The organism is Bartonella birtlesii IBS 325 (genome assembly GCF_000273375.1).
Taxonomy (GTDB): Bacteria; Pseudomonadota; Alphaproteobacteria; order Rhizobiales; family Rhizobiaceae; genus Bartonella; species Bartonella birtlesii.
In genome coordinates this window covers 1,270,016-1,327,686 of sequence record NZ_CM001557.1, presented here as the reverse complement: position 1 = coordinate 1,327,686, position 57,671 = coordinate 1,270,016, and the positions used below count along the sequence as shown (strand labels likewise).

Genomic DNA, 57,671 nt, shown 5'->3' with positions numbered 1-57,671 from the left:
GGTCGATATTTATCTTGGTCGTTATACTGGTTGGTATTCGGTTCGCCAAGAAGCATATTATGAAGAGGAAGATACTGAAGTTGGAGAAGACAATATTCGCCGCGAAAAAGAGTTAGGCTCTCCTGTTGAATGGAATGAAGAGGAAAGTTATTTCTTTAAGCTTTCACGTTATGAAAAAGTTCTTCTTGAACATTATAAAAAAAATCCTGATTTTGTTTCTCCCATTGAGCGGCGTAACGAAGTCATCAGTTTTATCAAATCAGGTTTAAAAGATATTTCTATTTCGCGAGCAAATTTTAGTTGGGGTATCGCTGTTCCAAATAATTCAAAGCATGTGATGTATGTTTGGGTCGATGCGCTTACAAACTATCTATCAGCTATTGGTTTTTTTGATAAAAATTCAAATAAACGTGATTTTTGGCCTGCAAATATACATATTATTGGTAAAGATATTCTTCGTTTTCATGGAGTCTATTGGCCAGCATTTTTAATGTCTGCTGGCATTGAATTGCCTAAGCATGTTTTTGCGCATGGTTTTTTACTCAATCGCGGGGCAAAAATGTCAAAATCCATTGGAAATGTTGTTGATCCTTTTGAAATGATTGATCATTATGGTCTTGATCAGTTTCGTTATTTTTTACTTCGTGAAGTGCCATTTGGACAAGATGGTAGTTATAGTCATGATGGTTTTGTGAATCGTATTAATGCAGATCTTGCTAATGATCTTGGAAATTTAGCACAGCGCTCTTTATCTATGATTGCCAAAAATTGTCGTGCAAAAATTCCCCAACCGGCAACATTTTTAGTCCAAGATGAACAGCTTTTAGAGCAATCTCTTCAAACGCTTTCACTTATGCGCCAAGCCATGTCTTCTCATGGAATACATTTAGCACTTTCAGCTATTTTTTCACTCATAGCCGATGCTAATCGCTATTTTGCTAACGAACAACCTTGGAGCTTACGAAAAAACAATCCAGAAAGATTTTCCACAGTTCTGTACATAACTGTAGAAATTTTACGGCGCATAGGAATTATGCTCTTACCTTTCATACCACAATCAGCAACCAAGCTTCTCGATAGCCTTGCGATTGCTGAAGACAAGAGGTTATTGTACCATATAAGCCATGAAAAAATTCAAGAAAGTCTTGATCTTCCGCCTCCGGAACCAATCTTTCCTCGTTATGTCTTAAAGAAAAATGAGATAAATTATGCTGATTGATACACATTGCCATCTTGATTTTGAAGATTTTTCACAAGATTTGGATGGTGTAATCCAACGTGCTTTAGATGTTGATGTTGAACGTATGATAACAATTTCTACGTATGTTCGTAAATTAGATAAGCTTTTAGCAATTGCACAAGCCTATGACCAAGTATTTTGTTCCGTTGGTACGCATCCCAATCATGCTCATGAAGAACAAAATATTACAGCTAAAGAGCTTATTCACCTCTCAAAGCATCCTAAAGTTGTTGCCTTTGGGGAGGTCGGCTTTGATTATCATTATGATTATTCTTCACCAGCAGAACAAAAAAAGGTTTTTCAAGAACATATTATTGCGTCTCGAGAAACACAGCTCCCTCTTGTCATACATTCACGCAATGCTGATTCAGATATGGAAAAAATATTATGTGAGCAAATAAAAGAAGGTGCTTTTCCATTTGTACTTCATTGTTATTCATCTGGGATAAGACTTGCTCGTGCTGGCATTGAACTTGGTGGTTATATTTCTTTTTCAGGGATTTTGACTTTTAAAAATGCATTTGAAATTCGTGAGATAGCAAAAATTGTACCTCATGAGCATCTATTAGTAGAAACAGATGCGCCATTTTTAGCCCCTGTACCTCATCGAGGAAAAACAAATGAGCCATCTTTTGTGTGCTATACAGCAGCTATCTTGGCTGAAACGATTGGTTTAAGCATGGAAGAGGTCACTCAAATTACAACGCGTAATGCTTTTCGTTTGTTTAGCAAAATGGAATAAGGCAAAAGGTATGTCTGATCGATACCGATTCACAATATTAGGCTGTGGTCCTTCTCCAGGAGTTCCTCGCCCTAATGGTGACTGGGGAGCTTGTGATCCAAACAATCCTAAAAATGAACGCTACAGAAGCTCTTTGTTAATTGAACGCATTAAACCATCAGAAAAAAAAACAACAGTGGTTATTGACACTGGTCCAGATTTTAGATCACAAATGATCAATGCTCACGTAAACCATCTTGATGCTGCACTTTATACGCATTCTCATGCAGATCATATTCACGGTATTGATGATTTACGCAGTTATGCGCTTGCACAAAAATGTTTAATTGATATCTATGCGGATATATTCACGTTAAAGCATTTAAAAAGTGCTTTCGGATATTGTTTTCAAACGCCAAAAGGTTCCTCTTATTCACCTATTTTAAAAGCACATCTCATCAATGAGGATAGTCAATTCGTCATTCAAGGGCAGGGTGGAGCAATAACTGTCAATACACATTTACAATGTCACGGTAATATTCATTCTTTAGGTTTTCGTATTGGTAATGTTGCTTACTGTACAGATGTGAGTAAATTTCCTGAAAAAACATTACCAAAACTTATGAATTTGGATGTTCTCATTATTGAAGCACTGCAATTTGAAAAGCATCCAAGCCATTTTTCCGTTGATCAAGCATTACAATGGATAAAATATTTACAGCCAAAACAAGCAATCCTTACACATATGGATAGATCTCTTGATTACAATAAAGTAGTAAATTATGTTCCACCACATGTTAAGCCTGCATATCAAGGACTTATTTTTGAAACAGATGTACAAGTTTCACAATCAAATATTTTTTGTTGACTAAAAACTTCTCTAAAATTCTTATCTTTTCTTTATACTCTTTTTGCAGTAATAATGAGGTTTTTATGTCTAAATAAAGGTTTTTTTATGTATAAATATTTAAAATGGGGAATATGTACTGTGATTTTGGCAATTTCTTTGTCAGCATGTGGAGGACGCTCAGAAAAAAATATTTCTGTTACAACATTACATGATGGAACAATGAGTTGTGCCGATATTCAACGAGAATTTTACGCTAATAAACGCCAGATTAATGATACAATGGCAGAGCGCCATAAAGCAAGAAACAAAAACGTAGCTTTAGCGGCAGCAGGTGTTGTATTTTTACCTGCTTTATTTTTTATGGATGTAAAATCACATGAAAGCAATGAAATTTCAGCTTTAAATAACCGTAATGCTGTTTTGAGTGATCTTGCACGTATAAAACGTTGTCAATTACCACAGTAACTTTTTTATTTAATTATTAGATTTTTTTTGGCTTTAAGTAGAATTACTTAAAGCCAGTTTTTTATATTATTCAAATAGATAAGTGCTTTAACAAACTTTTGCCATAATTTTGACTAAACATGGGAATGTGCGCCATAAATATGGCAAATATGTCTAAAGTAGGATTCATATATTTGTGATCTTTTTGTCGCATAATATATATTATGGAACTTTTTGAAGGATATATTAATATGATACCAGCATTTTGGGGAATGATAGCATCATTACTATGGATATTTTCAACAAAAGCTACTAGTCCTTGGGATTTATGGTGGGTACCGTTTTCTTAAGAAAATTTTGTGGCTCTTTTTAAAATTAACGATCGGGCCAGCCATTCTGGCCCGAAAATTTCAATTTTGATAGTCTTTTTATTTTTCTTTAATATGATTTCTTTTTTAAAAAAATCATTATAATTCGTAGTACTATGAAAATTAAAAATAGTATTGCATGAAATAATGGTAAAAAAAGTTGACCAATAGAGTCGAAATAATACATCGTTAATGTTTCCGCAAATACTGCAATGCACCATAAAACAATTCCCCATAGCGAATACATCCAGAGGCCGATCAGGGCGATAGGATAAACAATAGCCAACGTAGCTGATGCAAACTGCCAATGCCATGGCATAAGATCAAAACGCCACAAAACACCAGGCAATATGCCAACAAGACGTATCCAGTAAATAATACTTAGACCTAAGCAAATAAACGCTAAAAATCGTAAATAACATTTGTAAATTAAATTGATTTTTGAAATTTGTTTTTGAAGATTGTTTTTCAAAATAATAATTCTTTTTCAACAGGTTGGAAGTAAATATCTATCATTTCATCTGTCACATTTGAAAGTTTATTTGGCTGCCATTTTGGTGTTTTATCCTTATCAATTAACATTGCACGTATTCCTTCATAGAAGTCATGCGAATTAATCATATGATGTGCAATACGATTTTCCATTTTCATACACTCTTCTAAAGTTTTAGGTGGACTTTGTTTCATTTGTTTCCAGATGACTTTTAAACTTGTAGGAGAACGCGATAACAAAATATCATAACATTCTTTAGCAAATAAAATCCCTTCATTGCTCTTTTTATAAAGAAGTTCAAGACATTCCTCTAGCGTAGAGGTACCAAAACATGCGTTGATAATACAGCGTATTTCATGATTTGTTTCATAGTCTTTTGTAATTGCTCGTTCATCTAAAGCTAATTTAGGATTTCCTCGCTCAATAATAGCTTTTCTAATGGATACTAATTCAATTTCAGGAACCGCATGTGTTGCTAACCTTAAGTTTAAACAATCTCCCCATTTTATGTGTGCACCAGTCAATGCAAGATAAATACCAAAGTGATTGGGCAGAGATGGTAAAAAAAAGCTTGCCCCAACATCTGGAAAAAAACCAATAGCACCTTCTGGCATAGCAAAAAGTGTATTTTCTGTAACAACTCTATGTGAACCGTATAGAGAAATACCTACCCCTCCTCCCATCCAAATGCCATTCAAGAAAGAAATATAGGGTTTTGAAAAGCGTTTAATATGAGCATTTAAACGGTATTCATCACTAAAATATTGATAAGAAGAAGCTTTTTTTCCCATATGGTAGATTTCCACAACATCTCCACCGGCACAAAAAGCACGTCCCTCTCCTTCAACTAAGACACAAGAAACATCATCATCTGTTTCCCATGTGGCGAGTGCTTTTTTTAAAGCAAAAACCATGCGACCATTAAGAGCGTTTAATGCTGAAGGACGAGTAAGCTTTATAATACCAGCACGCCCTTTCTTTGTAAAAGAAATGTCATCACCTGCCCCAAAGTCAATTTGCATATTATCCCCGTTTTAAAATATTTAACCTTATTTTTTTATTGTATTTTTTGCTCCTAATTGGGGAAATATTTGCATGATAGCACCAATAGAATATATATAAATTCCTGTAATTGAAATCCCTATCTTAACCCAAGGTGGAGCATTTAGTTTGTAAAAAAATGCGACAACAGCAAAAGAACACCATAAGAGAAAAATTGGAAAATTAAGTTTACGCAAACGAATAACTCTTACTGGATGAATGAAATAAATTGGTAAAAAAGATATAATTGCTGATGAGGCAATTATAGTAAAAATAATCCACTCTCCTGGTTTGATAACAAAAAGCATAAAAATCATCATATTCCAAACTACGGGAAATCCTTTAAAAAAATTTTCTTTGGTTTTCATTCCAGTATCTGCATAATAAATAGCTGATGAAATAACAATGATAGCACTCAATACAAATGACAATCCTGAACTCATTAAACCACTTTGATAAAGTGCAAAAGCCGGAATTAAGACATAAGTGACATAATCAATAATATTATCCAAGAGCTCACCAGACCATGTTGGAAGTATATATTTAACATCGAGCTTGCGTGCAATTGGTCCATCGATACCATCAACAAGAAGTGCAAGGCCAAGCCAACAAAACATAGCTGTCCATTCTTTTTGGGATGCTGATATAAGAGAAAGAAAGGCTAAAAATGAACCAGAAGCTGTTAGTAAATGAACAGAAAAAGCCTTTGCTTGTGGCATCGTTACTTTCTTGTGGCGCAAGAGATCAGCATTTTTCTTGATTTTTTTTGTTAGCTTACGTCTCAAAGTTTTCTTACCCTCATTTCTAAAATTTTTATTCATATACCAATATGTTATTTATCTATGGCATGATTTTCATTATAAAAAAATCATAAAAAGGTTACTTTTTTATATCGCATTATTTATTACATACTATAATAGAATAGCTTCATATAATAAAAAGAGATTGTTCATCTGGAAAATGTTAAAATATGTGATAAATGGAGAAAGGCTCAGGTAATTGTGACATTTAAAAAAAACGGTCATAAAGATATTGCTGTTATTGGTGCAGGTCCGATCGGTATGTTAGCAGCGCTTTATCTTGCACATAAGAGCTATTCTGTTTATCTTATTGGTCCACCTGCTCATGCTGATGAATTACGAACCACTGCCCTTATGATGCCAGCAGTACGTACGCTTGAAAAACTTAATATGTGGAATATTCTTAAAAGGCATGCTGCAGCTTTATCCTTCATTAGAATCATAGATATCACATCTCGAATTGTGCGTGCTCCTAGTGTGAGTTTTTCTTCTGCTGAAATTGATGAGGAGGCTTTTGGTTATAATATCCCCAATGTAGAATTGAATAATGCTTTAGTTTCTTCTATTGCACATATGCCTAATATTATGAGACTTGCCTCTTCGGCGATTTTTTTTCAACAGCAAAACAATCATATATGTATTGCTCTTGCAGATGGTCGCATTATACAAGCATCTCTTGTTGTTGCTGCTGATGGCCGCCATTCTCTAGCGCGAAAAGCCGCAGGTATAAGAACTAGACGGTGGAATTATCCACAAAAAGCACTTGTTCTTAATTTTTCCCACGACCTTTCTCATCAAAATACATCAACTGAATTTCATACAGAACACGGTCCATTTACACAGGTTCCATTATTAGGAAAAAAATCTAGCCTCGTATGGGTCACTCATCCCTCTCGTGCTGAAGAATTATTAAATATGGAAGAAAAAGAAATTGCAAAAGTAATTGAAAACCAAATGCAATCAATGCTTGGAACATTAACATTAGAGACATCAATTCAAGCATGGCCACTTTCAGGACTTATCTCTCATTGTTTTGCTGCTAATCAAACGATTTTAGTGGGTGAAGCAGCCCATGTTTTCCCTCCTATTGGAGCACAGGGATTAAATTTAGGATTTCGTGATGTGCAAACTTTAATTGATATTTTACCTAAAAAAATATCTGATTTTCAGCCTAAAATGATTGTTGCAAATTATAATAAATACCGTCGATCTGACATATTAATCCGGAGTGGATTTGTTCATATGCTCCATTTTTCTTTACTTTCTAATATGTTGCCTATTCATGTTATGCGGAGTATGGGACTTGGATTATTACGTCATTGTTCACCATTACGTAATTTATTTATGCGAGAAGGAATGCATCCTGGTTACGGCTTCAAAGAAATTATGAAAATATTCCAAATAAAATTACCTACAGCCCTTCATTGATATAGTAAAAATAGATGATATTGATAGAGATTAAAATAACGGGGTTCAGCTGAAAAAAGATGTTTAAAAGCTGTTTTTCTTATAGATGCATAAATATCAAAAGCGAAACATATTTATAAAAATAATAGAAAAAATGAGATTAATATATTTAAGAGATCTTATAAAATCTAACGATAAGATATTTTGGCTAATCGTATCTTGCCACTTAAGAAAAATAAAAGAGAAAAAATTTTAATTCATCATGCCTTCGTTAACTATAATATCTCAAATGCTTATAGCCTTGGGAACCAGTTAACAATACAAAAGTTAATGAATTAGTATTTTAACAGATGGCAATAAGATGAGATTAAGTAAAATTTTAAACTCAAGTATTTTTTTTATGATTATTATATGTCTCTCATCTATAGTTACGGCTTCAATAAGTAAAGTTTTTTATGCTCCCTATTGTAAGGCTTTTGCATATAGCTTTACTAAAGACATTACTAAACCAGGACAAAATTCGTTTACTGCTTCACAAATTAGAAACTGCTTCATGCAAAATGGTTTTACCAATATTAAACGATTGCGTTTAGACGATAAAGGTATTTGGCGTGCTTTAGTAGAATTTAAAAAGTGTTATTTTGTCATATCTGTTGATTATTCTGGAACAGTTAGTGTTCAAAATGAAAGAAAAAAATGTGATTGATTTTAAAACCTGTAGTGATATTGCTTCTAATAACTGTGAAAGAACTTTTTTAAAAAAAGTCTTTCATTCTATTAAAGAGTCAGCTTTTATCGGAAGTTTAAATGGCAGTATATCAGGAGCGATCACAGCAATTCTTGCAACTTATGGTTATATTGCTCTACCAGGATTTGGTCCAATTGTCACAATGGGTATAAGCATAGCATTTTCCATCGGAATAATAGTTGGTGCAATGATAGGATCAATAACGGGTATTTTTATCGGTACATTTTGTATTTTTATAGGAAATTTATACACATCACGATAATTATTCCTTATAAAGAAATTACGTTATATTATAGCTAAGTGCTGGATAAGGTATTAAAGTTACTTACTTAATTTCTTATAAAACCTTAAAAGAATCTCCACTTTTTTAGAAATATCTCTTGAAGAAATGTAAGTGAAACATAACTATCAATTTATAAAAGCTGCATTATGAAAGATAGGAGAGATCATTTTAGATATTTTAAAATGTATAAAAAGATTTATTTTGAACTTAATTTTTTACTTAAGAGAATAGAACAATTATTAGAATGTAAAAGAGCTATATTATAAAGTATAGATTTAGTTTTATACTTAAGATAAAAATTACTACAATAAATATTTTTCAATTTGTGAGAGTTAATTAAAATGACTACAAAAATATACTGTATAAATAAAATTTTAATTCTATTATTAGCTTCAATAACATTTTTTACTTTTAACAATACTGTATTAGCAAAATCTATGCAAGTAAAAGTTTATGAACTAGAAAAGAACAATATAAAGAAATCTATTGGCACAATTAAAATTGAAGAAAACGCATATGGCCTGGTTTTTACGCCAAATTTGTCTACCTTACCGGAAGGTTTGCACGGTTTTCATATACATGAGAATCCTTCATGTGATACGAAAGATGGTATAATTGGCGGTGGTGCAGGTGGACACTATGATCCAAACCATACCTATAAACATCTTGGGCCTTATAATATGAATGGGCACTTTGGTGACTTACCTGTACTTTACGTCGATGATAAGGGCAATTCAACAATGAGTGTTCTTGCTCCAAGAATTAAAAAGCTTTCAGAAATTACGGGGCACTCATTAATAATTCATATAGGGGGAGATAATCAATCAGATAAGCCATTACCACTTGGCGGAGGTGGTGCGCGTTTAGCGTGTGGTATTATAGAAGAATAAAGCTAACATCACAATAAGTTACGAAATTCTAGTACCATCCGACAGCAATTTGCGCTTCTTCTGACATACAATCAGGTGTCCATGGTGGATCAAACGTCATGGTGACTTCAACATGTGAAACACCTTCAACTGCGCTTACAGCATTTTCTACCCAACTCGGCATTTCGCCGGCAACAGGACATCCCGGTGCTGTAAGTGTCATTTCAATTTTTACTGAACGATCATCTTCAATATCAATACGATAAATCAATCCTAGCTCATAAATATCAGCAGGAATCTCCGGATCATAAACTGTTTTGAGAGCAGAAATGATATCATTTGTCATACGATCAATTTCATCTGCTGGAATTGCCGATATGTAAGATTTTTCATTTTCACTTACAGTTTCTACAGCTTCTGTAGAATGATGCTCTTCAATTGTTTTAGCCATTAAAAAATGTCCTTGCTTTTTCTAATGCTTCTACCAATTGGTCGATGTCTTCATGATTACTATACATGGCTAGTGATGCACGACAAGCAGATGTCAAACCAAAATGCTGTAATAAAGGTTGTGCACAATGTGTCCCGGCACGTATAGCAACACCTTGTCGATCAATAAACATAGCAATATCATGGGCATGAATGCCTTCTATTTCAAAAGATATAATAGCACCTTTATGAGGAGAACATCCGTAAATACGTAATGACTTAATCGTTTCAAGTCTTTCATGTGCATAGGATAAAAGTGCTGTTTCATGTGCATGAATAGCATTTCTATCTTTTTTCTGTATATAATCAATAGCAGCTGCCAATCCAATAGCTTCGGCTATAGGAGGAGTGCCCGCTTCAAAACGATAAGGGGGAGAATTGTAAACAACCTCATTAACAGTTACATCCTCAATCATCTCCCCTCCCCCTTGAAAAGGATACATCTCTTCTAGTCTATATTCCTTACCATAAAGAACGCCAATACCTGTAGGACCATAAAGCTTATGACCCGTAAAAACATACCAGTCGCAATCAAGGTCTTGGACATCAACTGTCAAATGTACAGCCCCTTGAGAACCATCAACAAGAACAGGAATAGAATTTTGGTGCGATAGCTTAATAACTTTTTTAACAGAGGGCATAGTCCCCAGTATATTAGACATATGTGTAATACTAACAAGTTTTGTTCTATCATTTAAAGCCTTTTGAAAATCTTCGATATGTAAAATACCATCTTCATCAACTGGCACAAAAACAAGCTTAACGCCTTTTCGTTCACGAATAAAATGCCAAGGAATAATATTTGAGTGATGCTCCATAATGGTGAGAACAATTTCATCACCTTCATTCAATTTGGGCATCCCCCAACCATAAGCAACGGTGTTAATAGCCTCTGTCGCACTTTTTGTAAAAACAATTTCTTTCACTTTTTGAGCATTTAAAAAATCACGAACTGTTTCGCGAGCATCTTCATAAGATTGTGTTGCTGCATTCGATAAAAAATGCATTCCTCGATGCACATTTGCATAACGAGATTGATAGAAATTATTCATTGTATCAAGCACAGATTGCGGCTTTTGAGCAGATGCACCACTATCAAGATAAGCCAATCGCTTGCCATAAACACTATGGTGCAAAAGAGGAAAATCATGCCGAATTGCTTCTACATCATAATTTAATGTTTGTACGTCATTTTCCATTTTGTACCTTAAACATTTTTTTCTAACCACATACTAATAATATTCCTCAAAATAGTTTGAATATTATTCTGCTTCATATCTTCAATAAGCTCGAAGACAAATCCTTTAATTAAAAGTGCGCAAGCTGCTTTAAAAGGGATGCCGCGCGCCATGAGATAAAAGAGATGATCATGATTAATATTGGCAACTGTCGCACCATGACCACATACAACATCATCAGCAAAAATTTCTAATTCAGGTTTTGCATTAAATTCTGCATCATCTGAAAGAATAAGACTATTACAAGCCATGCGCGCATCTGTTTTTTGCGCTTTTTGAGAAACGCGTATTATTCCTTGAAAAACACCAACTGCTTTATCTGTAACCACATTGCGTATAATTTCGGTTGAGGTTGATTTTTCTTCAACATGACGAACGTTCATTGTAAGATCGTTATGCGTTTGCCCAGATAGCAAATTTATTGCTCGTAATTGAAAATCAGCCTCTTTTCCCTGTAATTCAATATCAATTTCTTGTCGATTAAGTTGACTACCTATATTAACCACATAAAGCGATAATTTAGCTCCTTGACCAAGAACCGCTTGAAATCGGCCGAACTGTGTAGAACTGAAACCACGATTTCGAATAATTATCCATGTAATATCACTATAAGCGGCGATATCTAAAGAAAATATCGAACTGACAAAGGTATCTTTATCATTGCCAATTTGATGTTCAACAAACACAACTTGACTATTTTTATCAACTTTTATGTTTGAAAAAATATGAGATTGCCCACCCATTTGAATATTTTGTAATTCTATAGGAACAGTTAACTTTGTATTTTCAGGAATGTGAAAAAGCCATCCATCTGTAACAAAAGCCGTATTTATTTGCCCAATAAAGTCTTCTCGAGCAATGAGTTGGTCTATTTGTATAGAATTTTCTTTTAATGCATCCGCAAATTGTCTTGTTGCAACATTTATGATCTTTGACTTTTTATCGGTCTTTCCATTTTTAATAGAAAAAATGGCGCCCTCTGAAAACAATGTATCAACCAATTGTTCTTCATCATTTACTTCTGAAAAATCACTAACAGATTTCAATAATGTACGCAGATTAGTGTAGTGCCAATTTTCAATTTTACGTGAAGGAAGTCGTGTGGTTTGAAACAGTTCAATAGCTTTTTTGCGAATTACCTGCACAGTCTCATCGCCGGGTAAGTTCTTGATATATTGATTAAAATTATTGAGTATATCTTTTTCAACCTCTAATAATTCTTTCTGTGCGTTCATATTCAATGACCTTAAGCCGCTTCACTAATAAGATTAGTATATCCATTTTGTTCCAAATAAAGCGCTAATGATTTATCTCCGCTTTTAATAATGCGCCCTTTATAAAGAACATGTACTGTATCAGGGATAATATAATTAAGAAGGCGTTGGTAATGGGTAATTACCAAAAATGAACGCTTTGAATCCCGAAGTTTATTAACACCATCAGCAACAATTTTTAGTGCATCAATGTCTAGACCAGAATCTGTTTCATCTAAAATGCAAAGTTTAGGTTCAAGAAGTGCCATTTGTAAAATTTCAGCGCGCTTTTTTTCTCCACCTGAAAAACCTACATTTAAGGGACGTTTGAGCATATTCATATCTATATCAAGTTCCGAAGAAATTTCTTTAACACGTTTTATAAACTCAGGAATCTTAAGTTCTTTATCACCGCGCACTTTACGTTGAGAATTCATCGCAACTTTTAAAAACTCCATCGTTGCCACTCCAGGTATTTCCATTGGATATTGAAATGCAAGAAAAATACCATATGCGGCGCGTTCTGCTGGATCCATTTCTAACAGTGATTGTTCATTATAAAGGATATCACCTTCTATCACTTCATAATCATTATGACCAGCAAGCAAATAAGACAAAGTCGATTTTCCAGCTCCATTTTGTCCCATAATAGCAGCAACTTCACCATCTTGAATCGTCAAACTTAAACCGCGAATAACTTCTGTATCGGTCCCAACAATCCGGGCACGTAAATTTTTTATCTCTAACATAATTTAATCCTGTTCTGGCTGTTGTTATCTTTTTCAGATAACGATACGCTTTCGCCTTGCTTTTATATCAATTTTTTCTATAAATTAATATACAGCTCATTGTTTGCTACTATTATAGTTCTTTTGCATTAAATTTTCTCTTTATCTCATAAATAAAATTATCCAACGCTACCTTCGAGGCTAATACCAATGAGTTTTTGTGCTTCAACAGCAAATTCCATTGGAAGTTTCTGAATAACTTCTTTTACAAAACCATTCACAATTAACGCTATTGCTTCTTCTTCAGGAATTCCCCGCTGCATGACATAAAAAAGCTGATCATCAGAAATTTTTGATGTTGTCGCTTCATGTTCAAATTGTGCTGTCGCATTTTTTGCTTCAATATAAGGCACTGTATGGGCACCACAGTTATTACCAATTAATAAGCTATCACATTGCGTAAAATTACGCGCATTCTGAGCTTTTCGATGCGCTGTAACTTGCCCACGATATGTGTTATTTGAAAAACCAGCAGAAATACCTTTAGAAACAATACGACTTGATGTATTTTTTCCCAAATGAATCATTTTTGTACCAGAGTCAATCTGCTGATAACCATTTGCAATCGCAATAGAGTAGAACTCACCACGCGAGTTGTCACCACGGAGTAAACAAGATGGATATTTCCAAGTAATCGCAGAACCAGTTTCAACTTGTGTCCATGAAATTTTAGAATTATCGCCCCGACAATCTCCACGTTTTGTAACAAAATTATAAATACCGCCCTTACCTTCTTTGTCACCAGGATACCAATTTTGTACCGTGGAATATTTAATTTCTGCATTTTTGAGGGCCACGAGCTCAACAACAGCAGCATGAAGTTGATTTTCATCGCGTTGAGGTGCGGTGCAGCCTTCAAGATAAGAGACGTAAGAATCTTCGTCTGCTATAATCAATGTTCGTTCAAATTGACCTGTATTACGCTCATTAATCCTAAAATAAGTTGAAAGCTCCATAGGACAGCGAATCCCTTTGGGGATATAAACAAATGAACCATCTGTAAAAACAGCTGCATTTAAGGCAGCATAATAATTATCACCCGCTGGTACAACTGCTCCTAAATACTCCTTAATAAGATCAGAATGTTCTATAATTGCTTCTGAAATAGAGCAAAAAATAACGCCGGAACGTGCTAACTCTTTTTTAAATGTAGTCACAACGGAAACAGAATCAAAAACCGCATCAATAGCTACTTGTCCTGATGTATAAATATTATCATCAAAAGTAGAGGGATCAGATTGTTTCCTTACTCCTGCCAAAATTTCTTGCTCCTTAAGAGGAATGCCAAGTTTTTCATAGGTTGCCAATAATTCAGGATCTACTTCGTCTAAAGATTTTGGTCCTGTGTGATTTTTAGGAGCAGCGTAATAATGGAGCTCTTGAAAATCAATTTTGGGGTATTTAATACGTGCCCAATTTGGCTCTTGCATTGTTAACCAACGGCGGAAAGCTTGCAAACGCCATGTAAACATCCATTCAGGTTCACCTTTTTTGGCAGAAATAAATCTTATAATATCTTCATTTAAACCCTTTGGAGCTTTATCTGTTTCAATATTGGTTTCAAAACCGTATTTATATTGATCAACATCTATTTTGCGTACCTGGTGTATTGTTTCCTGCACTGCTGGCATCAGCTTTCTCCATTCTTTCCGGTGTCAAGAACCGGTGATTAAAAGTCTTGTTTGTTACAAGATAAAGCAGCAATTTACTCTCTAAATTATATGTAAAGTAGGAAAATTTCAATCAAGCTTATTTTATTTTTAAAACAATTTTAAATTTTAAAATAATAAATTTCATTTTTTACTATTACTGACAATCTTAGAAAAAACCAATAAAAAATCATCGATATCTTGAGACGTTGTGTTCTGTCCTATTGAAATGCGAATAGCTCCGTTGGGGACATCGTAACCCATTGCTTCCACCACTTTACTTTGTTTTACTTTTCCTGAAGAACAAGCAGAACCTGCTGACACAGAAAATCCTGCTAAATCAAAAGCAATTTGCATCGTTTCAGCTTTTAGATTTTCTATAGTGAAATAAGTTGTGTTTGGCAAACGCTGGACTCTTTTTCCAAAAATTTCGATATCACAAGATATTTTTTGCAGTCCATCTTCTAATTTATTGCGTAAAAATATTAACTTTTTTATCTCCTCTTGGCTGTAACAATCAGCTATCGCTGCTCCAAAAGCGGCAATAAGTGGCAATGCTTCTGTTCCTCCACGTAAACCTTTTTCCTGCCCACCTCCTATAATAAGAGGATATGGCATGAGAAGGTTCCCATTTGAAACAAAAGCCCCAATTCCTTTAGGTCCACCAATTTTGTGTGCAGAGAGTATAAAAAAATCTCCTCCTATCTGATGAATATCAACGAAATTTTTGTCTACATATTGCGTTAAATCAACAATCAGAATGCCTCCAGAATCCCGAACGATAGCAGCTATTTCTTTTATTGGTTGAATAACACCCGTTTCACCATTTGCAGCTTGAATAGCAACAAGAGGAAGCCCTTTTGTTTTATCGTGAATCTTTAAGAAAGAGATTAATTTATCTTGTTGAATAAGCCCATCTTTATCAACAGCAATTGTACTGATGAATTCTTGAGGAAAACGGCCCCCTTCTGCAACAGATGGATGCTCAGTAGCACCAATATAGAGATGGGAAAAATGAATTTTAGATTTTCCCATATTATAAAAGGGTGTTAACAAAGTCATTGCAGCCTCACTTGCACCAGATGTAAATACAACATGATCTGGCTTGGTTTTAAGACCTTCAGCGATTTGCCTACGTGCTTTTTGTAATAAAGCCTTAGCAGCGCGTCCTTCTGCATGAACCGATGAGGGATTACCCAATATCTCTAAAGATTCCACTAATGCTACCCGCGCTTTTTCTTTGAGCGGTGTTGTTGCATTATGATCAAAATATCGACGTTTTACAACCATTTTACATCACAATCATTTATCTGATGAATTGATTTTAAAAAATAGTGCAATTTTCTTGAAAAATGCACTTAAATAAGAATATCTAGTAATCAATTAAGAGATTCTATGGTAAAAGTCGGTTGAGGTCAATGAGAGCTTGTCATATATAAGGAGCATTTAATGCCAGAAGTTATTTTTAATGGTCCCGTAGGTCGGCTTGAAGGGCGTTATCAGCCCTCACAGCAGAGGAATGCACCAATTGCAATTATTTTGCATCCTCATCCCCAATTTGGGGGCACCATGAATAATAAAATTGTTTATGATCTTTTTTATATGTTTCAACAACGCGGTTTTACAACATTACGTTTTAATTTTCGTGGCATTGGTCGTAGCCAAGGTGAATTTGATTATGGAATAGGAGAACTTTCAGATGCTGCTGCTGCGCTCGATTGGGTGCAAACACAGCATCCCGATTCTAAAAATTGCTGGGTAGCTGGATATTCATTTGGTGCTTGGATTGGAATGCAACTTTTAATGCGCCGACCGGAAATTGAAGGTTTTATATCCGTTGCTCCTCAACCCAATGTTTATGACTTTTCATTCCTTGCTCCTTGTCCCTCTTCTGGGCTTATTATTCATGGTAATATTGATAAAGTTGCTCCTCCAAAAGATGTACAAACGCTTGTAGATAAACTAAAAACTCAAAAAGGGATCACTATTACGCAAGAAATATTGGAAGGTGCCAATCACTTTTTTAGTGGTTACAATCAAGAACTTATTGAACGATGTGCACAATATCTAGATAATCATATTACAGGTGAATTCCTTGCACCTCCACCTGAAATACTCTCACTCACTTAAAGTGTAAGGTGTTTATAATTGGCTTTTTGCCATTTATTGATAGTCAAGAATAAAAGAGAGAGGTTTCTTTTCAAGAAAAGATATCTTCCTATAAAATATACAAATAGAATAGCATCTGTGTTAATTTTTTACCGTCAGTATTTTTCGTTCTCTTGTTAGATATGTATGAACTATGATAGAGAGAGCGTATCAAAAAACTATGATATAATAAATAACATTTTAATGGGAAATAAATCTGTGATTGCCTTTAAATCTGATTTTTTATATATTATGCATGAGCGTGGTTTTATCCACCAAATTTCAGATAAAAAAGGTTTAGATGATCTTTTTTCAAAAGAAGTTGTAAGCGCTTATATTGGATTTGATCCTACAGCATCAAGTTTACATGCTGGAAGTCTTCTGCAAATTATGATGCTTTATTGGTTACAAAAAACCGGTCACCGTCCTATTGCTTTGATGGGTGGAGGAACAGGATTGATCGGTGATCCTTCCTTTAAAGATGAAGCACGATGCCTTTTAACACAAAATGACATTGCTGCAAACATTGCTAGTATTAAAAAGGTATTCGCTAACTATTTGACATTTGGTAATGAAAAAACTGATGCATGTATTGTTAATAATGCTGAATGGTTGTGCAATTTAAACTACTTAGAATTTTTACGTGATGTAGGGAAACATTTTTCTGTCAATCGCATGTTGTCATTTGATTCTGTCAGACTGAGACTTGAGCGTGAACATTCTTTGTCATTCTTAGAGTTTAATTATATGATCCTGCAAGCCTATGATTTTGTTGAACTTCATCAGCGCTATGGACTACGTATGCAAATGGGTGGCTCTGATCAATGGGGCAATATTGTTAACGGAATTGAATTAGGACATCGCTTAGGAACCACACAATTATATGCATTAACATCACCGTTACTAACAACCTCTTCTGGTGCTAAAATGGGTAAGTCGCTAAATGGGGCTGTATGGCTTAATGCGGATATGCTTTCACCTTATGAATTTTGGCAATATTGGCGCAATACAGAAGATGCTGATGTTATACGATTTTTAAAACTTTATACTACATTGCCAATGGATGAAATTCTCAAACTTTCTGCATTGCAAGGGAGTGAAATTAATGAGGCAAAGAAAATTCTTGCCACAGAAATTACCGCAATGTTGCATGGACGTAGCCTTGCAGATGCAGCAGCTGAAACTGCACGAAAGACTTTTGAAGAAAAAACACTTGGAGAAAAGCTCCCAACTGTTGAAATTCATGCCACAGAATTAAAAATGGGAATTGGAATACTCACTCTTTTAGTGCAAGCAGGACTCGCTAAATCTAATAGTGAGGCACGTCGCTATGTTCAAGGTGGAGGTGTGCGTATTAATGATCAAATCATTGAAGATGAAAAATACCTTCTTGTTGAAGACGATGTCAATTCAGATGGAATCATTAAACTTTCTTTTGGTAAGAAAAAACATGTTTTGATGAAACCGGTATAATCTTCTTTATAATTTTTATACTTTTTTGCTTTAATTTTATTTTTCAATACAATCCTTATAATACAATAAGCTTTGTAGAAAAAATAACAAACCTTTCAAAACAGAGGGTTGCATAATTCTTTCTGCTATACATTCTAAGAGCTTGTATTTGGTAACACAGAAAAGAAAGATAAGATAATGACAAGATCAATAAAAGGTACTTTTGCTCCTGATTTTGATTTGCCACGAGATAATGGAGGTAAAATACGCCTTTCTAGCCTACAAGGAAAATACGTTGTTTTATATTTCTACCCGAAAGATAATACCAGTGGGTGCACAAGTGAAGCGATTGATTTTACACGATTGAAGCCGAAATTTGATGAAATCGGAGTCGTTCTTATTGGGGTCTCTCCAGATAGTATTAAAAGCCATGAAAAATTTAAAACGAAACACGCGCTTAATATCATTCTTGTTTCTGATGAAGAGAAAACAACGCTTGAATCTTACGGTGTGTGGGTTGAAAAAAGCATGTATGGGCGCAAATATATGGGCGTTGAACGAAGTACTTTTTTAATTGATAAAACTGGAAAAATAGCGGAAGAATGGCGCAGAATCAGTGTATCTGGACATGCCGATAAGGTGCTCGCAGCTGCTATGTTGTTACATGATAATAATTTATAGAACTTATCATTCAAGTCTTGTCAAAGTAAAAATTATTCCTAACCGCTGGTTTTCGTGAATCTGCCTCTTAATGAATTCAACTATAATCTTATTAAGTAATATTTTCAATTTCTTCAGATCTTTTATAAATGCGCCGCGCAAGTGCTGCCTCTATAAATGAATCTAAATTGCCATTAAGCACAGACTGTGGATCAGTGTTTTCAACACCTGTACGTAAATCTTTAACAAGCTGATAAGGTTGAAGAACATAAGATCTAATTTGGTGTCCCCATCCGATTTCTGTTTTAGAAGCTTCAATAGTATTTGTTTCTTCTTCTCTCTTTTTTAGCTCTTCTTCATAAAGTCTTGCTCGCAACATCGACCACGCGGTTGCCCGATTTTTATGTTGAGAACGCTCTGTTTGACATTGTACAACAATACCTGTTTTTATATGCGTAATGCGAACTGCAGAATCTGTTGTGTTGACATGCTGTCCTCCAGCTCCTGATGCACGATATGTATCAATACGAACATCCGCCTCTGAAACATCAACTTCGATATTATCATCAATAACCGGATAAATCCAGATACTTGCAAAAGAGGTATGACGCTTTGCATTTGAATCAAATGGCGAAATCCGTACCAAACGATGAACACCTGATTCTGTTTTCAACATACCATAAGCGTTATGTCCTTTTATAAGAATAGTCGCTGATTTTATGCCTGCTTCTTCCCCATCGTGAATTTCTAATATCTCAACTTTCATTTTATGCTGTTCAGCCCAGCGCGTATACATACGTAATAACATAGAAGCCCAATCTTGGCTTTCCGTGCCTCCTGCACCAGCATGAACTTCTAGATAAGTATCATTCGGATCGACTTCTCCGGAAAGAAGTACATCAATTTGCCTTTTTTCTATTTCACTCTTAAGATGGTGTATTGTGTTTTCTGCATCAGTAATAACTTCTATATCACTTTCTTCTTCACCCATCGCAATTAACGCAATGCACTCTTCAAGCGTTTTTGTAAATGATCGAATGCTATGAATTGAATCATCAAGACGCTGACGCTCACGCATCATATCTTGTGCTTGTTGTGCATTATCCCAAAATGTTGGATCTTCTGCTTTTTGATTGAGATATTCGAGGCGTTTTAGTGATTGATCCCAGTCAAAGATGCCCCCTTAGCAACTTTATTGCTTGTTGGATTTCCTCAACTAATGTTTCTATTTCTGCTCGCATAATTTAACACCATAGTTTTTATTTTAAGATTTTTTTTGCTATGTTTTTTAAAGTATTTTTAACCAGTTCTATAATCCTAGTAAGGCGATAGCACAGTTCCATCCACCTGTTTACTGTAATTAAATTAAAAAAGTAGAGTAAAATAATTTTACTCTGTTCGCAAATTATACCAAAAGAGAATTTTGCCAAACTAATATAGCCCACCTGTACCGCTTTCAAGAGCTTTATTAACCTGTGGAGAAGTGGTCATTACAGGAACACCTTCTTGAAAAGAATTCGTACTACCAATGACTTGATAAATATCAGCAGGTCCAGTCCCTGGTTTAAATGCTTCTATAATAACATCTTGCTCTCCTCTTTCCGCGAGCATACCCGTCCTACGATTAATTGGCATTAAAATCATTCCTTCTGGCATTTTAAATGGTACATCTGGTTTCCCTTTTAGAGCTTCTGCCATAAATTCACCAAAAATAGGTGCCGCCAATGAACTTCCTGTCCCATTATATCCTAACGGTGCAGGTTGATCGTAACCAATAAAAACACCAACAACGAGATCAGGAGTAAACCCCATAAACCATACATCTTTAGAATCATTGGTGGTTCCTGTTTTAGCAGCAATATGTCGATTGAGATAACGTAAACGTGCAGCTGTACCTCGCTGAACAACTCCCTCCATCATTGATGTAATTTGATAAGCAGTCATAGGATCAAGAACTTGATCTCGTTCATCAATCAATTTTGGTTCACTTTGATTATCCCATGACTGGGCATTACAATTTTCACAAAGACGATCATCATGACGATAAATCGTTTTTCCATAACGATCCTGAATTCTATCTATCAGTGAAGGTTTAATAGAGCGTCCTCCATTGGCTATCACTGAATAAGCTGTTACCATTCGTAAAACTGTTGTCTCACCAGCTCCTAAGGCCATGGGAAGATAAGGTTGTAATTTATCTACAATACCAAAACGTTCTGCATATTCAGCAACAAGAGGCATTCCCATGTCGTAGGCAAGCCGTATCGTCATAAGATTGCGGGAATGTTCAATACCATAACGTAGTGTTGAAGGTCCTGCAAATGTACCACCATAATTTTTAGGTTGCCAAATATCACCATTATACTGGCGAATTTCAATGGGACCATCTAAAATAACTGAAGCTGGTGTATATCCATTATCGAGTGCTGCTGCGTATACAAAAGGCTTAAAAGCAGAGCCAGGTTGACGATAAGCTTGTGTTGCACGATTAAATTCAGAGGCGGAAAAAGAAAAACCTCCCACCATTGCAAGAACACGCCCTGTGTGTGGTTCCATAGCCACAACGGCACCTTCAACCTTTGGAATTTGTTGTAAGCGGTAAATATTGTTTGTATTTGGTACTTTTTCAACAAAAATAACATCTCCAATTTGCAGGACATGCGATAAATTTGGCACAATTCTCCGATGACCATTTTCTGTTATAATATTGAATGCCCATTTTGAATCAGTTTCAGACAAAATAGCCGTATCTCGTTTTTTTGATAATAAACCTGAAGCTTCGCGTTGTGGTTGTAAACCAATCTCTACTTTATGAGCGTTAGCAGAAAGCACAACGGCTAAACGCCATTCAGGAACATCATTCAACCCTGTGATATTTGCAAGCTCAGCTCCCCAATCACCTTTTTCATTAATACGTGCATAAGCTCCACGCCATCCTTGTGCATGATCAAATTTAATTAATCCATTATGTAAAGCCCGTCGAGCAACAACTTGCAAATGTGGATCAAGCGTTGTACGAATTGAAAGGCCACCTTCATAAAGTGTTTTTGCACCATAACGATGTATTAAACGGCGACGTACTTCTTCAGTAAAATATTCAGCAACAAAAACATAGCTATCACTCCCACGTATTGTAGCTCCCAAAGGTTTCTCTTTGGCTTTGTCACCTTGTTCACGCGTTACATATCCATTTGCAACCATTCGATCTATAACCCAATTACGTCTATTTGTTGCACGTTGTGTATTTTTAAATGGATCATAATTTCCTGGTCCTTTAGGAAGAGCAGCCAAATAAGCACATTGTTCTAAAGTCAGATCATTGACGGATTTATTAAAATAAGTCAAAGAAGCTGCTGCAATACCATAAGTGCCACGACCAAGATAAATTTCGTTAAGATACAGCTCAAGAATATGGTCTTTTGAATAAGTTTTCTCAATGCGCATCGCCAGAATAGCTTCCTTTAATTTGCGCTCTAAGGTTGCCTCCGAACTTAAGAGAAAGTTTTTAGCGACTTGTTGTGTAATGGTTGACGCTCCTTCTGGACGTTTTCCAGAACCAATATTACGGATATTATTAACTAAAGCTCTAGACAGTCCTTCGGGATCTAAACCGAAATGATGATAAAAATTTTTGTCCTCGGCAGAAATAAAAGCATCTTTAAGCATCTTTGGTATTGATTGAATTGGTAAATAGAGGCGATGTTTTGTTGCAAATTCTGCCATAAGGCTACCATCAGCAGCATGGACGCGTGTCATTACAGGTGGTTCATAGAGGGAAAGAACTTCATAATCAGGAAGTGAAGTTATCTGCTCTTCTGCTATCGCTTTCTGTATCACTGTTCCCCAAAAAACAAGAGTCATAAAAAAACTAAGAAGATATCTAAAAAAAATTATCATCGAAATAGCTATCGCTTTCTTTAGAATTGATTAAAGAAAAAATGTCATCTCACTAATACTATGTGGCTATTACCGCTAGATTGAGATAAAAAAACAGTTCGTTTATATTAAACTCTATCAGAACCCAGTACTGATACTCTATTTTCTTACAAATTTAAAGAGGCTGCATAATTTTCTGCCTATATTCAGCAAATTGACGAATAGAATGAGCAATCGAGAGAGCCATCTTTTTTCTCCATTGGGGATTGTTTAATAATTCTTCGTCTTCTTTATTTGATAAATAACCGATTTCTATCAAGACAGAGGGTACATCTGGAGCCCTTAAAACTTGAAAATCAGCATATCGATGAGGGTTATTTATCAGATTAATATTATTTTTTGATAAATTTGAGACAACACTATCAGCAAAATTTACTGAAAATGCGTGTGTTTCACGACGAGTGAGATCGAGTAAAATATCTGTTACTTCAAGTGTTTTATCTGCTGGCAAACCATCGAGAAGATCTACTTTGTTTGCATTTTCAGCTAAGGATTTTGCAATTGCATCAGAAGCCTTATCTGAGATAGTATAAACTGTTGCACCACGAAGAGAATGTAAATTAATAGTATCGGCATGAATAGATATAAAAAGATCAGCATTCAATTCCTGCGCTTTTTTAACTCTTTCACTTAATCTTAAGAAAATATTAGAATCGCGTGTTAAAGCAACGGTAATATGAGAATCTTTTTCTAATTCATCTCGCAGTACATATGCAAAAGCTAGTGTTACGTCTTTTTCTAAAATTCCACTAATGCCTTGCGCACCACCATCAATTCCACCGTGACCAGGATCAAGCACAACACGAAAATTACGTATTGGCATTCGTTGTATTTTTGTATTAAAAGCAGCTTTTTGTTGTTTTTCCAATATTTTATAAAATTTTTCTTGTGTCGTTTTACGAATATCAATTAATAATTGCCAAAAACCGTTTTCTAATTTTTGCACTCTAGTTTTTTCAACAACAAAAGCAATTTTACTCGTAAAAATAATGCGTGAATTCCGTATATCAGAAAAACCACAGCGCATATCTGATAACATGCTTGATAATTTATGTTGTTTTTTAGAAATATCTTGTATTGAAAAATCAACAGTGGGTAAATTGATAATCAAACGTGCAGGCTTATCCAAAATCTGTAAACGAGCCTTTGGTTCAGCATTAAAAATTGCAATAATACGCGTATACGTATTATCACCAATAGTCTGTACATTAATAAGCTTTAAACTATCTGCCGCTTGGATATTGCTTTGGAATGCTAAAAAAAATAATAAGCAATACCAGATGTAAAAAACAATATCCCAATAGCCAGCTTTAGTTTTTTTAGAAACCCCTTTTTTCATAAATCAAATACTCTTAATATTTTACATTAGCATAATTATTAACCGTATAAAAATGATATATCAGATTTATTCCATTTTTTTCAAGAAATACTCAATTCTTTAATTTTCAATGCTCCCCTCAAAAATTAAATTAAGGCAATAAAGAGATTTATTATGAATTATAATGATACGTATTTACATTGTTACTTGCCAAAACTATGATATCAACATAAAAGAACATTTACGCTTTCTAACTAATAGTAACTATAATCCATATTAAGTTGCCTTTAGAAGCTTTGTTGTACGTTGTACATTTAGGCTTTTTATGGATGAAAATTCCTTATGTCACAAAAGTTAGAATTGCGTTATTTAAGATTCGCTGGTTCGAATATCCGAACTATTTTAAAGATTGTTTTACCGGAGACTTACAAAAATTATGAGTCATACAAAACAGAGGGAAATGATGAAGAGAAATGCTGTAAACGCGGCCATGTGTTTACATGTGATGTCCTGTTCTGTTTTACTGGTACCTCCTTTTTACGGCAGACAGCCTCTCGCATTTACGAATAGTTGTGTTGTTCGTTTGAATAAAGTTGCGCATGTCGCCCTCAGGATTTTAACTTATGTCAAACAAAATGCTTATAGATGCCTCCCATCCGGAGGAAACACGTGTTGTTGTTGTTCACGGCAACAAAATTGAAGAATTTGATTTTGAATCAGAACATAAAAAGCAGCTTAAAGGAAACATTTATCTAGCACGTATTACACGTGTAGAGCCATCGCTTCAAGCAGCTTTTGTCGAATATGGTGGGAATCGCCATGGTTTTTTGACATTTTCCGAAATCCATCCTGATTATTATCAAATTCCTATTGCTGATCGTCTTGCTCTTCTTGAAGAAGAAGAAAAAGCTGCTATAGGAGACAATTATGCAGATGTCCTTGCTGAAGAAACAAACAAAAATAAAAAACGCTCCAGAAAAACAAAAAAAGATGAAAGTAAGAATAGCATCGCAGCAGATATTGAAAATGATGCAACTTTTGAAATCATAACAATTGATGATGCAGAAGAAACTTTTAGTGCAAGTGTTTCTCATGATGAGATCGAAATGGTTGGTGCAGAGGATGTGCGTGAAGAGCTCCCCACCTATCAACAAAAACAAGGACGTCAATATAAAATTCAAGAAGTGATTAAACGACGGCAAATTTTGTTGGTGCAAGTTATCAAAGAAGAACGTGGTAATAAAGGTGCAGCGCTTACAACATATTTATCCCTAGCAGGTCGTTATTCTGTTCTCATGCCCAATACAGCACGTGGTGGTGGTATTTCACGAAAAATTACCAATGTCCAAGACCGTAAACGTCTGAAAGAAATTGTAAAAGAATTAGCAGTTCCAAAAGGCATGGGCGTTATCTTACGAACTGCTGGCGCAAATAGGACAAAAGCTGAGATTAAACGCGATTATGAATATCTCACCAGATTATGGGATACGGTTCGCACTTTGACACTTAAATCGACAGCACCATGTCTTGTTCATGAAGAAAGTAATCTCATAAAGCGTTCTATACGAGATCTTTACAATAAAAATATCAATGAAATTCTTGTTTCTGGAGACCAAGGATATCGTGAAGCAAAAGATTTTATGCGTATGCTCATGCCAAGTCATGCAAAAGTTGTGCAGCCCTATCGCGATCCCATTCCCATTTTCGCGCGCAATAATATTGAAATTCAGCTTGATAAAATGTTGCATCCACAAGTCTCTTTAAAGTCTGGTGGTTATCTTGTTATTAATCAAACGGAAGCACTTGTAGCTATCGATGTCAATTCTGGTCGTTCTACTAAAGAACTTTCTGTCGAAAAAACAGCGTTACAGACCAACCTTGAAGCTGCAGAAGAAATAGCACGTCAATTACGTTTACGTGATCTTGCTGGTTTAATTGTCATTGATTTTATTGATATGCTTGAAGAGCGCAATGTGAGATTAGTTGAAAAAAAGCTGAAAGATTGCTTAAAAAATGACCGCGCTCGTATCCAAGTTGGTCACATTTCACACTTTGGCCTTTTGGAAATGAGTCGTCAACGTATTCGTATATCAGTTTTAGAAAGTACAACACATCCCTGTCCGCATTGCGCTGGAACAGGAAATGTTCGCTCTGAATCCTCAATTGCTTTACATGTTATGCGCTCTATTGAAGAATATCTTCTGCATAATCCGCAACATAACATTATTGTGCGCACACCTGTAACAACAGCACTTTACGTGTTAAACCATAAACGCAATATTCTTGTTAATCTAGAAACGCGTTTTAAACTTAATATTAGTATTGAAGCAGATGATAGCATTGGAACACAACATCTTATTATTTCTAAGGGTACAATAGCAGAAACAATTTCTCAGCCGGTTTTAGAAGATGATAATAAAGAAGAAACTGAAAATGAAATCCTCATAAATAATTTTTCTATCGAAGATAAAACGCTTATTGAAACAAATCAGAAACGTCGGCCTAAAAATCATTTAGGTGAAATGAATGACAATTCTCTTTCTACTGCTCGGAAAAAAGACGACGTGCTGAATGATGATTCTCGTCGTCGAGGGGGCGCGCGTCGTCGGGGACGTCGAGGGGGGCGTCGTAATCAGGAGAATGGTTTTTATCAAATTCGTATTCCTTACGCAGAACCGGTAGGAGATTTTGCTAAACAAGCCTTAGAAGAAATTAAAACGGCATATCGCAAACGACGTATTCCACATACAAAATCTATTCAATTTGAAGAAACTGAAAATGACACACAACTCTCGGCTATACAACAAGATGAAACCATAAAGATTGATACGGCTGCTACACCTAAAAAACGTAAAACGCGTTCTTCAAGAGTAGTACAAAATCAATACGCTACTGAAAACGATCAAAAGATAGCAGTACCAGAATCTTTAGAAGAAAAACCTACAGTTCGCTCAAAACATAAAGTTAAAACAAAAAAAGTAGATGAAATTCTTCATGAGGTAGTGGAAAAAACGCTTCAAAATAATAAAGCAACACGCAAAACACGTAAAAAATCATCTTCTAAAGAAATAACGGCAATAAAAGAAATATCAAAACCAAAAACTGTAAGTGAAAAACCAATTGAGCCAACTTTCTCCAAAGTTGAAGAAAAAATCAATCACTCTGTTGTGATATCATCGACGCTTAACGATACCCCAAAAACTCAGCGTACTGGCTGGTGGAAACGCAGAAATCCTTCCAAAAATTAAATATAAAAAACCGCCACAAATTATTTGTGGCGGTTTAAATAAGCAAACATAATAAATGCCTTCTTATGTTGCGCACTTATTAATTTTGTTTAGCTCTTTCTTGTTCAGCACGCATACGATCTTCAATCTCTTTTTGCTTTGATTGAATGGCTTGTTGCAGCTTTATTTGCTCTTGTTGAAAATCTTTTTCCTCTATACCAGGGCCTGTGTATGCAGTAGTAAATCCATTAAGAGAAAATTCAATAGGATTAGCTGAACCACGAAAATTAATCGTAGTTACAACCATTCTCGAGCCGCTTTTCATAGCTGTAATAAGCTTATCATCTAAGACATCATTGGCAATACAACTTGGCCCATTACAGATAATATAAGGAACTTTTTTAGAAAAATTATCTCCTATCTGAATATGAACACCTTCTGGCAAAAAACGACCTGTAGGAACTTGAATACCTATACGTTTTTCATTTTGCTTCCCTTTTATTTCAACAAGATTAAAAGCCGTCAAAGGCTGTCCAGTATTTGATAAAACAGTGTTCATTGTATTGCAAACATCAACATCATGCTGCTTGCTGCACACCTTATACCAACCTTGAGATAAAGTTTGCGCTCCTGCAGAAGTATGAATTGTAAAAAAAAGGGCCATAGCTCCAGCTAATCCTGAAACAACAGAACAGATATTTTTATGCGACATGATTAAGTTAATCCTTTCAACGCGCTTTTATAATAACCCAAACAATAGGAATACTAAATATAATTTCAATCAAGTGTATTAAATTAAACCAATGAAATGACACCCTCTTCTATGCTTCTTACTTCAATATAAAGAGAAAAGTCAAATTTGGGAAAAAAAGCTATAAATAGCCACTTAAATTCTTATGCACTCATGTACAAAATCCCCCTTTTATGGCATCAGTATTCTACGGAATTTATCCATAAAATACCCTAGTGCAGTGAAACAAGTTAAGATTACATAAACGAATCAATATTGCAATATAATTAAAGTAGACTCCTATGTTATTCTATAGATTTCATTATTTTAAAGCTTTTTTTATATTTATACCTCTTCTTTTAAGCAAAAGCGTTCTAGCAACAGGTATTGCAATGCATGGAACGCCTAAATTGTTAGAAAATTTTCAATATTTTCCTTATGCATCTCCTGACGCCAAGCAAAAAGGCAAAGTCACTTATGGTGTTGTTGGAACATTTGATAGTTTAAATCCCTTCGTTATTCGCAGTTTTAGAACAACGGCAAGAGGACTTTTCTCTGATGAACAATTTTCTGGTCTTGTTTACGAAACAATGATGGTACGCTCTCGTGATGAAGCTTTTACACTTTACAGTCTCTTAGCAGAAAAAGTTGAATTAAACAATGAGCGCACTGAAATTACTTTTTTTCTTAATCCAAAGGCGCGTTTTTCGGATGGAAAACCTATAACAGTTGAAGATGTTTTATTCACAATAAAGCTCCTTAAAGATAAAGGAAGACCTCCTTTTGATCGTTATATGAAACGTATAGAATCCATTGAAAAAATTGGAGATTATGGTATTAAAATACGTTTTCCACACTCAAAAGACCGTGAATTTCCACTTCTTTTAGCTGGTGTAATGCCCATATTACCAAAACATGCTATTAATGTTGATGACTTTGAAAAAAATGGGCTGAATAAGATTCCAGGAAGCGGTCCCTATATTATTGAACATGTTGAGCTTGGTGAACGGATTATCTATAAGCGCAATCCTCATTATTGGGGGAAAGATCTTCCTGTTAATAAAGGTTTAAATAATTTTGATACTATTCAAATTGAATATTTTCGTAATAATATGGCACTTTTTGAAGCCTTTAAAAAAGGTATGATTGATGTTTTTATTGAAACAAATCCAAGTCGTTGGCAACACTCTTATAATTTTCCAGCTGTTCGTGAAGGTCTTGTTATTAAAGAAAAATTTTTAAAGGGAACTCCCGCTGATCTCATGGGTTTTGTTTTTAATACCCGTCGCGCAGTTTTTAAAGACAAAAGAGTAAGACAGGCTTTATCAATACTTTTCGATTTTGAATGGGTCAATCATCACCTTTTTAATAATATCTATACCAGAACGGAAGGTTATTGGGATGGTTCTATCCTGTCATCTATTGGAAAACCAGCAAACGAAAAAGAAAAAGCACTTTTGGCTCCCTACCCTGATGCAGTTCTTCCTGAAGTTATGAATGGAAGTTGGCGTATCTCCAAAACAGATGGCTCAGGCTTGGATAGATCAATCGCAGAAAAAGCTTGGAAACTCTTACAAAAAGCAGGCTTTACTCAAAAAAACAACAAAGCTATTGCTCCTAATGGTCTACCTTTTCGATTTGAAATTATGACTCAATCACTTGAAGAAGAAAAGGTTGCACTTGCTTTTCAAAGTACGTTGTCTCGTCTTGGTATTCATGTTGAAATAAGGACCGTTGATGATAGCCAATACCAAAATCGTTTAGGAATGTTTGACTATGACATGATTATAGCAAAATTAAAAAATTCTCTCTCACCAGGAAATGAACAAATAAATCGTTGGAGTTCAGCTTCTCGAGATTTAAAAGGAAGTTTTAATTTTTCTGGAGCAGCTAATCCTGCTATAGACGCAATGATAACGGCGATGCTTGATGCACACTCAGATGTTGATTTTATTGCGGCAGTTCGTGCCTTGGACAGAATTCTTATTTCTGGAAGCTACTATATACCCCTCTATCATTTGCCTGAACAATGGATAGCACGTTGGTCATATATTAAGCATCCTGCTTATACATCACTTTATGGATATCGCCTACCGGCTTGGTGGCGTGAATAAAAGATTCTATTATCAAAAAAATCAAAGAGATAAATTTATCTGACAGTTTTTAAAAGATGCTTGAATTCATTTTACTGGACTTTTAATTACATCTACATAAACTAGCAATTAAAATATTAAAATAACATATCCAAAGCATAATATTATTTTATTATTTAAAAATATATTTTTTATTTTATAAAACTTTTAATAAAACAAACATAACTATTTCTTATTAAACCATTCTCGAATATAAAAAAGCATACTGTTTATAATGTTTTTTCTTTTATTTGGGAAAACTATATTATGTACTTCTTCAAAGGTTCTGCAAACCATAGGTATATTTCTCAAAGAGGAATCTCCACGCACCACAGCATTCTTTATAGTATTATATAACTCTTTTTTTAGATTATCAGGGCCTGTTATTAGAAGTTCTTTAATATTTTTGACTAACTTTATATCTATTGAACTAACTGCATATTTCGTCCAAATAAAATCCTTCTTTTTCCAATCAAACTCCTTACGTAAAACAGCAGCGATATCACTATGTAGTAGACTTCCCAAAGCTCTGCACGAAACAATAAAAATGAGATAACTTTTTATTATTTCATCATTGTTCCAAACACCTTCACTCATTTTCCATTCATTAAATAATTGTGTTTTTTCAGATATTCTTTTGCTTTAGCAAATTTTTCTTCATATTCTCCTTCTTCGTATTCTTTTGCTATATACGTTCTATATATCAAATTTAGTTTTCCTTCAGCTAATTTGTTTAATTTTAAAGTAAGTCTAAAATGTTCCTCACTAAGATCATTTTGTTTCTGCAAAAGCTTACTTTGTTCATGCAAAACTTTGTAGTATTTTGTACTAGGAATGCGCTTTATCAAAAGATTTAATTCATCCAGTTTTTCTTCAATAAACTCGATTTCATTATCAACAATGATTCTTTTTTCTTTAAAACGTTGATATTTTTCATCAAGAGTTTCATAAAAAAAAATTCAGCATGAACATTTTTTATATCATATATTAAAGTAAGTAATAAAAAAGCTATAATGAGCAATCTTTGTAATGAAGAAATCATATTATTCCACTTTAAGTTTATATAAATGCTTATAAATAGCACCTTTTATTTTTATAATAGTGTTGCTTAATATATTTGTCTGTTTGTATCAATATGTATTATAATAAATAACTCAAAAAGAGAATTTTTATATAAGCAAAATTTTATGAAAACTTTAAATGTTGTGTAGAAATATTCTATAATAAATAATGGTTTTAAATCTATAGGAAAAGTTTTAACCTAAAAAGAACATTTCTCTGCCATTTCTACGAGCTGTTTCACAATCGTTGCCGCTCCAACAAGTCTTTCATTAACTGTAGACCAATTTTGAATAAAAGCAATAGTTTGGTCTTGTCTAATTTTTACCATTGAACCTTTTTTTGCGACCCACTGGACAAGCGCAGCACTATTTGCAAAATAATTATTGCGAAATTTTATAACAATACCTTTTGGTCCAATATCCAATTTTTCTACATGCGCTTTTCTACATAATATTTTTATATAATAAACTTTAAGAAGATGTTGAACTTCAAGTGGTAAAGGTCCAAAACGATCAATTAACTCAGCTGCAAATTCATCAATTTGTTCTAAATCATTAAGTTCTGTTAAACGACGATAAAGTCCTATGCGTAACGGTAAATCAGGCACAAAATTTTCTGGTATAATCGCGGTTGTATCAAGGGAAATTTGAGGTGACCATTGTTTATCTTCGCTCTGTTCTCCATCTTTTAATTCAGCAACGGCTTCTTCAAGCATTTTTTGATAAAGTTCAAATCCAACTTCTTTTATATGCCCTGATTGCTCTTCGCCTAAAAAATTTCCTGAACCGCGAATATCCATATCATGGCTTGCCAATTGAAAACCTGCCCCCAATGTATCAAGAGATTGTAAAATTTTAAGACGACGATCAGCAGCAGGGGTTAAAACTTTACCTGAAGGATAAGTAAAGAGTGCATAAGCACGTTGTTTTGAGCGCCCTACTCTACCACGCAATTGATAAAGAGCAGCAAGACCAAACATTTCAGCACGATGCACAATTAATGTATTGGCAGTTGGAATATCAAGACCTGATTCAATAATGGTTGTCGATAACAAAACATCGTATTGTCCATCATAAAATGCATTCATAATATCATCAAGTTGTCCAGCGGGCATTTGTCCATGCGCTATAACGAACTTGAGCTCTGGTACATGCGTTTTAAGGTATTCTTCTACAGAAGCAAGGTCTGAAATGCGCGGACAAACATAAAAACTTTGTCCACCACGGTAGTATTCTCGAAGCAATGTTTCGCGTATAACAAGTGAATCAAACGGTGAAATAAAAGTACGTACAGCCATTCTATCAATAGGTGGAGTGGTTATCAATGAAAGTTCTCGTACCCCTGATAATGCTAGTCCTAAAGTGCGTGGAATGGGAGTTGCTGAAAGTGTAAGAACATGAATATCGCTTTTAAGTTCTTTTAGACGTTCTTTGTGTTTAACACCAAAATGCTGCTCCTCGTCAATAATAAGAAGTCCCAACCGTGAAAAATTAACTGCATCACTTAAAAGCGCATGCGTTCCAATGGCAATATCAATAGTACCATCTGAAATCCCTTTTTTGACTTGTGCGAGTTCTTTAGCTTTCACAAGTCTTGATGTATGACCAATTTTAACAGGTAATCCTTGAAAACGTGAAATAAAAGTCTTGTAATGTTGTCGTGAGAGCAATGTTGTAGGCACAACAACGGCAACCTGATATCCATTTAATGCAGCAACAAACGCGCTTCGAATAGCTACTTCTGTTTTTCCGAAGCCAACATCGCCACATATTAAGCGATCCATTGGTTTGCCTGATGCCAAATCCTCTAATACAGCATCAATGGCGTTCATTTGATCTTCTGTCTCTTCATAAGGAAAGCATGCAACAAACTCATCAAATGGTCCAATTGGCGGAATCAAAGCAGGTGCAGAACGCATAGCACGCTCTGCAGCTATACGGATTAATTGACCAGCCATTTCCAATAAATATTTTTTTAGCCGTGTTTTACGTACTTGCCAAGCAACACCACCTAACTTGTCTAACGCTACATCTGCTCCCTCTGATCCATAGCGTGAAAGAAGTTCGATATTTTCAACAGGTAAAAAAAGTCTATCACCTCCAGCATATTTAATTTCAAGACAATCTCGTAAAATTCCAGTCGTCATGATAGTTTTAAGACCAACAAATTGCCCAATACCATGATCGATATGAACAACCATATCACCAGAATTTAAAGCTGCAATTTCAGAAATAAAATTTGTATTGTGTTTGCATCGTTTGGGTGATCTTATGAAACGATCACCAAGGATATCCTGTTCTGCTATGACAGCAAAATCTTCTACTTCAAAGCCGTGTTCTATCCTTAGAACAGCTGCTAATATACGATCACGTGGTGTTGCTTTAACAGTTTGTAATGATTTTACAATATCTATTTTTTTTAATCCATGTTCTTCAAGAATCTGTACCAAACGATTGAGAGATCCTTCACTCCAACAAGCTAAAAGTATTTTTTTACCAGCTGCACGCAATGAAGCAATATGATCAATAACAGATGAAAAAACATTTTTTTCTTGCGCATTGCGCTCTTTTACAAAATCATATCCCGGCTTCACATGTGTGTGAACAACAGTTTGTTCAAAAGTTTGTGGAACATTAAAAGGAATAAAATCAATATGTCGTTCAGATTGTTGCACAATTTCCAAAACACTCTTTGGCGTTAAATAGAGAAGGCTAGGCTCTATTGGATGATAAGAAGTAAAACCTTCATTATCATTTTCATGTTCTTTGCGTGCATCATAATAATCTTCAATAAGGCGATAGCGCTCGATGAGCGCTTCTTCTATAAGATGTTCAAAAACAATTGGTATGCTGCCACAATGATCAAAAAAATTATCAAGATTTTCATAAAAAAATGGTAGCCAATGTTCCATACCGGCAAAACGCCGCCCTTGGGAAATTGCTTCATAAAGCATATTGTTTTTTTGTGATACACTAAATGCGCGAGTATAATTGCTTTTAAAGCAGCTGATGCGTTCAGCTGTAAAAACAATCTCACTCATTGCATGTAATAAAAGCTCAGTTTTTTTGTTTGTTGTTCTTTGAGTTTCTGGATCAAATGTGCGGATACTCTCTAAGGTATCTCCAAAAAAATCAAGACGCAAAGGCTCAACATCCGTAGGAGAAAAGATATCAAGAATTCCTCCTCTCACAGCAAATTCACCAACATCACGGACAACCGTAACACGATCAAAACCATTGGATTCTAAAAATTGAATGAAATGCCCCATATTATTACGTTGACCAACGCGTGCACGGATAATCTGTGTTTCTATCATTGTACGGGGAGGCAATTTTTGTATAATTGCATTTGCTGTTGTTAATATAATCGCAGCCTGTGGATTTTTGCGTAAATTTGTTATATCTGCCAAAGTCGATAGGCGACGTGCCATAACAACAACTCCTGGTGACACGCGATCATAGGGTAAACAATCCCATGCAGGAAATTGAAGTATAGGCAAATTGGGCTCAATAAAATTTAAAACTTGCTGTAAATGCGCAATTTTTGTTCCATCACGAAGAACATAGAGAAGTGGTTTACCTTGTGCAATTTCTGAACGCAATTGTGCAAGTGCAAAGGCTTCAAATCCATCAGTAATTCCATCAAAGATCATATGGGAAGAAGTATTTTGTGGAGTGATAGTTTTTTTTAATATAGGCATCGGAATTAATTTAAATTTATATAAACATGGTAATTTATGATGTCACGAAAAAGCGGACTATCAACTTTAGAGGGAGGAGAAATTTCTCCTGTAATCCACGTTAATAAATCACGATCATCAAAAGACATAATGTACTCAAGTTCAAAAACCGTTTTATCACTCATTCCAGCAATATGTGCATCTACATAATGTCCAAAAATAAGATCCATTTCACGAATACCACGATGCCACGCACGAAAAATCAATCGACGACGACGCACATCTAATTGATTTTTGTCAACGACAAAAACTGTCATAAAAGTCTCCTCGAATTGAACAAAAGTGATATAAATTCAGTTTTCAATTTGCACAATAAATTTTGCCCCTAACTTAAGGAAGTTCAATAATCTTTTTTTCTTTAAGCGTAATTCGGCGATGCATTTGTTTAGCCAAAGCGTAATTATGTGTTGCAATAAGAGCAGAAAGACCAGATTGACGAACAAGCGCAGATAAGGCTTGAAAAACATACGCTGAAGTTACAGGATCAAGATTTCCTGTAGGTTCATCAGCCAAAAGAACTGAAGGACCATTTGCTACTGCACGTGCAATAGCGACGCGCTGTTGTTCACCACCGGATAATTCCGATGGACGGTGATTAGCACGATGTAAAACACGCAGATATGTTAGCAATTTAAGTGCACGATCTTCTGCTATAGATTTTTTAAATCCTGCTATCATTTGCGGTATCATGACATTTTCTAAAGCCGTAAATTCTGGAAGTAAGTGATGAAACTGATAAACAAAACCGATATCATTTCGTCTAATAGCTGTTCGCTCACTATCAGACCGTTTTGCACAAGAAACACCCCGTAACATCACATCACCAGCTGTTGGTTTTTCCAATAAACCAGCAATATGAAGAAGTGTTGATTTTCCTGCACCAGATGGTGCAACAAGTGCAACGAGTTCTCCGCGATTAAGAATAAAATTCGCTTTATCTAAAATAATAAGAGGTTTATACCCCTCAAAAAAATGTCTTTCAATCCCTACGAGCTCTAAAATAGCCGTCATTACTCATACCTCAAAGCTTGTACAGGATCTAGCCTAGCAGCGCGCCATGCGGGAATGAGGGCCGCTAAAAATGACAAAAATAAAGCCATTATAGCAACAATAACTGTCTGTCCCCACTCAATTTGCGCGGGCAATTTTGTTAAAAAATAAAGTTGAGGATTAAAAACATCAACATTAAATAACCAAGAAATAAAATCCTGAATATGATTAATATTTACAGTCGCTATGATACCAAAAATTAATCCCAATATTGTACCAATAAAACCAATCATCATACCAGTAACTATGAATATACGCAGAATCGCGCTTTGTTGTGCACCCATTGTACGTAAAATTGCGATATCATGGCTTTTATCTTTTACAAGCATAATGAGTCCTGAAATAATATTCAAAGCTGCAACAAGAACAATAAGAGAAAGAATGAAAAACATAACATTTCGTTCAATCTGCAAGGCTGAAAAAAAAGCTTGATTGCGTTCACGCCAATCAATTAAATAGACTTGTTGATCAACAGCTTTCTCCACAACTGGTTTTATTTTCTCAACGGCATCAGGATAATTCAGAAATAATTCTAAAGACTGAATATTTTCTCCCAAATTAAAAAACATTTGTGCTTCATGAAGAGGCATAAAGACAAATATCGAATCATATTCAGACATACCAATTTCAAAAATAGCAATCACTTTGTAAGCTTTAACACGTGGTGTAACTCCAAAAGGAGTTGCATCGCCATCAGGAGTAATGATACGAATATCTCTTCCAACGGTCAGCCCCAATTTTGTTGCCAAACCACTGCCTATCGCGACACCTTCCTCTTTATCAAATCGTGCAAGCGAACCTAATTTAATATTTTGGGATATGGTTTTAAGTTTCTCTAAATCTTGTTTGCGCATACCACGAACTAAAGCCCCAGACCCTCCTTGAAGTTCACCTTGCACAAGCGCTTGTCCCTCAATAACAGGCAAAGCAAATTTTATTCCATTTAGAGACTCTAAAGAAGAAATAAGGGTACTATAATCAGGGAAACTAGAATTAACGGCTTGAACAACAAGGTGTCCATTCATACCAAGGATACGATCGAGAAGTTCAGTACGAAAACCATTCATCACCGCCATAACAACAACCAGGGCAAACACCCCTAACATAATTCCAATGAGAGAAATGATGGAAATAACGGATGCAACAACATGTTTTTTATTAGGAATCATATAGCGAAAAGCAATCATCCACTCATAAGATGAAAACCATTTACTTTTCAACTTCTTCATAACATTGCCTATTCAATTATAGAAAATTGGCTGAGTACTTCTTCAACCGTTAAAGATTTTTTAACACCCGTTTTTCGATCTTTAACTTCAACTTTATTTTGTATAATGCTGTTGGGGCCAACAATAATTTGTGTTGGCAAACCGATTAAATCCATTGTTGCAAATTTTGATCCAGGGCGCTCATTTCTATCATCTAACAATGGATCAAAACCAGCCTGTCTTAATCCGTGATAAAGCATTTCACATGCATACGTGCATTTTTTATCATCGGGCTTCATGTTAATGATTCCTACATCAAATGGAGCCATCGATTTCGGCCAAATAATACCATTTTCATCATGAGAAGCTTCAATCGCTGCTGCAACAAGACGTGAAGGTCCAATGCCATAAGATCCCATAGAGACAACATGTTCTTTTCCATCTTGTCCCATAACTTTTGCTCCCATGGGAGCAGAGTATTTTGTGCCAAAGTGGAAAATATGTCCCACTTCAATGCCACGCGCTGAAAGGCGATTATGATCAGAAACTCTAGCCCACTCTTCTTCATTATGCATTTCTTCTGTCGCTGCATAAAAAGATGTCCACTGTTTAACAATATCAGTTAAAATAGCTTTATTATTAAAATCAATTGAACTGTCTGGAACAGTAAACTCAAGAAATTGTTTATCACAAAATATAGCGCTTTCTCCTGTTTCAGCTAAAATAATAAATTCATGACTGAGTTTACCACCTATTGGGCCTGTATCAGCACGCATAGGAATTGCTTTTAAACCTAGACGAGAAAAAGTACGTAAATAAGCAATAAACATGCGATTATAAGATGTTTGAGAACCTTCATAATCAAGATCAAAAGAATAAGCATCTTTCATTAAAAATTCTCGTGATCGCATCACACCAAAACGTGGGCGGATTTCATCACGAAACTTCCATTGAATATGATACAAACTAAGCGGAAGATCTTTATAAGAACGAATATAGGAACGAAAAATATCCGTTACCATTTCTTCGTTTGTTGGACCATAAAGTAAATCACGCTTTTGACGATCTTTAATACGGAGCATTTCCAACCCATAGTCATCATAACGACCACTTTCACGCCAAAGATCCGCAGACTGAATTGTAGGCATTAATATTTCTATAGCACCAGCTCGCTCTTGCTCTTCACGAATAATCTTACAAACTTTATCGAGTACTTTTTTACCCAAGGGAAGCCAAGAATAGATTCCTGAGGTTTGTTGGCGAATCATACCTGCACGTAACATCAATCGATGAGAAACAATTTCTGCTTCCTTAGGATTTTCTTTTAAAAGTGGAAGGAAATATTGAGAAAGATGCATTGAAATAATTAACTCCTAATCAGATCCATCATATTAGAACAATTTAAATAGAATATATATTTAATCTATAGCGATATTCTGAATGCTTGCAAATATAACGAACAGATTGTTAAAAAAACTTATGTTATTTTCCTTACTAAGCTTAGTTAGAGCGAAAAATGATCTCATAATCCTCTTTTCTCTTTTTTCATTAAAAAGAAAATAACATAATCCTAAAAGGTTTTATTTTGATCGATGTAAAAAAACTGTACAGATAGGTTTTTTTCGCCAAACCTCATAAACAGCTGCTCTTACTGCACGCCGCGTTGCTTCCTGAACAAGTTCATTATTTTTTCGTTTAACGCGTGGGATATTATAAAATGTATTTTCTACAATATCTAAAAGAATATCTTTTAATTTTTCCCCCTCTCCATTACTCTCAGGTAGTCCAAATGTACTCAGACCGATATCATCTAATAACTCATGCTTGCTATTCATATGGAGAGAAACAGCAACATAACCGGCATAGCTTAGTTTTCTACGTTCACGAATTCCTAGCTCATACTCATCTCCAAGAAGACAACCATCTTTATAAATACGACCAACAGGGGCTTGATCAATAACTTCTACAGGTTCTGGTGCAAGACGCAGCATATTACCATTTCTAATATTCCTAACAATTTTAATACCCGCTTGACGTGCTAAAGCAGCTTGAGAAGTAAGGTGTATTGCCTCACCATGCACAGGCACAAGTATTTTTGGTTTTATCCAATCATACATCTGTAAAAGTTCTAAGCGACGGGGATGACCTGAAACATGAACGAGAGCGTCCTCATTTGTGATAACTTTAATTCCCATATCAATAAAACGATTTTGTATCTCAAGAATCGCTTTTTCATTTCCTGGAATACTTCGTGACGAATAAATAATGGTATCACCAGCAGAAAGCGCAATATTTCTCATTTCATTGCGTGAGAGTTTGGCTAGAGCAGCACACGACTCGCCCTGACTTCCTGTAACAACCAAAACAAGATCTTTACGTGAAATATAACCATAATCATCTTCTGTCACAAATGGTGCTAGACCATCCATATAAGCAAGCTCTTGAGCAACCATAATACTGCGTTTAAGAGAGCGTCCAACAATAAGAACCTTGCGTCCAACGAATTCCGCTGCGAGAGCAATGGAACGAATGCGACCAACATTAGAGGAAAAGGTTGCGATTGCAACACGTCCTTCAGCTTTCGAGAGGATTTCACAGAGGCTTGTCTGAACTTGTTGCTCTGATGGTGTTATACCATCTCGACATGCATTTGTAGAATCACAAAGCAATGCCAAAATGCCTTTATTGCCTAAAGCACGAAATCGTTTTTCATCCGTTACAGAACCAAGTAAAGGTGTATGATCAATTTTCCAATCACCTGTATGAATTGCAGTACCTAGAGATGTTGTAATTGCCAAAGATACAGATTCTGGTATTGAATGGTTAACGGCAATAGTCTCCACAGCAAAGGGACCTATTTGAAAACAATCACCAGCTTGAAAAATATTGAATGAAATTTTTTGTGATTCAAAATCTGCTTGTTTTTTAATTTCCAATAATCCTGCTGTAAACGGTGTACAGTAAATTGGAATTTGTAACTTTGGCCATAAATCAAGAACAGCCCCATAATGATCTTCGTGAGCATGTGTTAAAACAAGACCACGCACATTATGTTTTTCGCTTTCCAAAAAACGGATATCAGGAAGTATAAGATCTACCCCTGGTAATTCAGGACCAGCAAAACTAACTCCCATATCAACCAGCAACCACTCACGAAAATGTTGTGGTCCAAAGCCGTAAGCGGCGAGATTCATCCCTATTTCACCTACTCCTCCCAGAGGTAAAAAGACAAACTCACATCCATGATCTGCAGCCATAAACATCTCCTAAATCATCAAGATAATCTGAGGATAAAATAAAATTTTCATAAATTAATAACGATCTGCATGAACACAAGCTGCCAAACCAAAATGAACATCTCCAGCTGTTATAATAGCTTTTTGACCATTTGTTTGTTGTATGATGCAGTTAAAATCATAATCAAGCCCCTCAAAAATACCCTCAATGATTTTTTTATCATTGATTACTTTAACATCTTGTCCAAGATGTGCCGAATGTAAAAGCCATTTTTCGCGGATTATACCACATCCTTCAGGTTGCTTCCAAAGCAGGTAATTTTTAGCAAAATATTCTGTTAAAACTGTAAATAACTGTTCTGGTTCAATATGCAAACCAATATTCTTTAGGCTTGAAGTAAGATAAGGTGCTTCTTCATAATGATGTTTTACATTTATTCCGATACCAATAACCAAAACATTCTGCTTTGACGGCAATTTAAAAATCTCGAGCAAAATACCAGCACTTTTAGCACCTCTGAGCAAAATATCATTTGGCCATTTTAAGCTAATAATAGCATTTTCCTGTTTTTCATCTTTTATCAATTCTTTTATTGTCTCTACCACGCTTACTCCAGCCACAAAACCAAGTTGAGCAGCAGTGTGATGAACAATACCATCAATTAATAAAAGACTAGAATAAAGGTTTCCTTTCGGACTAGCCCATGCCCTTCCTCTTCTTGCTCTACCTTGTAATTGTTCTTGTGCAACAATCCAGAGATAACCTTGATGACCAGTTTGCGCTTTTTGTTGTGCAATAAGATTTGTTGAAGAAACACTTTCGTGTGCTTCAACGGTGTATCCTTGTTTTTGCGCAAAATTTGATAAGATATAAACCATACTCATTAAAATAATGCGGCTGCCGCCTTTTCTGCTAATTCAGTAAACCAAATTCCAAAAAGCGTATAAAATAAAACAAACAATGCAGAAAGACCAAGACAAAACTTAAGCTCTTTCGATAACATAACAAAAGAAGCCTTTGCATCATCAAACCACATAATTTTAATGACTCGTAAATAGTAAAAAGCTCCAACAACGGATGCTATCATCCCAACGACTGCAAGCGGCGTCAGACCGGCATGAACAGCAGCAGAAAATGTATACCATTTTCCAAAAAAACCAGCCATAGGAGGTATACTTGCTAGTGAGAAAAGCTGTATTGTCATCACAACAGCCATAAAAGGATTTGCCTTTATGAGCCCTGAAAGATCGTAAATATTTTCAACATTTCCACTATTTGATCGCATTCCAAGAATAAAAGCGAATGAACCAAGTGTCATACCAAGATAAATAGTCATATAAAGAATAACACTTGTTATCCCGAGCATATCTCCAGCAGCTAAACCAACAAGCGCATATCCCATATGACCAATTGATGAATAAGCCATCAAACGCTTAATATTGCTCTGGCCAATCGCAGCAAATGCACCAAGTATCATTGATGTCAGTGCCATAAACACCAAAATTTGCTGCCATGCAGGCATCGCGCCATCAGAACTACTTAGTGGAATAAAAGTCATAACTACAAGACGAATAATGAGTGCCATAGCGGCAATTTTAGGAGCACCAGCAAAAAACGCTGTAATAGGTGTAGGTGCTCCTTCATAAACATCTGGAGTCCACATATGAAATGGAACTGCAGAAATTTTGAAAGCTAAACCTGCTAAAATAAAAACAATTGCAAAAATAACCCCCAGTTGTAAATTTTCACCTTTTAAAGCAATAGCAATTTCGTGAAAACCAATTTGACCAGTAAAACCATACAGCAAAGAAATACCATATAGCAATAATCCTGAAGATAACGCTCCTAAAACAAAATATTTTATACCAGCTTCAGAAGACTTTACATTATCACGATTGATTGCAGCAAGAACATATAAAGCTAAAGATTGTAATTCCAATCCCATATAAAGTGAAAGCATATTACCCGCTGAAATCATCAACATCATGCCAAGAGTTGCGAAAAGAACAAGCACAGGAAATTCAAATATATCGATTTTTTGAGAACTGTTAAAACCAATAGACATAATAAGAGCAAAAAGTGCACCAATAAGCGTTAAAATTTTCATATAACGGCCAAAAGAGTCAATGATAAGCGTATTGGTTTGAAATAAGCCACTTTTCGGAAAAACAACAATCATAACAATAGTTGCAACAAAAAGAGCAATAGCAAGCCCTGTTACAGTTAAAGAAGAACGTGTATTGGAATAAACACCAACTAAAAGTAACACTACCCCCCCTAATGCTATTAAAATTTCTGGAAGAATTAAAACTAATTGTGCTATCATTTCATTTTGCATGTGCATTCTTCTCTGATCTAGTGCAGTTTATTGATGAGGGCTTCTACGGAAAACGCTGTCGCTTTAAGAACAGGCGTTGGATAGACACCAAAAAATATTGTCAGAATAACCATTGGATAAAGAATTAATTTTTCTCTTGAAGAAAGATCTATAAGGACCTTTAAATTCTCTTTATCCAAAGAACCAAAAACCACACGCTGATAAAGATAAAGTGCATAAGCAGCCGATAAAATAACACCCGTTGTAGCAAAAATAACAACCAATTTATTTACTTGAAAAACACCTATTAAAGTTAAAAATTCACCTAAAAATCCTGAACTTCCAGGTAAACCAACATTTGCCATAGTAAAAATTAGAAAAACAACAGCATATTTGGGCATATTATTCACTAAACCACCAAAAGCTGAAATTTCACGTGTATGCAAACGATCATAGATAACCCCAACACAAAGAAACAAAGCCGCTGAAATAATCCCATGCGATAACATTTGGTAAATAGCTCCTTGAATCCCCTGTTCATTCGCAGCAAAAATGCCCATTGTTACATACCCCATATGCGCTATCGAAGAATAAGCAATAAGTTTTTTTATATCATTTTGAACAAGCGCAACCAATGATGTATAAATAATAGCAATAAGCGATAAAGTAAAAATCAAAGGTGCAAAATCAGCGGAGGCAAGAGGAAACATTGGTAAAGAAAAACGAAGAAAACCATAACCACCTAATTTGAGTAAAACACCAGCTAAAATAACCGAACCAGCCGTTGGTGCTTCCACGTGAGCATCAGGCAGCCATGTGTGAACTGGCCACATTGGCATTTTAACTGCAAAAGAAGCAAAAAATGCGAGCCATAACCATATTTGCATCTGTGCAGGAAAGGAATAATTGAGCAAAGTTGGTATATCAAGGGTTCCGGCTTCCCAATATATAGCCATAAGGGCAACCAACATAAGCACTGAACCAAGTAAAGTGTATAAGAAAAATTTTATGCTTGCATAAACACGCCGTTCTCCTCCCCAAACACCTATAATAATAAACATTGGAATAAGGCTGCCTTCAAAAAAAACATAAAACAGCATCGCATCAAGAGCACAAAAGACTCCAATAACAGCAACTTCAAGCAGAAGAAACGCAATCATATAAGCTTTTAATTTATCTTTAATGTTTTCCCAACTCGCTAAAATACAGAAAGGCAAAAGAAAAGCTGAAAGAACCACAAAAAGAACAGAAATGCCATCAATACCCATATGGTAGTGAATACCATTCCCTAACCAATTGAATCTCTCAACCATTTGGAAACTAGGATTCTTATTATCAAACCCTGCCCAAATAATTAAGGAAATAATAAAAACAAACACAGTCGTAAAAAATGCTACATTGCGTATATTATGCCGTGCTACTTCACTATCATCTTTGATAAATAAAATCAGAAGCACACCAACAAGTGGTAAAAATGTAACCGTAGAAAGGATAGGCCAATCAATCATCAGTTTACGCCCCCGATCATCATCCATGTGATCAATAATGCAACACCTATAAGCATCGCAAATGCATAGTGATAAAGATAGCCTGTTTGCATCCGAACAACTTTATTGGTAATATCAACGACACGTGCTGCAATGCCATTAGGACCTAGACCATCAATAATTTTACCGTCTCCCACTTTCCAAAGAAAGGAACTCACTCTGAAAGTAGAACGAACAAACAAAAAGTGATATAATTGATCAAAATACCATTTTTGATAAAGAAAATTGTACACTCTTGGCATAACTCCAGCCAATTTTTTGGGAAGAGAAGGAAAAGAAATATAAAATAAATAAGCTAAGATAAATCCAAGAAACATTGCTATAAATGGCAACCATTTTACCCAATCAAATACATGATGTGCATCATGACGAATATGATTGTAACTGCTTGTAAATAATGCTTCCTTCCAAAAGGCATCATATAAATCACCAAAAAAGTAAGGCTGAAAAACAACACCAGCAAATATTGCTCCAAGAGATAAAATAAGCAATGGAACCAACATAATCAGAGGGGATTCATGAACATGATGCATAACATCAACTGTAGCTCGTGGTTTTCCATGAAATGCCATAAAGATAAGTCGCCATGAATAAAAACTTGTTAATAAGGCAGCAAAAACAAGAAGATAGAAAGCATATCCTGCAGCAATATTATGGGATGCAAAAGCAGATTCTATAATGGCATCTTTTGAAAAAAAGCCCGCTGTACCAAACACTGTCCCTGGAATTCCAACTCCTGTCAAGGCAATGGTTCCTATTATCATCATCCAATAAGTTACTTTTATATGTTTGCGTAATCCACCCATCTTTCGCATATCTTGTTCATCAGATACTGCATGAATGACAGAGCCCGCACCAAGAAACAATAAGGCTTTAAAAAAAGCATGGGTAAAAAGATGAAAAACAGCTGCTCCATAAGCTCCAACACCAAGAGCAACAAACATATAACCAAGTTGTGAACATGTAGAATAAGCAATCACACGTTTAATATCATTTTGCACCAATCCTACAGTCGCTGCAAAAAATGCCGTCGTTGCGCCAACAATAATAATCACTGTCAAAGCAGTTGAAGAAAGTTCAAAAATTGGTGACATACGCGCAACCATAAAAACACCAGCTGTTACCATTGTTGCGGCATGAATAAGTGCTGATACAGGAGTTGGTCCTTCCATTGCATCAGGAAGCCAAGTATGTAAAAGAAATTGTGCTGATTTGCCCATCGCACCAATAAATAACAAAAGACATGTAACAGTAATTGCCGCTTGTCCATTAAGCTGCCAACCTAAAAATGTCATATTTTGTAGAAAGCTATTGTCTGCAGCTTTTGCAAAAATAGAAGCAAAATCAACCGATTGAAATAAAACAAAAATACTAAAAATTCCTAAGAGGAAGCCAAAATCTCCAACGCGATTAACTACAAAAGCTTTCATTGCAGCTTTATTAGCAGAATCTCGCTGAAACCAAAAACCAATGAGCAAATAAGAAGCAAGCCCCACACCTTCCCAACCAAAAAACATCTGCAGCAAATTATTGGATGTCACCAACATAAGCATCATAAATGTGAAAAGAGAAAGATAAGAAAAAAAACGGGACCTTGAAGAATCATGATGCATATAGCCAATTGAATAAATATGCACTAATGCCGAAACACTGTTCACAACAATAAGCATAACAGCCGTTAATGTATCAATATGTAGGGCCCAATTAAAGCTTAGATTACTGACAGCGAGCCAATTTAATACCGATATATCAACCACCGGTGCATGACCAAGTGCAATATTAAAAAAAACTATCCATGACAGTATGGCAACAATCACCATAAAACTGCATGTTATTAATTCATTAACGCGATCTCCTAGATTTTTTCCACCCAAAGCAGCAATTAAAAAACCTAACAGTGGAAGAAAGACGATCGTATAATATATCATTGGCTAGCCTTTCATCACATTAACATCTTCAACCGCAATAGAACCACGATTACGAAAGAAAACAACAAGAATCGCCAAACCAATCGCGGCTTCAGCAGCTGCTACTGTTAAGATAAATAAAGCAAATATCTGACCAATCAAATCATGAAGAAATGCTGAAAATGCAACAAAATTAAGATTAACTGAAAGCAATATGAGCTCAATAGACATCAAGATAATAATCACATTTTTTCTATTGAGAAAAATTCCTGCAATACCGATTGTAAACATCAAAGCAGAAACAATGAGATAATGCGTAATATTAATGTACATAGCCCCCCCCCTTAAATGCCCTTACCTGATTCAACCTGTTTGATTTCAATTGCATTTTCTACTGTCCGAGAAACCTGCACAGCAATAGATTGTCGCTTTACACCTGATTTATGACGAAGTGTTAAAACAATTGCACCAATCATTGCAATTAAGAGAATGATCCCAGCAATTTCAAAATAGAAAACATAATCTGTATAAAGAATATCACCTAAAGCCTGTGTATTTGTTCGCTGCATTAAGTCTGGCATTGGTTGTATAATACGTGTTTTAAGAATTGGAGAAAAATGACTGCCTACAAAAACAACAATTAATTCTACAGCGATGATACCTCCAATAAGAGCTCCAATAGGAGCATACCGTAGTACACCATTTTTCAACTCAGCAAAATCAACATCAAGCATCATAACTACAAATAAAAATAAAACTGCTACTGCGCCAACATAAACAACAAGGAGAATAAGCCCCAAAAATTCCGCTCCTGCAAGCAAAAACAAAGCAGCAGCATTAAAAAATGCTAATATTAAAAACAAAACAGAATGTACAGGATTACGTGCTGTAATAACAATAATCGCACTTACAAGCATAATAAAAGCAAATAAATAGAAAAATGCCGCCGCTAGACCTGTTAGCATAGGCTTCTCCTCAATTAATCATACAATTGGTATAAAACTTTATACCGGATTACAATTTATCGGAAAAATTATCCGACACCTCATTTAATGATACACTTAACGATAAGATGCATCCATCAATATATTACGAGAAATTTCTCGTTCCCAACGATCACCATTTAATAAAAGCTTTTCCTTATCATAATAAAGTTCTTCTCGTGTTTCTGTTGCAAATTCAAAATTTGGGCCTTCAACAATAGCTTCAACGGGACAAGCTTCTTGACAAAAACCGCAGTAAATACACTTAACCATATCTATATCATAACGAACAGTTCTACGTGTACCGTCATTACGCCTCGGCCCTGCTTCAATAGTAATAGCCTGTGCAGGACAAATTGCTTCACATAATTTACACGCAATACAACGCTCTTCACCATTTGGATAACGACGAAGTGCATGTTCTCCACGAAAACGCTGAGATACAAAACCCTTCTCATAAGGATAATTAATCGTAGGTTTTGGTGCAAAAAACTGACGCATTGCTAGAAAAAAAGCACTCACAAACTCCAATAAAAGGAGCGATTTTGCTGCCTGAAGAAAGACTAACACCGTAAAAACCTCCTTTTAAACAAAGTCTGTATACTTTAAAAAAGCAGCGGTTATCACAACCATTGCCAATGAGAGAGGAAGAAAAACCTTCCAACCAAGCCGCATGAGCTGATCATAACGATAACGTGGAACAAACGCTTTGACCATAGCAAACCAAAAAAATACAAAACAGACTTTTAAAACAAACCAAATAATACCGGGAACCCAATTAAGCCACCAAACATCTAAAGGAGGTAGCCAACCGCCTAAAAATAAAATAGTAGTTAGCGCGCACATTAAAACAATAGCAACATATTCTCCAAGAAAAAAGAGCATATAAGGTGTTGAAGAATATTCAACCATGTGACCAGCAACAAGTTCAGATTCTGCTTCCACCAAATCAAAAGGAGGACGATTTGTTTCTGCAAGCGTAGAAATAAAAAAGATAATAAACATTGGAAAAAGAACAAGCCAATTCCAATCAAGAAAACTATTAAAAGGAAGCCCAAGAGTTGTTCCAAGCCCATAACTTTGTTTCTGCACAATTGTTGTAAGGTCCAGTGATCCACTTATTAAAATGACAGTTACAAGTACAAACCCAATAGAAACCTCATATGAAACCATCTGTGCTGCCGAACGAAGTGCTCCTAAAAAAGGGTATTTTGAGTTCGACGCCCACCCCCCCATAATAACACCATAAACTTCAAGAGATGAAATAGCGAGGATATAAAGTAAACCAACATTGATATGCGCAACTTCCCATCCTTCATTAACAGGGATTACAGCCCAAGTTGATAAAGCTAGTGTAGCAGAAACAAAAGGCGCTAAAAGAAAAACTCCTTTATTTGCACCAGCAGGTATAATAGGTTCCTTAACAACAAATTTAATTAAATCTGCAAAAGACTGCAATAATCCCCATGGACCAACAACATTGGGACCACGCCGCAATTGCACTGCTGCCCAAATCTTTCGATCTGCATAAAGAAGATAAGCAACCAATACCAAGAGAACAACCAAAAGAAGAAGTGTTTTCCCAACGATAATGAGTAATGGCAACAACCAAGTTATAAAGAAATCATACATCATTATTCCTTTTCCCCAGTCCTTACTCTACAGCTTGTATAGTACGGCTTTTTGCAAGTGATGAACATTCAGCCATAACTGCAGAAGCACGCGCTATCGGATTTGTCAAATAAAAGTCTTTAACCATAGAAGTAAAAACTTGTGCTTTTAGGGCAACTATCTGTGAACTAAGCACTTTAAGATCATTTATACTGGAAGGTACAATATCATCAATGGCATAAAGATGCGGATAATCATTAAAAAGCTTCTGTCTTAACTGAGAAAGCGAATCAAAAGGAAGTTTTTGTCCTAAAACATCCGATAAAGCACGCAAGATAGCCCAATCTTCTTTTGCTTCACCAGGGGCAAAACCAGCTCGATTGGTCATTTGAACACGTCCTTCTGTGTTTACATAAAGTCCTGATTTTTCAGTGTAAGCAGATGCGGGTAAAATCACATCAGCTGCATGTGCACCATTATCACCATGACTACCAATATAAATTGTAAAAGCTTTTGTATTGGCTAATTCTATTTCATCTGCACCAAGCAAAAATAAAACTTCACAGGTTTTAAGAATATTCTCAACCCCAAGTTTGGAAATAAAACCTATATCCAATCCCCCAACAATTGATGCTGCATTATGAAGTACTCCAAATCCGTTCCATTCTTCACTAAGAGCTCCGACATTATCAGCTAATTTGGCAAGATTTTTTAAAACAGATAGACCTTCTTTACCTAAAACAGCTCCCTCTCCAATTAAAATAAGTGGCCTCTTCGCTTCCTTTAAGACATTTAAAAATGTATCCTCTCCACGAATAAGCGCACTCAATGCTTCCGTACCGGCTCCAAGATAAGAATAAGGATAACGTAAATCGACCTTTTCACCAATTAAAGCAATGGGGAACTGCCCTACCCGTTGGCGCTTTAAAATACGTGCATTTAAAACAGCAGCTTCATAGCGAGGATTAGATCCCACAATAAGCAATGCGTCAGCTTGTTCAATACCGGCAATTGTTGGATTAAAAATATAACTCGAACGCCCTAACTCAGAAGACAATGCCATCCCTCTCTGGCGACAATCAAAGATCCCTGACCCTAATGAAATGAGTAATGTTTTAAGTGCGTACATTTCTTCAATAGAAGCAAGATCACCAGCAATTGCTCCTATTTTTTCTGGCAAGGTTTTAGAAATTACAGTTTTAATTTTTTCAAAAGCTTCCGCCCAACTTACAGGTTGAAGTTTTCCATTTTTGCGTACATATGGTTTATCGAGCCGCTGAGTGCGTAAACCGTCCCAGATAAAGCGCGTCTTATCAGAAATCCATTCTTCATTGATATCTTCATTTGTACGCGGCATAATTCGCATAACTTCACGACCACGACTATCAACGCGAATCGCGCTACCAAGTGCGTCCATAACATCAATTGATTCTGTTTTAACTAATTCCCAAGGACGCGCATGAAATGCATAAGGTTTTGAGGTTAAAGCCCCTACAGGACAAAGATCAATAACATTTCCCTGTAATTCAGAGGTCATTGCTTTTTCGAGATATGTGGTAATTTCGGCATCTTCGCCACGGCCTATCAATCCAAGCTCAGAAATACCCGCCACTTCCGTTGTAAAACGAACACAACGTGTACAATGAATGCACCGTGTCATAACTGTTTTTACAAGTGGTCCAATATATTTATCTTCTACAGCACGCTTATTTTCTGTATAGCGAGAACAATCACGCCCATAAAGCATTGCTTGATCTTGAAGATCACATTCACCTCCTTGATCACACACAGGACAATCCAAAGGATGATTGATGAGAAGAAATTCCATCACACCTTCACGTGCTTTTTTTACCATCTCGGTATTGGTAAAAATTTCTGGCACTTCACCATTAGGACCTAATCGTAAATCGCGAACCCCCATAGCACAAGAAGCTTGAGGCTTTGGAGGACCTCCCTTGACCTCAACCAAGCACATACGACAATTTCCAGCAATTGATAAAGTTTCATGAAAACAAAAACGTGGCACCTCCGCACCAGCTGCCTCTGCTGCCTGAAGTAACGTATAGTAATCAGGGACTTCAATCTCTTTACCATCAACTTTGATATTTATCATCACTCATCCAGCCTGCGGATAATCCACTTAAAATTTATGTCTCATTGTTTTTAAAAATAAAAACCTCTATCCGACCGCTTCTAAAACAATATTTTTTCTTTGAACGACATTTCGCGTATAATTATCAATTCTACGCTCAATTTCTGGACGAAAATTACGTATCAAGCCCTGTATCGGCCATGCTGCCGCATCACCTAGTGCGCAAATAGTGTGTCCTTCAATTTGTTTAGAAACTTCAAACAAAAGATCAATCTCTCGTTTTTGTGCTCTTCCTTCAACCATACGCCCCAAAAGACGCATCATCCATCCTGTACCTTCACGACACGGCGTACATTGACCACAACTTTCATGTTTGAAAAAAGCTGCTATACGCCAAATTGCCTTGATAATATCGGTTGATTTATCCATAACAATCACACCACCAGTACCAAAAGAAGACCCAACATCACGCATTCCATCAAAATCCATGATTGCATCTACCATCTTTTCCCCACGAACAACTGGACAAGAAGCTCCACCCGGAATAACTGCTAAAAGATTATTCCATCCACCACGGATACCTCCGGTATGTTTTTCAATTAATTCACGAAAAGAAATACCAAGAGCTTCTTCAAATGTACAAGGTGCATTCACATGTCCAGAAACCATGAACAATTTCGTTCCGACATTATTTGCACGTCCAATTGAGGAAAACCATGATGACCCACGACGCAAAATTGTTGGAACAACAGCGATAGATTCCACATTATTTACTGTTGTTGGACAACCATAAATTCCCATATTTGCGGGAAATGGTGGCTTAAGCCGAGGTTGTCCTTTTTTCCCCTCAAGACTTTCGAGAAGAGCCGTTTCTTCGCCACAAATATAAGCACCTGCACCATGGTGAATAATAATATCGCATGCATGCCCATATTTTGTTTTTTTGCCAAGTAAATCCGCATCATAGCATTCATCAACTGCAGCTTGGAGAGCTTCACGCTCACGAATATATTCACCACGAATATAAATAAAAGCAACATTTGCTCCCATCGCAAAAGTAGCGATTGCACATCCTTCAATTAAAGTATGAGGATCATGCCGTAAAATATCACGATCTTTACAAGTTCCAGGCTCTGATTCGTCAGCATTTACAACCAAATAATGAGGACGTCCATCACTTTGTTTTGGCATAAAGGACCATTTCATTCCGGTAGGAAAACCAGCACCACCACGACCACGTAAACCCGATGCCTTTATCTCATCAATGATCCAGTCACGACCTTTTTCGATAATTGCTTTGGTCCCGTCCCAATGCCCACGTGACATTGCAGCTTTTAATGATTTATCTTTTAAACCATAAATATTGGTGAAAATGCGATCTTTATCTGCCAGCATACCCCACCTTCTTTTCTATAGCCCATAACATTGTTAGCATTTCCTCAAACGCAATTTTAAAACATCTTTTTAAAAACTCTTAACTTGTTGTCAAATATTGTCGCAATAGGTAAAATCATAAAATATCCCCTCAAAAAATAGCTACTATACGTCCAACCCTTCCTTATCTTTTTTCTTTGAAGACTTCAGTGACGTTTTTTCTTCATTATCAATGAGAGAAGTTAAACCGCTAATTGGCTCCGATGATTTACGATTATTTTGCGGACCAACCGTTATTTCAGAACCTTTCCCTGCTGCAAATGCATCAATAATCTCTTCAAGACGTTCTGCTGTAAGATCTTCATAAGTATCTTTAAAAATCATCACCATAGGAGCATTGACACATGCGCCAAGACATTCCACCTCTTCCCATGATAATGTTCCATCCGAATTGGTAACAAAAGGTTCGTGATGAATTTTTTTCTGACAAACTTTAATCAAATCCTCAGATCCACGTAACATACAAGGAGTTGTACCACAAACTTGAATATGTGCCTTTGTTCCAACTGGTTTGAGTTGAAACTGAGTATAAAAAGTCGCAACTTCCAAAACACGAATATAAGCCATGGAAAGAATCTGCGCAATATGCTCAATCGCAGCACGGCTCACCCAACCATCTTGTTCTTGAGCACGCATTAATAATGGAATCACCGCAGACTGCTCACGTCCTACAGGATATTTTTTTATAGTATTCTTTACCCATACCTGATTTTCTTTTGTAAAAGAAAAATCTGCGGGTTGATAAATATCATCTGCAAGACGGCGCACGGACATTAGCGATCAATCTCCCCAAAAACTATATCAATTGAACCCAAAATAGCTGTAGCATCCGCTAACATATGCCCTCGGGTTAAAAAATCCATGGCTTGAAGATGAGCAAAACCAGGAGCACGCAACTTAACACGATAAGGTTTATTGGTTCCATCAGAAACAAGATATACTCCAAACTCACCTTTCGGAGCTTCCACAGCAACATACACTTCACCAGGAGGTGTATGAAAACCTTCGGTATAAAGTTTAAAATGATGAATAAGCGCTTCCATCGAACTTTTCATCTCGCTTCGCTTTGGGGGTACAATTTTGTGATCTAAACTCGAGACTGGTCCATTTTTTTCGGTACTAAGCAAGCGATCCACGCATTGGCGCATAATTCTCGCTGATTGGCGCATTTCTTCCATACGAATCAGGTAACGATCATAACAGTCGCTGTTTTTACCTACAGGAATATCAAATTCCATTTCGTTATAGCATTCATAAGGTTGGCTTTTTCGCAAATCCCATGGCACTCCGGCTCCACGGATCATAACACCAGAAAAACCACGTGCCCAAGCCTCATCAATACTAACAACACCGATATCTACATTACGTTGTTTAAAAATCCGATTTGGCGTTATAAGCGCATCAAGTTTGCCAAGAGCAATAAGAAACGGATCAATAAAATTACCAATATCCTCAATTAAAGATTCCGGCAAATCTTGATGCACACCACCAGGACGAAAATAATTGGCATGAAGACGTGCTCCACATGCACGCTCATAAAAAATCATCAATTTTTCACGTTGCTCAAATCCCCAAAGTGGTGGAGTTAGTGCACCAACATCCATAGCCTGCGTTGTTACATTAAGCAAATGATTAAGAATGCGTCCGATTTCGGAAAACAAAACACGTATTAACTGTCCTCTTTTGGGAATTTCAACGCCCAATAACTTCTCAATAGCAAGCACAAAAGCGTGCTCCTGATTCATAGGAGCTACATAATCTAAACGATCCAAATAGGGGACAGCTTGAAGATAAGTTTTTGTTTCCATTAATTTTTCAGTACCGCGATGCAATAATCCAATATGCGGATCTACACGCTTAACAACTTCACCATCCAATTCTAAAACCATGCGCAAAACCCCATGCGCTGCAGGATGCTGCGGTCCAAAATTAATGTTAAAGTTCCGAACACTGACCTCAGCCACAATCAACCCCTTGCTTTTTTTAAACTTCACATCAAATATTAATAAAAACTTTTATCACACCAACAAATTGATTATTTTAAAGTCTATCATTTCAATTTCAAAAATTCATCAGTTCCAATATTACTTGCTGACATCCGCTTTTTCATCGCACGGCAAAACATATTGTTCTCCTTCCCAAGGAGAAAGAAAATCAAAATCGCGCATTTCTTGCCGTAAAACAACAGGTTCATAAATTACTCTCTTTGCTTCATTATCATAACGACATTCAACAAAACCCGTTACAGGAAAATCTTTGCGCAAAGGATACCCTTCAAAACCATAATCTGTTAAAATCCGCCTTAAATCAGGATGTCCTGAAAATAAAACTCCATACATATCGTACACCTCACGTTCATACCATTCCGCGCCGGGATAAATCGAGCAAGCAGAAGCAACAGGAGTATTTTCATTAGTACGTACTTTAACACGCAAACGCAAATTCTCACGAGGAGATAAGAGCTGGTAAGAGATATCAAAACGTTTATCGCGAGAGGGATAATCAACACCACTAATATCTATAATATTAATAAACTGACAGCAAGAATCATCACGAACAAATGTTAACACTTCTGTAATTGCATCAAGACGCGAAATAATCGTTAACTCACCAAATTCAAGAATGGTTTCCTCAAGTTTATCTCCTAATTTATTTTTTAAATAGGACGCAAATTCGATTAATGATTTATTTATCATAATAATGAAGCTCCTATCGCTCTATAGACCCCGTACGACGGATTTTTTTCTGTAACAATAATAGACCATACAACAATGCCTCGGCCGTAGGAGGGCATCCTGGAACGTAAATATCCACAGGGACAATACGATCGCACCCACGTACAACTGAATAAGAATAATGATAATAGCCACCACCATTTGCGCACGATCCCATAGAGATCACATAACGTGGCTCCGGCATTTGATCATACACTTTTCTTAAAGCTGGTGCCATCTTATTTGTTAAAGTACCCGCCACTACCATCACATCTGATTGACGGGGTGAAGCACGTGGTGCATATCCAAAACGCTCATTATCATAGTGAGGCATCGAACACTGTATCATTTCTATAGCACAACAAGCCAAACCAAAACTCATCCACATTAAAGAACCGGTACGCGCCCAAGTGATTAAAGCATCTGCTGAGGTAACTAAAAAACCTTTATCTGATAATTCAGCATTAATATCACAAAAAAAGCTGTCATCAGTACCTATTAACTTACCGGTATTTGGATCAATAATCCCTTTTGGTTTTGGAGCAATCATCCTAGAATCGTTAGACATTAATCCCATTCAAGAGCTCCTTTTTTCCATTCATATATAAACCCGATAGTCAAAAATGCTAAAAATACAATCATCGACCAAAAACCAAATATGCCTATTGAATTAAATGAAACTGCCCAAGGAAAAAGAAAAGCAACTTCAAGATCAAAAATAATAAACAAAATTGATACTAAATAAAAACGGATATCAAATTTCATACGTGCATCATCAAACGAGTTAAATCCGCATTCATAAGCTGATAATTTTTCGGGATCAGGAGAACGGTAAGCCACAATATAAGGCATAATTAAAAGAACCCCCACAATAACCGCCGAAACAATAATAAAGATCAAAACTGGTAAATAAGAGCTCAATAATTGAGTCATAGTTTTCTTCCATTTTACATGAAATGACCCGGGCTAATGCAATCACTCCACATTGTTAAATCAAACAGATAAATTATTAATTGTTCTGTCTATTTCACTTGGATCACTTCAAGGATATATCAAGCGATACTTTTTTCTTATAAGCATAGGTAACGCAGAGCACAGAAAGACGCAAGTCTTATTCTCATAAACCACATAAAAAGGAGGAAACAACTATCTATAAAGCCCACAAAGCCAACACTTTATGGGACGTAACCCACATATTAAGATATTTATTAAAATGCAGAAGCTCATAAAACAACTTAAAATGGCGCGAGTGACGGGGCTCGAACCCGCGACCTCCGGCGTGACAGGCCGGCACTCTAACCAACTGAGCTACACTCGCATACTTTTTTCTAACCAATTCATCATTGGTACAAGGGGTCGTGTAAGGGGTTCATACGTTTATGTCAAGCAGACTTATGCATTTTTTTAAAAAATCATCAAACATAATCTTTATTCTTGCGTTTGCAAAAATTTTTGCTTAAAGAGTGCCTATTCAATTGCTGTTCATTGGCATTGGGCGATTAGCTCAGCTGGTAGAGCGCCTCGTTTACACCGAGGATGTCGGGAGTTCGAGTCTCTCATCGCCCACCATATAGCTTTATATTACTATTAAGTTATTGATACTTCATATGTTTTTTTAAGTGAGGGATACGTGGATAAAAATTAGGGAATAGGATTTTCTAACATTTCTCTATAAAGCACGCTTCGCACAATGTTTCTAATGTTTCTTTGAAGTCTGCTAACGCTTCTTGATGTAAGCCATCTAAAAGTATCATAAACGCAACAACAGTTTCACGTTGCAACGGAGTAGAAGGCTTTATTATGATGCTTTTTCGACAAGAATAGGCTTCTTTTTTTAAGAGAGAAGCCATAGCTTTATCTAAACCATAAAGCTCTATGATCTTTTCCTCCAGTCCTACAGGAACAGATTTTTTGCCAATCTCGACAGAAGATAAAAATGCTACAGATATAGCTAATTTCTTAGCCATATCTAAAAGGCGTTCGGAGTGATCAATGCGGAGTTTGCGTAAGGTTTTACCAAAGGATGTAAGCATCTAGAAAGTCCTATTAGAGAAGAAATATTTTCTTCTGATTCTAACAAATCTTTTTATGATTTTCCTCAATTATTGCGAATCAAGAGTTCTTTTCGGGGTATTTTTTTAGCCGTACCTGCTGCCCAAAGGGTCTCTAATCTCGTTTATTATTGCGTTCAGAACCTACAACAGCATTCACAAGCGGAGCAATACGATTAAAGGTCATAACAGGGCGACGTTGCTCTTTTAATGCCGCTAAATCAGCCTCATTCCACTGATCTCCATTGTAAAAACGAAAATCCTCCCTTGCATGTTCACGCCATTTGTTCACATGCTCCACATCTTCTTTGTACCAACTCACAAGCTTGCGAAACAAACCTTCCATAGAGAGATCTGATACGTTGCTGTCTTGTCCTAAATGCTCGTAATAACTTCGTGTAGCATACATTATACGAAGTTATACGACATTTCTTG

At 35.8% G+C, this 57,671-nt stretch carries 49 protein-coding genes, 2 tRNA genes and 2 pseudogenes (1 of these 53 cut by a window edge); 14 read left to right on the top strand and 39 right to left on the bottom strand.

Translation table 11 applies throughout. The features are described from left to right. The 4 genes and pseudogenes from metG to QWU_RS06400 all read left to right on the top strand — a co-directional run. Positions 1-1,219, top strand: a pseudogene (gene metG / locus QWU_RS09275) (methionine--tRNA ligase); it begins 342 nt to the left of the window's first position. Further along, on the top strand, positions 1,209-1,982 hold the full coding sequence (locus QWU_RS06410) for a TatD family hydrolase (RefSeq protein ID WP_006589650.1): 774 nt from the start codon (positions 1,209-1,211) through the stop codon (positions 1,980-1,982). The pseudogene metG and the gene QWU_RS06410 overlap by 11 nt, the downstream one beginning before the upstream one ends. Before the next feature lie 10 nt (positions 1,983-1,992). Next, on the top strand, positions 1,993-2,829 hold the full coding sequence (locus QWU_RS06405) for an MBL fold metallo-hydrolase (RefSeq protein WP_006589651.1): 837 nt from the start codon (positions 1,993-1,995) through the stop codon (positions 2,827-2,829). 87 nt (positions 2,830-2,916) lie between these two features. Continuing rightward, positions 2,917-3,276: a hypothetical protein gene (locus QWU_RS06400; RefSeq protein WP_006589652.1), complete on the top strand. Its 360-nt coding sequence runs from the start codon at positions 2,917-2,919 to the stop codon at positions 3,274-3,276. A gap of 417 nt (positions 3,277-3,693) precedes the next feature. Here the strand turns inward: QWU_RS06400 and QWU_RS10380 are convergent, their stop codons facing one another. The 3 genes from QWU_RS10380 to pcsA are packed head-to-tail and all read right to left on the bottom strand — an operon-like array spanning position 3,694 to position 5,978. Then, the gene (locus tag QWU_RS10380; RefSeq protein WP_017196426.1) at positions 3,694-4,095 is read right to left on the bottom strand and encodes a DUF6163 family protein; all 402 of its coding nucleotides are present in this window, start codon (positions 4,093-4,095) and stop codon (positions 3,694-3,696) included. Next, positions 4,092-5,138 (bottom strand): enoyl-CoA hydratase/isomerase family protein, encoded by a 1,047-nt coding sequence (locus tag QWU_RS06390; protein WP_006589653.1) that lies wholly within the window; start codon positions 5,136-5,138, stop codon positions 4,092-4,094. Before QWU_RS06390 ends, QWU_RS10380 begins: the two co-directional genes overlap by 4 nt. Before the next feature lie 27 nt (positions 5,139-5,165). Then, positions 5,166-5,978: a phosphatidylcholine synthase gene (gene pcsA, locus QWU_RS06385; RefSeq protein WP_006589654.1), complete on the bottom strand. Its 813-nt coding sequence runs from the start codon at positions 5,976-5,978 to the stop codon at positions 5,166-5,168. A gap of 180 nt (positions 5,979-6,158) precedes the next feature. Between pcsA and QWU_RS06380 the strand changes: the two genes are divergently transcribed. The 4 genes from QWU_RS06380 (at position 6,159) to sodC (ending at position 9,285) form a co-directional block, all read left to right on the top strand. Next, on the top strand, positions 6,159-7,385 hold the full coding sequence (locus QWU_RS06380; RefSeq protein WP_006589655.1) for a UbiH/UbiF family hydroxylase: 1,227 nt from the start codon (positions 6,159-6,161) through the stop codon (positions 7,383-7,385). Between the two features lie 340 nt (positions 7,386-7,725). Beyond that, positions 7,726-8,070, top strand: a complete 345-nt coding sequence (locus QWU_RS06375) for a hypothetical protein (protein WP_006589656.1) — start codon at positions 7,726-7,728, stop codon at positions 8,068-8,070. Continuing rightward, the gene (locus tag QWU_RS06370) at positions 8,048-8,374 is read left to right on the top strand and encodes a hypothetical protein (protein WP_017196424.1); all 327 of its coding nucleotides are present in this window, start codon (positions 8,048-8,050) and stop codon (positions 8,372-8,374) included. Before QWU_RS06375 ends, QWU_RS06370 begins: the two co-directional genes overlap by 23 nt. A 383-nt stretch (positions 8,375-8,757) precedes the next feature. Beyond that, complete coding sequence (sodC, locus tag QWU_RS06365) at positions 8,758-9,285, top strand: superoxide dismutase family protein (RefSeq protein ID WP_026017321.1); 528 nt, start codon at positions 8,758-8,760, stop codon at positions 9,283-9,285. Between the two features lie 28 nt (positions 9,286-9,313). Here sodC and QWU_RS06360 read toward each other — a convergent pair whose 3' ends face one another. From QWU_RS06360 to QWU_RS06335, 6 genes are all read right to left on the bottom strand, one after another. Continuing rightward, the gene (locus QWU_RS06360) at positions 9,314-9,715 is read right to left on the bottom strand and encodes an SUF system Fe-S cluster assembly protein (RefSeq protein WP_006589659.1); all 402 of its coding nucleotides are present in this window, start codon (positions 9,713-9,715) and stop codon (positions 9,314-9,316) included. Beyond that, entirely contained in the window at positions 9,708-10,952 is a 1,245-nt protein-coding gene (locus QWU_RS06355) for a cysteine desulfurase (protein WP_017196422.1), read from the bottom strand. Before QWU_RS06355 ends, QWU_RS06360 begins: the two co-directional genes overlap by 8 nt. Before the next feature lie 8 nt (positions 10,953-10,960). Next, positions 10,961-12,226, bottom strand: a complete 1,266-nt coding sequence (gene sufD / locus QWU_RS06350; RefSeq protein ID WP_006589661.1) for a Fe-S cluster assembly protein SufD — start codon at positions 12,224-12,226, stop codon at positions 10,961-10,963. An 11-nt stretch (positions 12,227-12,237) separates the two neighbouring features. After that, positions 12,238-12,993 carry a Fe-S cluster assembly ATPase SufC gene (gene sufC, locus QWU_RS06345; RefSeq protein ID WP_006589662.1) on the bottom strand — a complete coding sequence of 252 codons (756 nt, stop codon included), beginning with the start codon at positions 12,991-12,993 and terminating at the stop codon, positions 12,238-12,240. A gap of 158 nt (positions 12,994-13,151) precedes the next feature. Beyond that, a complete protein-coding gene (gene sufB / locus QWU_RS06340) occupies positions 13,152-14,663 on the bottom strand; it encodes a Fe-S cluster assembly protein SufB (RefSeq protein ID WP_006589663.1) in 1,512 nt (503 codons plus the stop codon). Between the two features lie 162 nt (positions 14,664-14,825). Beyond that, positions 14,826-15,971, bottom strand: coding sequence for a cysteine desulfurase family protein (locus tag QWU_RS06335; RefSeq protein WP_006589664.1), 1,146 nt, complete (start codon positions 15,969-15,971; stop codon positions 14,826-14,828). Between the two features lie 159 nt (positions 15,972-16,130). Here QWU_RS06335 and QWU_RS06330 point away from each other — a divergent pair, with 159 nt between their 5' ends. From QWU_RS06330 to QWU_RS06320, 3 genes are all read left to right on the top strand, one after another. Next, positions 16,131-16,811: an alpha/beta hydrolase gene (locus QWU_RS06330; protein ID WP_006589665.1), complete on the top strand. Its 681-nt coding sequence runs from the start codon at positions 16,131-16,133 to the stop codon at positions 16,809-16,811. A gap of 237 nt (positions 16,812-17,048) precedes the next feature. Then, positions 17,049-18,302: a tyrosine--tRNA ligase gene (gene tyrS / locus QWU_RS06325; RefSeq protein ID WP_006589666.1), complete on the top strand. Its 1,254-nt coding sequence runs from the start codon at positions 17,049-17,051 to the stop codon at positions 18,300-18,302. A 177-nt stretch (positions 18,303-18,479) separates the two neighbouring features. Continuing rightward, on the top strand, positions 18,480-18,962 hold the full coding sequence (locus QWU_RS06320; RefSeq protein ID WP_006589667.1) for a peroxiredoxin: 483 nt from the start codon (positions 18,480-18,482) through the stop codon (positions 18,960-18,962). 91 nt (positions 18,963-19,053) lie between these two features. On the opposite strand, the gene prfB is transcribed toward QWU_RS06320, so the two are convergent. The 3 genes from prfB to QWU_RS06305 all read right to left on the bottom strand — a co-directional run bounded on the left by prfB (position 19,054) and on the right by QWU_RS06305 (position 24,216). Next, a protein-coding gene (prfB, locus tag QWU_RS06315) for a peptide chain release factor 2 (protein WP_144062927.1) occupies positions 19,054-20,182 on the bottom strand; the annotation gives its coding sequence in 2 pieces (ribosomal slippage) (positions 19,054-20,112 and positions 20,114-20,182; 1,128 coding nt in all). A gap of 190 nt (positions 20,183-20,372) precedes the next feature. After that, complete coding sequence (locus QWU_RS06310) at positions 20,373-22,838, bottom strand: penicillin-binding protein 1A (protein WP_006589669.1); 2,466 nt, start codon at positions 22,836-22,838, stop codon at positions 20,373-20,375. Between the two features lie 154 nt (positions 22,839-22,992). After that, positions 22,993-24,216, bottom strand: a complete 1,224-nt coding sequence (locus tag QWU_RS06305) for an N-acetylmuramoyl-L-alanine amidase family protein (protein WP_006589670.1) — start codon at positions 24,214-24,216, stop codon at positions 22,993-22,995. Between the two features lie 602 nt (positions 24,217-24,818). Between QWU_RS06305 and QWU_RS06300 the strand changes: the two genes are divergently transcribed. Then, positions 24,819-27,443 carry an Rne/Rng family ribonuclease gene (locus QWU_RS06300; protein ID WP_006589672.1) on the top strand — a complete coding sequence of 875 codons (2,625 nt, stop codon included), beginning with the start codon at positions 24,819-24,821 and terminating at the stop codon, positions 27,441-27,443. Between the two features lie 79 nt (positions 27,444-27,522). On the opposite strand, the gene QWU_RS06295 is transcribed toward QWU_RS06300, so the two are convergent. Further along, positions 27,523-28,134, bottom strand: a complete 612-nt coding sequence (locus tag QWU_RS06295) for an invasion associated locus B family protein (RefSeq protein ID WP_006589673.1) — start codon at positions 28,132-28,134, stop codon at positions 27,523-27,525. A 410-nt stretch (positions 28,135-28,544) separates the two neighbouring features. On the opposite strand from QWU_RS06295, the gene QWU_RS06290 reads away from it, so the two are divergent. Beyond that, entirely contained in the window at positions 28,545-30,266 is a 1,722-nt protein-coding gene (locus QWU_RS06290; RefSeq protein WP_240532168.1) for an extracellular solute-binding protein, read from the top strand. Positions 30,267-30,470: 204 nt separating this feature from the next. Here QWU_RS06290 and QWU_RS10375 read toward each other — a convergent pair whose 3' ends face one another. The 24 genes from QWU_RS10375 to QWU_RS06165 form a co-directional block, all read right to left on the bottom strand. Then, a complete protein-coding gene (locus QWU_RS10375) occupies positions 30,471-30,881 on the bottom strand; it encodes a hypothetical protein (protein WP_017196420.1) in 411 nt (136 codons plus the stop codon). After that, a complete protein-coding gene (locus QWU_RS10370) occupies positions 30,878-31,132 on the bottom strand; it encodes a hypothetical protein (protein ID WP_017345219.1) in 255 nt (84 codons plus the stop codon). The genes QWU_RS10375 and QWU_RS10370 overlap by 4 nt, the downstream gene beginning before the upstream one ends. A 413-nt stretch (positions 31,133-31,545) precedes the next feature. Then, positions 31,546-35,046, bottom strand: coding sequence for a transcription-repair coupling factor (gene mfd, locus QWU_RS06270; protein ID WP_026017320.1), 3,501 nt, complete (start codon positions 35,044-35,046; stop codon positions 31,546-31,548). A gap of 5 nt (positions 35,047-35,051) precedes the next feature. Continuing rightward, positions 35,052-35,342: an FAD assembly factor SdhE gene (locus tag QWU_RS06265; protein ID WP_006589677.1), complete on the bottom strand. Its 291-nt coding sequence runs from the start codon at positions 35,340-35,342 to the stop codon at positions 35,052-35,054. Positions 35,343-35,415: 73 nt separating this feature from the next. Beyond that, entirely contained in the window at positions 35,416-36,096 is a 681-nt protein-coding gene (locus tag QWU_RS06260; RefSeq protein WP_017196416.1) for an ABC transporter ATP-binding protein, read from the bottom strand. Continuing rightward, positions 36,096-37,364, bottom strand: coding sequence for a lipoprotein-releasing ABC transporter permease subunit (locus tag QWU_RS06255; RefSeq protein ID WP_026017319.1), 1,269 nt, complete (start codon positions 37,362-37,364; stop codon positions 36,096-36,098). The genes QWU_RS06260 and QWU_RS06255 overlap by 1 nt, the downstream gene beginning before the upstream one ends. 8 nt (positions 37,365-37,372) lie before the next feature. Then, the gene (gene proS / locus QWU_RS06250; protein ID WP_006589680.1) at positions 37,373-38,701 is read right to left on the bottom strand and encodes a proline--tRNA ligase; all 1,329 of its coding nucleotides are present in this window, start codon (positions 38,699-38,701) and stop codon (positions 37,373-37,375) included. A gap of 222 nt (positions 38,702-38,923) precedes the next feature. Then, complete coding sequence (locus tag QWU_RS06245) at positions 38,924-40,600, bottom strand: ribonuclease J (RefSeq protein WP_006589681.1); 1,677 nt, start codon at positions 40,598-40,600, stop codon at positions 38,924-38,926. Between the two features lie 54 nt (positions 40,601-40,654). Continuing rightward, positions 40,655-41,464 carry a biotin--[acetyl-CoA-carboxylase] ligase gene (locus QWU_RS06240; protein WP_006589682.1) on the bottom strand — a complete coding sequence of 270 codons (810 nt, stop codon included), beginning with the start codon at positions 41,462-41,464 and terminating at the stop codon, positions 40,655-40,657. Beyond that, positions 41,464-42,918, bottom strand: a complete 1,455-nt coding sequence (gene nuoN, locus QWU_RS06235) for an NADH-quinone oxidoreductase subunit NuoN (protein WP_006589683.1) — start codon at positions 42,916-42,918, stop codon at positions 41,464-41,466. The genes QWU_RS06240 and nuoN overlap by 1 nt, the downstream gene beginning before the upstream one ends. 17 nt (positions 42,919-42,935) lie before the next feature. Beyond that, complete coding sequence (locus tag QWU_RS06230; RefSeq protein WP_017196414.1) at positions 42,936-44,405, bottom strand: NADH-quinone oxidoreductase subunit M; 1,470 nt, start codon at positions 44,403-44,405, stop codon at positions 42,936-42,938. After that, entirely contained in the window at positions 44,405-46,369 is a 1,965-nt protein-coding gene (nuoL, locus tag QWU_RS06225) for an NADH-quinone oxidoreductase subunit L (protein WP_026017318.1), read from the bottom strand. The genes QWU_RS06230 and nuoL overlap by 1 nt, the downstream gene beginning before the upstream one ends. Positions 46,370-46,375: 6 nt before the next feature. Next, positions 46,376-46,684 (bottom strand): NADH-quinone oxidoreductase subunit NuoK, encoded by a 309-nt coding sequence (gene nuoK / locus QWU_RS06220; RefSeq protein WP_006589686.1) that lies wholly within the window; start codon positions 46,682-46,684, stop codon positions 46,376-46,378. Positions 46,685-46,695: 11 nt separating this feature from the next. Continuing rightward, a complete protein-coding gene (locus tag QWU_RS06215; protein WP_006589687.1) occupies positions 46,696-47,316 on the bottom strand; it encodes an NADH-quinone oxidoreductase subunit J in 621 nt (206 codons plus the stop codon). A 96-nt stretch (positions 47,317-47,412) separates the two neighbouring features. Next, on the bottom strand, positions 47,413-47,904 hold the full coding sequence (gene nuoI, locus QWU_RS06210; protein ID WP_006589688.1) for an NADH-quinone oxidoreductase subunit NuoI: 492 nt from the start codon (positions 47,902-47,904) through the stop codon (positions 47,413-47,415). Between the two features lie 15 nt (positions 47,905-47,919). Next, positions 47,920-48,966, bottom strand: coding sequence for an NADH-quinone oxidoreductase subunit NuoH (gene nuoH / locus QWU_RS06205; protein WP_017196412.1), 1,047 nt, complete (start codon positions 48,964-48,966; stop codon positions 47,920-47,922). A 22-nt stretch (positions 48,967-48,988) separates the two neighbouring features. Next, positions 48,989-51,058, bottom strand: a complete 2,070-nt coding sequence (gene nuoG, locus QWU_RS06200; RefSeq protein ID WP_017196411.1) for an NADH-quinone oxidoreductase subunit NuoG — start codon at positions 51,056-51,058, stop codon at positions 48,989-48,991. Between the two features lie 66 nt (positions 51,059-51,124). Then, positions 51,125-52,432 (bottom strand): NADH-quinone oxidoreductase subunit NuoF, encoded by a 1,308-nt coding sequence (nuoF, locus tag QWU_RS06195; RefSeq protein ID WP_006589691.1) that lies wholly within the window; start codon positions 52,430-52,432, stop codon positions 51,125-51,127. A 144-nt stretch (positions 52,433-52,576) separates the two neighbouring features. After that, entirely contained in the window at positions 52,577-53,245 is a 669-nt protein-coding gene (gene nuoE, locus QWU_RS06190; protein WP_006589692.1) for an NADH-quinone oxidoreductase subunit NuoE, read from the bottom strand. After that, entirely contained in the window at positions 53,245-54,435 is a 1,191-nt protein-coding gene (locus QWU_RS06185; protein WP_006589693.1) for an NADH-quinone oxidoreductase subunit D, read from the bottom strand. The genes nuoE and QWU_RS06185 overlap by 1 nt, the downstream gene beginning before the upstream one ends. A 120-nt stretch (positions 54,436-54,555) precedes the next feature. After that, complete coding sequence (locus QWU_RS06180) at positions 54,556-55,164, bottom strand: NADH-quinone oxidoreductase subunit C (protein WP_196793119.1); 609 nt, start codon at positions 55,162-55,164, stop codon at positions 54,556-54,558. Positions 55,165-55,180: 16 nt separating this feature from the next. Continuing rightward, positions 55,181-55,762 (bottom strand): NuoB/complex I 20 kDa subunit family protein, encoded by a 582-nt coding sequence (locus tag QWU_RS06175; protein ID WP_017196410.1) that lies wholly within the window; start codon positions 55,760-55,762, stop codon positions 55,181-55,183. Beyond that, positions 55,753-56,118, bottom strand: a complete 366-nt coding sequence (locus tag QWU_RS06170; protein WP_006589696.1) for an NADH-quinone oxidoreductase subunit A — start codon at positions 56,116-56,118, stop codon at positions 55,753-55,755. Before QWU_RS06170 ends, QWU_RS06175 begins: the two co-directional genes overlap by 10 nt. Before the next feature lie 308 nt (positions 56,119-56,426). Then, positions 56,427-56,503 (bottom strand) — tRNA-Asp (locus QWU_RS06165). A 175-nt stretch (positions 56,504-56,678) separates the two neighbouring features. On the opposite strand from QWU_RS06165, the gene QWU_RS06160 reads away from it, so the two are divergent. After that, positions 56,679-56,754, top strand: a tRNA-Val gene (locus tag QWU_RS06160). A gap of 89 nt (positions 56,755-56,843) precedes the next feature. Here the strand turns inward: QWU_RS06160 and QWU_RS06155 are convergent. Beyond that, positions 56,844-57,218, bottom strand: coding sequence for a helix-turn-helix domain-containing protein (locus QWU_RS06155; protein ID WP_017196409.1), 375 nt, complete (start codon positions 57,216-57,218; stop codon positions 56,844-56,846). Positions 57,219-57,354: 136 nt separating this feature from the next. Further along, positions 57,355-57,645: pseudogene (locus QWU_RS09270) on the bottom strand (portal protein); the annotation flags it as partial. Positions 57,646-57,671 lie beyond the last annotated feature (26 nt).

Bases quoted from the DNA above. Each gene is read 5' to 3' on its own strand.
- QWU_RS06410 (WP_006589650.1), top strand. From the start codon at position 1,209: ATGCTGATTGATACACATTGCCATCTTGATTTTGAAGATTTTTCACAA.
- QWU_RS06405 (WP_006589651.1), top strand. From the start codon at position 1,993: ATGTCTGATCGATACCGATTCACAATATTAGGCTGTGGTCCTTCTCCA.
- QWU_RS06400 (WP_006589652.1), top strand. From the start codon at position 2,917: ATGTATAAATATTTAAAATGGGGAATATGTACTGTGATTTTGGCAATT.
- QWU_RS06390 (WP_006589653.1), bottom strand. From the start codon at position 5,138: ATGCAAATTGACTTTGGGGCAGGTGATGACATTTCTTTTACAAAGAAA.
- pcsA (WP_006589654.1), bottom strand. From the start codon at position 5,978: ATGAATAAAAATTTTAGAAATGAGGGTAAGAAAACTTTGAGACGTAAG.
- QWU_RS06375 (WP_006589656.1), top strand. From the start codon at position 7,726: ATGAGATTAAGTAAAATTTTAAACTCAAGTATTTTTTTTATGATTATT.
- QWU_RS06370 (WP_017196424.1), top strand. From the start codon at position 8,048: ATGAAAGAAAAAAATGTGATTGATTTTAAAACCTGTAGTGATATTGCT.
- QWU_RS06360 (WP_006589659.1), bottom strand. From the start codon at position 9,715: ATGGCTAAAACAATTGAAGAGCATCATTCTACAGAAGCTGTAGAAACT.
- QWU_RS06355 (WP_017196422.1), bottom strand. From the start codon at position 10,952: ATGGAAAATGACGTACAAACATTAAATTATGATGTAGAAGCAATTCGG.
- sufD (WP_006589661.1), bottom strand. From the start codon at position 12,226: ATGAACGCACAGAAAGAATTATTAGAGGTTGAAAAAGATATACTCAAT.
- sufC (WP_006589662.1), bottom strand. From the start codon at position 12,993: ATGTTAGAGATAAAAAATTTACGTGCCCGGATTGTTGGGACCGATACA.
- sufB (WP_006589663.1), bottom strand. From the start codon at position 14,663: ATGCCAGCAGTGCAGGAAACAATACACCAGGTACGCAAAATAGATGTT.
- QWU_RS06335 (WP_006589664.1), bottom strand. From the start codon at position 15,971: ATGGTTGTAAAACGTCGATATTTTGATCATAATGCAACAACACCGCTC.
- QWU_RS06330 (WP_006589665.1), top strand. From the start codon at position 16,131: ATGCCAGAAGTTATTTTTAATGGTCCCGTAGGTCGGCTTGAAGGGCGT.
- QWU_RS06320 (WP_006589667.1), top strand. From the start codon at position 18,480: ATGACAAGATCAATAAAAGGTACTTTTGCTCCTGATTTTGATTTGCCA.
- QWU_RS06310 (WP_006589669.1), bottom strand. From the start codon at position 22,838: ATGATAATTTTTTTTAGATATCTTCTTAGTTTTTTTATGACTCTTGTT.
- QWU_RS06305 (WP_006589670.1), bottom strand. From the start codon at position 24,216: ATGAAAAAAGGGGTTTCTAAAAAAACTAAAGCTGGCTATTGGGATATT.
- QWU_RS06300 (WP_006589672.1), top strand. From the start codon at position 24,819: ATGTCAAACAAAATGCTTATAGATGCCTCCCATCCGGAGGAAACACGT.
- QWU_RS06295 (WP_006589673.1), bottom strand. From the start codon at position 28,134: ATGTCGCATAAAAATATCTGTTCTGTTGTTTCAGGATTAGCTGGAGCT.
- QWU_RS06290 (WP_240532168.1), top strand. From the start codon at position 28,545: ATGCATGGAACGCCTAAATTGTTAGAAAATTTTCAATATTTTCCTTAT.
- QWU_RS10375 (WP_017196420.1), bottom strand. From the start codon at position 30,881: ATGAGTGAAGGTGTTTGGAACAATGATGAAATAATAAAAAGTTATCTC.
- mfd (WP_026017320.1), bottom strand. From the start codon at position 35,046: ATGCCTATATTAAAAAAAACTATCACTCCACAAAATACTTCTTCCCAT.
- QWU_RS06265 (WP_006589677.1), bottom strand. From the start codon at position 35,342: ATGACAGTTTTTGTCGTTGACAAAAATCAATTAGATGTGCGTCGTCGT.
- QWU_RS06260 (WP_017196416.1), bottom strand. From the start codon at position 36,096: ATGACGGCTATTTTAGAGCTCGTAGGGATTGAAAGACATTTTTTTGAG.
- QWU_RS06255 (WP_026017319.1), bottom strand. From the start codon at position 37,364: ATGAAGAAGTTGAAAAGTAAATGGTTTTCATCTTATGAGTGGATGATT.
- proS (WP_006589680.1), bottom strand. From the start codon at position 38,701: ATGCATCTTTCTCAATATTTCCTTCCACTTTTAAAAGAAAATCCTAAG.
- QWU_RS06245 (WP_006589681.1), bottom strand. From the start codon at position 40,600: ATGGCTGCAGATCATGGATGTGAGTTTGTCTTTTTACCTCTGGGAGGA.
- QWU_RS06240 (WP_006589682.1), bottom strand. From the start codon at position 41,464: ATGAGTATGGTTTATATCTTATCAAATTTTGCGCAAAAACAAGGATAC.
- nuoN (WP_006589683.1), bottom strand. From the start codon at position 42,918: ATGCAAAATGAAATGATAGCACAATTAGTTTTAATTCTTCCAGAAATT.
- QWU_RS06230 (WP_017196414.1), bottom strand. From the start codon at position 44,405: ATGATTGATTGGCCTATCCTTTCTACGGTTACATTTTTACCACTTGTT.
- nuoK (WP_006589686.1), bottom strand. From the start codon at position 46,684: ATGTACATTAATATTACGCATTATCTCATTGTTTCTGCTTTGATGTTT.
- QWU_RS06215 (WP_006589687.1), bottom strand. From the start codon at position 47,316: ATGCTAACAGGTCTAGCGGCGGCATTTTTCTATTTATTTGCTTTTATT.
- nuoH (WP_017196412.1), bottom strand. From the start codon at position 48,966: ATGTATGATTTCTTTATAACTTGGTTGTTGCCATTACTCATTATCGTT.
- nuoG (WP_017196411.1), bottom strand. From the start codon at position 51,058: ATGATAAATATCAAAGTTGATGGTAAAGAGATTGAAGTCCCTGATTAC.
- nuoF (WP_006589691.1), bottom strand. From the start codon at position 52,432: ATGCTGGCAGATAAAGATCGCATTTTCACCAATATTTATGGTTTAAAA.
- nuoE (WP_006589692.1), bottom strand. From the start codon at position 53,245: ATGTCCGTGCGCCGTCTTGCAGATGATATTTATCAACCCGCAGATTTT.
- QWU_RS06175 (WP_017196410.1), bottom strand. From the start codon at position 55,762: ATGGGATTAATGTCTAACGATTCTAGGATGATTGCTCCAAAACCAAAA.
- QWU_RS06170 (WP_006589696.1), bottom strand. From the start codon at position 56,118: ATGACTCAATTATTGAGCTCTTATTTACCAGTTTTGATCTTTATTATT.
- QWU_RS06155 (WP_017196409.1), bottom strand. From the start codon at position 57,218: ATGCTTACATCCTTTGGTAAAACCTTACGCAAACTCCGCATTGATCAC.